The following is a 47,751-nucleotide window of genomic DNA, read 5'->3' as shown; positions in this document are numbered from 1 at the left end:
TTCTGTTGTTCGGTGCTCTTGGTCGACACCGTTCTAGCAGGGACTCCGTTGCCTGTTTCAGCGGGCTTGACAGCACCGCACACCCGCAAACTTCACGGCCTTGGGGCTAGCCGAGAAGGGTGGCTAGTTCTTCGGGTAGCGAGGTGTCGGCGGTGAGGGGCCTGGCGGCCAACAGCTCCGTCGCGCGTGCGTGGGTGAGGCCTGCTTCGCCGGTGAGCACCGCAATGCCGTGTGCGTGTGGGAGTCGGTTGAACCAGCCCGTTGCCACCGCGTGCTGACCATCCTTTGTCAGCGCGCCAAACAACCTCAGGCGGGCCATGCCGCCGTCCGGGTAGATGTCCAGCCGCACGTGCGTCACCTCGCGATCACCCGCGAGCCGGAACCGGTGTCGGGTGTCGGGCTGGAGCCTCGTCCTGGGCAGCACGTCGAACCACGCCGTGGGATCCGACGGGTCGGCGACGCGGCCGTCGCAGCCGACCACCGACGCCCAGCCTGGCGCGTTTCCCTTGAAGTGACTGGTGTCCAGCTCGGCCAGTCGCACCGAACCGGGGCCGGCGAGTTGCACCGACACCCAGTCGTTGCCCTCATCGCGCCGCCGGGCCGTCTCCCAGCCCTCGCCCATCACCGTGGCCTGGCCGGGGGCCAGCAGGTTGTTCGGCGCGGAGAAGAACCTGTTGCTGCACCCGGTGATCCGCGCGCCGTACTCCAGCGCGGCGAGGTCGAGCGCTCCGGCCAGCAGGAACCTCGGGTCCGCCACCGGTTCCCCGTACACCCGCAGCCGAGCTACCCCGCCGTCCGGATAGATGGTCAACCGCACGTGGGTGTACCGACGGTCGCTCGTCACGTCGAAGTAGTGCTTCTCGCCGCCGCGCAGCGACGCCTTGGGCACCACGGTTTCCCAGTCGGCCTCGGCCAGCTCCTCCCCCGACGGGTAGCCGTCCACGGCGCACGCCTCCACCGACCCGTGCGGCGGGTAGTTTCCGACGAAGAACGCGGTGTCGATGACCACGCCGCGCAGCACCCCGGGCAGGCCGAGGCGGATCACGGCGCGGTCGTCGCCGGCCTCGCGCCTCCTGCGCGTCTCCCACCCGTCGTACACCTGGCCTTTGTGGCCAAAGGTGTACGTCTGATAGATCGGCTCGGCCGGCTTGATCAGGTTCTCTCGCTCCGCGAAGAACTCGTCGTTGGCCCACACGACGCTGCCGCCGACCGCGCGCGACGCCAGGTCAGGAAGCTGGGTCCACGTCTGTTCGCTCATGCGTCTCCTCGCGTCAGCAACTGGCCGTGCGGTCGGTTTCCGGTGATTTCGTGTCCCCGCAACCAGGTTCCGCGCACGACCCCGGCCAGCGGCCGGCCGTGGTACGGGGTCACCGGGTTGCGGTGGTGGAGTCTCTCGGCGTCCACGACGAACGCCTCGTCGGGCGCAAAAACACAGAAGTCGGCGTCGTAGCCGAGGGCGATGTGTCCCTTGCGGCGCATGCCGACCAGGGCGGCCGGCCGCTCGGCCATCCAGCGCACCACGTCGACGAGCGTGTGGCCGCGCTGTCTGGCCTGTGTCCACACGGCGGGCAGGCCTAGTTGCAGGCTGGACACCCCGCCCCAGGCCACACCGAAGTCGCCGATGTCGAAGCGCTTGAGTTCCACGGTGCTCGGCGAGTGATCGCTGACCACACAGTCGATCGCGCCGTCGGACAGGCCCCGCCACAGCAGTTCACGGTTGGCCGCCTCGCGAATCGGCGGGCAACACTTGAACTGCGTGGCTCCGTCGCCGATCTCCTCGGCGGTGAAGCTCAGGTAGTGCGGGCAGGTCTCCACGGTGATGCGGACGCCGTCGCGCCGGGCCGACTCGATCATCGGCAGCGCGTCGGAACTCGACAGGTGCAGGATGTGCACCCTCGCGTCGGTGCGCCTGGCCGTCTCGATCACTTGGGCGATGGCGAGGTTCTCGGCGCCACGCGGCCGGGAGGCGAGGAAGTCCCGGTAGCGCTCGCCGTGGGCGCTCGGCGCGTGGTCGATCGCCTCGGAGTCCTCCGCGTGCACGATGGTGAGCGCACCGAATCCGGCGAGGTGGCCCATCGCGTCCGCGAGTTCGGCGGGCTGGAGATGCGGAAACTCGTCAACGCCCGAGTGCAGCAGGAAGCACTTGAAGCCGAACACACCGGCGTCGTGCAGGCCGCGCAGCTGGTCGGCGTTTCCTGGCACGATGCCGCCCCAGAAGCCGACATCCACGTGCACCTTGCCTTCGGCGGTGCGGCGCTTCACCGCGAGGGCGTCGACGTCCACGGTGGGCGGCACGCTGTTCAGCGGCATGTCGATGATGGTGGTGATGCCGCCGGCCGCAGCCGCCCTGGTGGCCGTGTCGAAGCCCTCCCATTCGGTGCGGCCGGGGTCGTTGACGTGCACGTGCGTGTCGACGAGGCCGGGCAGCAGCACGGCGTCCTCGCCGAGCTCGACGACCGTGTGGGCGTCCAGTTCGGCCTCGATGGGCTCGATCGCCACGATCCGGCCGTCGCGCACCCCCACGGCGCGGGCTACCTCGCCCGCCGAGGTGATGGTCCGGCGGGCCCGAAACACCAGGTCCAACGTCGCCACGGAACCTCGCTTTCCATATGTCGGAAGTCAGGTATCGCTTAACGAAAGAATGCGTGAGGCCGGGTGGGTGGGTCAAGGACCACTCTGGCGTTATTGGCCCACCAGCGCCCACCAGCGCCCACCGATCCACCGATGCACCGATGCACCGATGCACCGATGCACCGATGCAGGAGGCGACGAAAGGCGTGGGGCTGTACCGGGGGGCGATACCGGGGGGCTGTACCCGGGGGCCGTACTGGGGAGCTGTACCGCGGGGCGATACCCGGGTGGCTGTACCGGAGGGCGATACAAGGCGGCAGTCGCGATGGCTTGGCAGGTGAGTTGCGCGGGCCGGCGTGAGCGTGAGCGGGGGGGTGAGGCGTGCCGGTGGAGAGTGGTTGGGCGAGCGGTGGGTGTGGTCGAGGGGCGTGGTCGGGGGGTGGAAACCGGTGCGGCGCGCGCTGTTCAGTGGACGTGTGCGGGTTGGGTGGCGGGTCAGAGCCAGTCGCGGGCGATGGACTCGGCGAGGCGTTCCAGTAGGTCTGCCGCCTGGGCCAGGCACCTGGTGATGTCGGGTTCGAGGTCGGTGAGCGAGTACGCGCCGGCTATGCCCGCCGCGCGTAGGGCGTCCGGCCCTAGGAGGCAGCGGCCGGCGACCGCTACGACGGGGATGCCGGCCGCTCGGGCTGCCGAGGCGACGCCGGCGGGCGCCTTGCCTCGGAGCGTCTGCTCGTCCAGTGAGCCCTCGCCGGTGATCACCAGGCGCGCGCCGGTCATCGCCTCGGCGAAACCGACCAGGTCGAGCAGCATCTCGATGCCTGGACGGTGTCGCGCGCCGAGCACCGCCAGGGCGGCGAAGCCGATGCCGCCGGCCGCGCCTGCACTGGGCGCGTCGGCCAGGTCTCGGCCTGTCGCCGCCGCGACGACCGACGCCCAGCGGCTCAGGCTCTCCTCCAGCACCTCGACGTCCGCCGGGGTCGCACCCTTCTGCGGGGCGTAGATCGCCGCGGCGCCGTGCGGTCCCAGGAGCGGGTTGTCCACGTCGCTGGCCAGGATGAACTCCGTCGCCTCGAGGCGAATGTCCATTGTGGACAAATTAAGCTCGCGCGCGTTGCGTAGGGCTGCTCCGCCGGGGGCTTCGACACCGGTCAGGTCGGCGCCAAGCGCGGCCAGCAGGCCCGCTCCGCCGTCGGTGCACGCGCTGCCTCCCACGCCAAGCACGATTCGCTCGCAGCCCAGGTCCAGTGCGGCGCGCACCAGCTCACCGGTGCCGGCGCTGGTGGCGGTGAGCGGGGCTCGCTCCCCCTCGGCGAGGCGGGCCAGGCCCGAGGCCGCGGCCACCTCGACCACCGCGGTGCCCTCGCGGACGGCGAACGCGGCCGTCACCGGCCTGCCCACGGGACCGGTGACGGTTCGCTCCACTCTGCGGTAGCCCGCGGCCACCGCCGCGTCGACCGTGCCGTCGCCGCCGTCGGCCACCGGGAGGCACCGCACCGGAACGTCCGGCGCGACGCGGCCAAGGCCCCGCGCCACGGCCGCGGCGGCCTCGGCCGCGGTCAGCGAACCCTTGAACTTGTCCGGCGCGACCAACACGTGAGCGGACACGTACACCTCCTGGCGAGCAGTGTGGTCGCAGGGTGCCACCCGCACCGGTCGGAGCGGAACGGAACGGGTAGCGCCCTGCCGTCGGCATCGAACGTCACCCGCGCGGTTCGGGCACCGGCTCGAACTCCTTGATGGCGGCGATGGACGTGCCGTTCGCCGTGTTGGCCTCGCGCTCGATCATGATCTCGACCAGGACCGGACGGCTGGTCGACTCGGCCTGCTTGCGCGCCCACTCCAGGGCGTCCTGGATCTCGGCTGGCTGGGTGACCCGCCTGCCGGAGCAGCCGTAGGCCTCCATGATCTTGACGTTGTCCGAGCCGTTGACGTCGTAGTGGATGTCCACCTCGTACTTCATGTCGTAGGGCTGCGAGGCCATCCGGATCAGGCCGAGGTACTCGTTGTTCAGCATGATCAGCACGAACGGCACGTCGTACTGGGCGGCCACGGCCAGTTCCTCAACCAGGAACTGGAACGAGTAGTCGCCGACGACGCCGACGACCTCGGCGGTGGGGTCGCTGTGCTTGAGCGCCTTCTTCACGCCGATCGCGGCCGGGATCTCCCAGCCGAGCGGGCCGGCCTGCCCGCAGATCTGGTAGTGCCTCGGCTTGTGCGCCTTCTGATGCTGGCCGGACCAGATCTGGTACAGCCCGATGGCGGTGACGAAGTAGGTGTCCGGGCCGTAGAACTCGTTGATCTCCTTGAACACCCTCGGCGCCTTGACGGGCACATCGTCGAAGTCCTCGCGCCGGGTGAGGGTGGCTCGCAGCTCCTGGATCCTGGCGACCCACGCGCCCGGCCCGCGCGCGACGCCGCGTTGCCTGGCCAGGTCGATGACGGCGCGGAGGAACAGCCTGGTGTCGGACACGATGCCGAGGTCCGGGCCGAAGACCTTGCCGAGCTGGGTCGGTTCGATGTCGACGTGGATGAACGTCCGGTCGCCCCGGTAGGTCTCCAGGTCGCCGGTGTGCCGGTCGCCGAAGCGCGCGCCAAGCGCGAGCACCAGGTCGGACTCCAGGAACGACGCGTTGCCGTAGCGCTGCGAGGTCTGCACGCCGGTCATGCCCGCGTAGAGGGGGTGGTCCTCGTCCAGCGCGCCCTTGCCCATCAGGGTCGCCTGGACGGGAATCTGTAGGTACTCGGCGAGTTCCAGCAGTTCCTCGTGCGCCTCGCCGATGATCACGCCGCCGCCGGCCAGCAGGAGCGGGCGCTCGGCGGCGAGGAGCAGGTCGAGGGCTCGTTCGACGCGCGCGGGGTGCGGGGCGACGGGGGTCAGCGGGAGCGGCGCGTCGATCGAGGCGTCCCACTCGATCTCGTGCTTCTGGATGTCGACGGGCAGGTCGATCAGGACAGGGCCCGGGCGACCGGACCTGGCGATGCGGAACGCCTCGCGGAAGATCCACGGCGCCTGCGCAGCCTCCTTGACCTGCACGGACCACTTGGTAACCGGCTTGGCGATCTCGACGATGTCGACCGCCTGGAACGCCTCCTGGTGCAGCTTGGTGGAGACGGCCTGGCCGGTGATGCAGATCATCGGGATCGAGTCGGCGAGCGCCGTGTAGAGGCCGGTGATCATGTTGGTGCCGGCGGGGCCCGAGGTGCCGATGGCGATGCCGACCTTGCCGTTGGTGCGGGCCCAGCCGTCGGCCATGTGCGTCGCGCCCTCCTCGTGGCGGACGATCAGGTGCTCGATGGTGCCGTCGGCCTCAAGTGCCTGGTAGAACGGCAGGATCGCGGCTCCGGGGCACCCGAAGACGGTGTCGACGCCCTCGGACCTGATGACCTCGACGACCGCCTGCATCGCGGGGATCTTGGGCATGGTGTACACACCTTTCGGGGAGCGGACGGTCGGTTCCGTGGATGCTTGCCGGCTCTCGTTGGATGCCGACCGCCCGCGACCTGGTTACGGGGCACGCCTCAGGGCGTGGGACGCCCGGAGAGCTGTTCGGTGACCTTGAGCAGCGCGGAGTGGTCCAGCGAGCCGTAGCCCATGGCTCGGCCCGCGGCGACGAGCTGGGCGACCAGTCCGGTCAGCGGGAGCGACACGTCGGCCGCCCTTGCCGCGGCCAGCGCGATGCCCATGTCCTTGTGGTGCAGGTCGATCCGGAAGCCCGGGGTGAACTCGCGGGCGACCATCGTCTCCCGCTTGAGGTCGAGGATCCGGTTCGCGGCGAGGCCGCCGGCCAGCACGTCGAGGCCGGTCTTGGCGTCGACTCCGGACGCCTCCATCAGCACGATGGCCTCGCCGACCAGGCCGTAGATGCCGCCGACGAGCAGCTGGTTGGCCGCCTTGACCACCTGGCCCGCACCGTGCGGGCCGACGTGCGCGATGGTCCTGCCGACCACCTCGAACAGCGGCCTTGCCGAGGCGAAGTCGGCCTCCTCGCCGCCGACCATGATCGACAGGCTGGCCTGCTTGGCGCCGGCCTCGCCGCCGGACACCGGGGCGTCCAGCACGCGGATGCCGCGCTCGGCCGCGGCTTCGGCCACGGCGATGGAGGTCTCGGGGCGGATGGTGCTCATGTCGATCAGGAGCGTGCCGCTGTCGGCGTTCGCGAGGACGCCGCCGTCGCCGAGCACGACCTCCTCGACGTGCGGGTGGTTGGGCAGCATGGTGATGACGACGTCCGCGCCGGCCACCGCCTCGGCGACGCGTGCCGCGCCCCGGCCGCCGGAGGCCGCCAGCCGCTGCACGGCCTCGGCGCTCACGTCGTAGCCGGTGACCTGGTGGCCGGCGTCGACGAGGTGCGCCGCCATCGGCGAACCCATGATGCCTAGGCCGATGAACCCGATTGAGGTCACGGTGGGGTTTCCTCTCTGCTGTCGTCTGCTCAGGAGCTGCGGCGGGCGGCTGGCAGCCAGCCGAAGCTGTCGGCGCTCTGGCCGCTCGGCTTGTACTCGAGGCCGACGTGGCCCCGGTAGCCGCCGGCCTGGAGTCGGCCGAGGAGGCCGTCGAGGTCGATCGAGCCGGTGCCCGGTTCGTTGCGGCCCGGCGCGTCGGCGATCTGCACGTGCCCGATCCGGTCGGTGTGCTCGGCGAGCACGGCGGCGACGTCGTCGCCGTTGACCGTGAGGTGGTAGAGGTCGGCGAGCAGCCGGAGGTTGGGGCTGCCGACCCGGTCGATGACGGCGAGCGCGTCGGCCGCGGTCAGCAGCGGATACCTTGGCGCGCCGCTGACCGGTTCGACGAGCACGACGGCGTCGATGCGGTCGGCGGCCTCGGCGGCGAGCGCGAGGTTCTGCGCGGCGAGGTCGTCCTGGTGCGCCGGGTCGACGCCGTCGACGCGGTTGCCGTACAGGGCGTTGAACGCGCGGCAGCCGAGCTGGTCGGCGATGCCGACGGCCACGTCGAGGTTGTCGCGGAACTCGGCGGACCTGGCGGGCCAGGAGACCGCGCCCCGGTCGCCCGCCGGCAGGTCGCCGGCGAAGAAGTTGAGCCCGACCAGGCGTACCCCGGCGTCCCGCACGGCGGCGACGAACCGGTCGACGGCGTGGTCGGCGGGCACGGCGGTGTCGAACGGCCACCAGAACTCGACGGCGTCGAAGCCGGCCGCCCTAGCCGCTGCGGGGCGGGCCAGCAGCGGGAGCTCGGTGAACAGGATCGACAGGTTGACGTCGTACCGCAGCGAGTGCTGAACCACGGCGCCTCCTCGGGAGTTGATTTCGTATTACGGAAACTTGCTTCCGTCTAGTGAGAGATTAGCGAGCAGGCGGCATGCGGTCAACGGGTCCGCGTGCCGGGCGGTCGATGGGCGAACAGACTGTTGACAGCGACTTGCACCACTCGTAGCGTCCTGCAAACGGAAATGAGATTCCGCCATTCAGAAAAGACGAGAGGGAGCGCGCATGGACGAACTCGGGCTGGACGGGTTCAACGCCGCCCCCGCCGAGGACCTCGCACCGCTGCTCGCCGAATGCCTCGCGGTGCCGCACTGGGTCGCGTCCGTGCTCGCCGCGCGGCCCTACTCGAGCGTCGACGACCTGCTCGAGACGGCCGACCGCGCCGCGAACGAGCTGTCGCCCGAGGAGATCGAGTCGGCCATCGCCGGGCACCCCAGGATCGGCGAACGGGCGAAGCAGCCCGGCGTCTCGGCGAGCTGGTCGAGCGCCGAACAGTCCGGAGTGGACGGTCGGGACGCGTCGCTGGCCGAGCGGCTGCTCGCCGCCAACGTGGCCTACGAGAACCACTTCGGGCACATCTACCTGGTCTGCGCGACCGGCCTCAGCGGTGAGCAAATGCTCGCGGACCTCGCCGAGCGGATGGCCAACGACCCGGCGAGCGAGCTGCGGGTGGTCAACCGGGAGCTGGGCAAGATCGCCCTCCTGCGGCTGCGTCGGGTGGTGGGCGCGTGAGCCTGGTGACCACCCACGTGCTCGACGCCGCGCAAGGTCGGCCGGCCGTCGGCGTGCCCGTCGTCCTTGCCGCGCAACGGGAGTCGGGCTGGCAGACGCTCGCGCGGGGGCACACCGACACCGACGGCCGCGTGCGCGAACTCGGTCCCGACGAGCTGGCGGCCGGCGTGTACCGGCTGACCTTCGACACCGACGCCTGCTTCGCCGGCGCCGGCTTCTACCCCGAGATCACCGTGACCTTCCGGATCACCGATCCGACCGCGCACCACCACGTCCCCATCCTGCTCAGTCCATTCGCCTTCACGACCTACCGAGGGAGCTGACACATGGCCATCACCCTTGGCCCCAACCAGTACGGCAAGGCCGAGAACCGTCTCGTCACGGTGACCCGCGAGGGTTCCGTGCACACCGTCAAGGACCTGACGGTCAGCACCTCGCTGCGGGGCGACCTCGTGGACACGCACCTCACCGGCGACAACGCCAACGTGCTCGCCACCGACACGCAGAAGAACACCGTGTACGCCTTCGCCAAACAGGCCCCGGTCGGCGAGATCGAGGACTTCGCGCTGCGGCTGGGCCGGCACTTCGTCGCGACGCAGGAGGCGATCACCGGCGCGCGCGTCCTCATCGACGAGCACTCGTGGGTACGGATCCCGGTCGACGGACGGCCGCACGACCACTCGTTCGCCAAGTCCTCGGACGAGAAGCGCACCACGGCGGTGACCGTGGACGGCGACCGCGCGTGGGTGGTGTCGGGGCTGCGCGACCTGGTGGTGCTCAAGTCGACCGGGTCGGAGTTCCACGGCTACCCGCGCGACAGGTACACGACGCTGAAGGAGACCACCGACCGGATCCTGGCGACCTCGGTGACCGCGCGCTGGCGCTACCAGTCGCTGGAGGTCGACTGGCGCAAGAGCTTCGACGAGGTGCGCAGGCTGATGCTGGAGGCGTTCGCCGTCACGCACAGCCTCTCGCTCCAGCAGACCCTCTACGCCATGGGGCGGACGGTGCTTGAGGCGCTGCCGGAGATCGCCGAGGTGCGGCTGTCCATGCCCAACAAGCACCACTTCCTCGTCGACCTCAGCCCGTTCGGGCTGGACAACGACAACGAGGTGTTCTACGCGGCCGACCGCCCCTACGGCCTGATCGAGGGCACCGTGCTGCGCGACGACGCCGAGGACGCCGGCCTGGCCTGGCACACCCTGCCCTCCTTCTGACCGAACACCCTCCGGGCCCGCAACGCCGTCGCCCTCGCGGCGTTGCGGGCCCGACATGTACGCAGGACAAGATCGACGCACGTCGTAGCCGAGCACCAGCACCACGGAGAACCAGCAACGCACCCTTCCGGTCCCCTGGAGCAGCCTTGACCACCACGCAGCGCCACCCGGTAGACCAACTTCCCGCCCTGTTCCCGCTGATCGCCGGCGGCGTCCAGCACGTCGCGGCCATGTACGCAGGAGTCGTCGCCCCGCCGCTGATCATCGGCGCCGCCGTCGGCCTCTCCCCGACCGAACTCGCCCTGCTGATCAGCGCGAGCCTGTTCACCGCCGGCCTGGCGACCCTGTTGCAGTCGTTGGGGTTGTGGAGGTTCGGCGCCCGCCTGCCGTTCATCAACGGCGTGTCCTTCGCCGTGGTTGCCCCGGTGCTGGCGATCGCCAAGGAACACCAGCGCGGCGACGCGCTGCCGGTGATCTACGGCTCGATCATCGTGGCCGGCGTGCTCGCGGTCTTCCTCGCGCCCTACTTCGGGAAGCTGACCAGGTTCTTCCCGGTCACCGTGAGCGGGGTGGTGATCACTCTGATCGGCCTGTCGCTGCTGCCGGTGGCGATCAAGTGGATCCGCGGCCAGGACCCGCACGCGGTCGGCTACGGGTCGCCGCGCAACGTGCTGCTCGCGGTGGTGACGCTGGTCGTCGTGTTGGTGTGCAACAGGTTCCTCACCGGCGTGCTGAACCGGCTGTCGCTGCTGATCGGGCTGGTCGTCGGGACGCTGGCGGCGTGGCCGCTCGGCGTGCTGGACACCTCGGCGATCACGCAGGCCCCGGTGTTCAGCTTCGTCACCCCGCTGCACTTCGGCGCGCCCCGGTTCGACGTCGCCGCGCTGGTGTCGATGTGCATCGTGATGGTGGTGGCGATGACGGAGAGCACGGCGGACATGCTGGCGCTCGGGGAGGTGGTCGACCGTCCGGTCACGGAGACCACCATCGCGAACGGGCTGCGGGCGGACGGCGCGGCGAGCGCGCTCAGCGCGCTGTTCGGCGGGTTCACCTGCACGGCGTTCGCGCAGAACATCGGGCTGATCGCGTTGACCAGGATGTTCAGCCGGTACGTGGTGGCGGCGGCCGGGGTCGTCCTGGTGCTGCTCGGCCTCTTCCCCGTGGCGGGCGGGGTGGTCGCGCTGGTGCCGCAACCGGTGCTCGGCGGGGCCGGGCTGGTGCTGTTCGGCTCGGTCGCGGTCAGCGGCATCAAGGCGCTGGGCGTGGCCGGCCTCGGTGACCCGGCGAAGGTGATGATCGTGGCGGTGTCGCTGGGTGTCGGGCTGGTTCCCATTGCCGCGCCGGACTTCTACCAGCACTTCCCGGCCGCCGTGCAGACGGTGTTCGACTCCGGCATCAGCGCCGGCACCGTCACGGCGGTGCTGCTGAACCTGGTCTTCGGGCGCCGCCCGGTCCCCGTTCCCGCCTAGCGCGGTCCCCGTTCCCGCCTAACGTGGTGGGCGGGTCCGGCGGGAAACGCCGGACCCGCCCCGGTCAACGCTTCGCAAGGGCTCGGAGTTCGTCCCTGCTCAGGCCGGTCACCCGCTGCACCTCGGCCGGGTCGAGCGCGCCGCAGTCCAGCGCGCGCAGGAACGAGGTGGACAGGGCCTGGGCGGTGGCCGGCTCGTCGAGGATGCCGCCGCCCGCCTTGGCCACGTACGCGGTGAGCCTGCGCGCGTCGGCCTCGGCGCCGCGCAGGTAGTAGGCGTGCACGGCCGCGTAGCGGGTGACCAGCTGCGCGGGGTGCAGGTCCCAGCCCTGGTAGAAGCCGTGTTCCAGGGACCGGCGGACCAGGTCGAAGTGCGTGCGCCAGCCGTGCCGCACGGCCGAGGCGTCGCCGACCGGGAGGATGATGGTTGAGCCGTCGGACAGCCGGACTCCGGTGCCGGCCGCCGAGACCTGCATGACGTGCCTGGCGAAGTCGCAGGCGCCGTGCGCGAGGTGCTGGTGCGCGGCGCCGAGGCCGCAGCCCGCCGTGTAGTCGTAGGTGCCGAAGTGCAGCCCGGTGACCCGGCCTCGGCCCGCGGTGATGAACCCGGGCAGCGCCAGCCGACCCGAGTCGTCCACAATGGACTGGGTGGTCTCCACCTGGACCTCGAACCGCAGCGCGCCGTCGCGCAGGCCGAGCCGGCTCTCCAGCAGCGCCAACACCTCGACCAGCACCTCGACCTGCTCGACGGCGGTCACCTTGGGGAAGGTGACGACGAGGCCGGGCGGCGGCGGTCCGGCCGCGAGCAGCGTGCTCAGGAAGACGTCCAGGGTGCGGATGCCCCGGTCGCGCAGTGCGGCCGTGTCGAAGGACTTCATCCGCAGGCCGAGGTGCGGCGGGGCGACACCGTCGCGGTGCCAGCCGGCCACGATCAGCGCGGTGCGCTCCGCGTCGGCGTCCTCGGTGTCGTCCCCGGGCGCGCCGTAGCCGTCCTCGAAGTCGATCCGCAGGTCCTCGATCGGCTCGGCGGCCAGCTTCGCGGCGATCCTGGTGTGGATGATCGGGGCGAGCCCGTCGGGCAGGTCGAGGACGGCGGCCAGCTCGCCGGGAGTGCCGGCGTGCTCGCGCAGCGCGGCGAGCGCCCGGCTGCCCCAGTCCAGCACGAGGTCCTCGCCGACCTGGCCGGCCGGCACGTAACAGGTGTGCACGGGCTGCCGCCCGCCGTGGTCGCCGGGATGGCGCGCCGCCCGACGGGCGTCCACATCGGACAGTCGCGCGGTGAGGGCGCGGACCGCGTCGGGGTCCAGTGCGCCGCGCGGCATCAGGCAATCCGCTCGTAGGCCGCCACGGTCAGGAAGTCGACGAAGTCCTCGTCGAGGGCGACCCGCTCGAACAGCTCGCACGCCGGGTCGAGGTGCTCGGCGGCCAGCTCGCCGGCCAGCGCGAGCTTCGTCGCGGCCAGCACGGCGCGCACCAGGTCGGCGGTGACGGTCTCGCCGGTGTCCAGCACGACGCCGTTGCGCACCCACTGCCACAGCTGCGAGCGGGAGATCTCCGCCGTGGCCGCGTCCTCCATCATGTTGTGGATCGCGGCGGCCCCGTTGCCCGACAGCCAGGCCGCGAGGTAGCGGACGCCGACGTCGACCGCGGCGTCCAGCCCGCGCCGGGTGGTCGCGCCGCCGCCGGAGCGCACGTCGACCAGCTGCGCCGCGGTGACCTCGACGTCCTCGCGGGCGCGGTCGAGCTGGTTGGGCCGGTCGCCGAGCACGCCGTCGAAGATCTCCCGGCACACCGGCACGAGGTCGGGGTGCGCGACCCAGGAGCCGTCGAAGCCGTCGCCCGCCTCGCGCGTCTTGTCGTCGCGGACCTTGGCGAGCGCCCGCTCGGTGACCTCGGGGTCGCGGCGGTTGGGGATGAACGCGGCCATGCCGCCCATCGCGAACGCGCCGCGCCGGTGGCAGGTGCGGACCAGCAGCTCGGTGTAGGCGCGCATGAACGGGGCCGTCATGGTGACGCTGTCGCGGTCGGGCAGCACGTACTGGGCGCCCGCGTCGCGGAAGTACTTGATGATGCTGAACAGGTAGTCCCAGCGACCCGCGTTGAGACCGGAGGCGTGCTCGCGCAGCTCGTAGAGGATCTCGTCCATCTCGAAGGCGGCCGGGATGGTCTCGATCAGCACGGTCGCCCTGATGGTGCCCTGCGGGATGCCGAGCTGGGCCTGCGCCTGGGTGAAGACCTGGTTCCACAGCCGGGCCTCGAGGTGGCTCTCCATCTTCGGCAGATAGAAGTACGGGCCGCTGCCCCTGGCCAGCAGCTCGCGCGCGTTGTGGAAGAAGTACAGCCCGAAGTCGACCAGCGCGCCGATGGCCGGCCGGCCGTCGATGACGATGTGCCGCTCGTCGAGGTGCCAGCCGCGCGGCCGAACGACGATGGTGGCCCGTTCGCCGTCCTCGCGCAGCGCGTAGCGCCTGCCCTGCGGCGAGGTGAACTCGATGGTGCCGCGCACCGCGTCGAACAGGTTGACCTGCCCGGACACCACGTTGTCCCAGTGCGGGGTGTTCGCGTCCTCCAGGTCGGCGAGCCAGACCTTGGCGCCGGAGTTGAGCGCGTTGATCGCCATCTTGCGCTCGGTCGGGCCGGTGATCTCGACGCGGCGGTCGCGCAGGTCGGCCGGTGCCGCCGCGACCCGCCACTCGGACTCGCGGACCTCCCGCGTGTCCGGCAGGAAGTCGAGGTGGCCGCCTGCCGCGATCTCGGCCCGGCGGCGTGCCCTGCGGGACAGCAGCTCGTCGCGCGTGCCGGCGAACGAGCGGTGCAGTCCGGCCACGAACTCGAGCGCCTGCGGGGTGAGGAGCTGATCGCCGCGCTCGACCTCGCTGCCGAGGACACGGGTGTCGGACATGGGGCCCACCTCTTTCGTCGTGCCGAGACGCGGTGCCGACACAGCCGGCAGCCGGCGTAACTTGACCACCGGAAGTTCTACTTTGCGGACTATAGTTTTTGCATCGCGGAACTGCAACGATAGTAATCGGGCATCCCGCCCGGTCCCTAGGATCCGCAGCAACACCTGAGAGGAGTCGCCTGTGGCACCGCAGAAGCCAGCGCGGGAGACCTCCGGCGGCGTGCAGTCCCTTCAGCGCGCGTTCGACCTGCTGGAACGGCTGGCCGACGCCGGAGGGGAGGCCAGCCTGTCCGAGCTGGCCATGACCTCGGGGCTACCCCTGCCGACCATCCACCGGCTGATCCGCACCCTGGTCACGCTCGGCTATGTGCGCCAGAACACAAACCGCCGGTACACGCTCGGGTCGCGGCTGATCCGGCTCGGCGAGAGCGCGAGCCGGCAGTTCGGCACCTGGGCGCGGCCGTACCTGATGGAGCTGGTCGACCAGGTCGGCGAGACGGCCAACCTCGCGGTGCTGGACGGCGACGAGGTCGTCTACGTCGCGCAGGTGCCCTCGAAGCACTCGATGCGGATGTTCACCGAGGTGGGCAGGCGGCTGCTGCCGCACGGCACCGGCGTCGGCAAGGCGATGCTGTCGCAGCTGCCCGAGCAGGAGGTTCGCGGGCTGCTGGAGCGCACCGGGCTGCCCGCGTACACGCCGGGCACGATCACCGACGCGGACGTGCTGATCAAGCATCTCGGGCAGATCGCCGAGCAGGGCTACGCGATGGACGAGAGCGAGCAGGAGCTCGGCGTGCGCTGCATCGCCGTGCCGCTGGTCGGCGCGCCGACGCTGGCGGCCGTGTCGGTGTCCGGGCCGGAGGGGCGGCTGACCAAGGACGCCGTGTCGCGGATCCTGCCCGAGGTGCTGCGCATCGCGCAGCGGTTGTCGACCCAGTCCGCCCAGCTGTCGTAAACGAGAAGTGGCTCTGTGGGGCCATGTCCTAGCGCCGGGCCACAGAGCCACTTCCGTTCGCTGACCCGGGTCAGGGCAGCGGGATCGCGTCGATCGTGAAGGGCAGCGTCGGGCTGGTCCGGTTGTACTGGAACTCGGCGACCAGCAGGCGGCCGTTGGCGGGCAGCACCGAGGACGGGAAGGCGAACCTCGGGTCGGCGAGGTCAGCGTGCAGGGTGCCGCGCGACCAGTCGGCGTTCAGGCGCAGCGCGGTGACCCGGTCGGCGGCGTTGCGGGCCATGTAGAGGGTGTGCCCGGACAGGTTCATGCCGTCGATGTACGGGTAGGTCGCGCCGCCGAGGTCGACCTCGATCACCTGCTTGGTCGCGGTGTCGATCCGGTAGAGCCTGCCGGTGTTCGTGGTGCCGATGAGCAGGTGCCGGCCGTCGTGGCTGGCCACGATGCCGTTCGCGTTGGCGCCGGCGAGGCCGGGACCCGACTGGTACTTGAACACGCTGCCGGTCAGGTCGAGCCAGCGCTCGATCGCGAACCGCCCGCGCTCGTCCTGGTGGATCCGGAAGACGTTGGGCCGCGACGAGTCGTTGACGTAGACGCTGCCGTCCGGGGTGACCACGAGGTCGTTGAGGAAGCTGCCGGTGTCGAACCCCGCCGTGCTCAGCTCGCTGAGCAGCGTGCCGTCCGAGGCGCGGTAGACGTCGACCAGCTGGGCCGTGCCGCGCGCCACGAACAGGTGGCCGTGCCGGTCGGCCTTCACGCCGTTGGCGCTGGGGTGCGCCGCGTCGCCGGGGATGAACGGGTGCAGGTCGGGCTCGTGCAGGGAGCCCCGGTAGACGGTCCCGTTGACGAAGCTGGTGACGTAGATGGTGTCGGTGCCCGGTTGCCTGGTGATGCTCTCCGGGTACGCAGTCGGGTCCGGCAGCCGGTACTGGGCCGGCAGGCCGGCGGCTGATGCGCCCGGCGAGGCGGCCGTCGCGCCGCCGAGGGCGAGCGCGGTCGCGGCGAGCAGCAGGGGAACGCGGGTGAACAGGTTCGTCATGTCAGCAAAGTTAGCAGAACTCTGTCGATGAGTTGAACTCTTATCTTCAACAGAGCACCTAGCAAGACCAGGGCTCGCCGAAGACCCGGCCGGGTGGAGCTGGTGACTCAGCCAAGACGGGAACGGGCCGTTCCAGGCGCTCGGCGTCTGGAACGGCCCGTTGGTGACCTCCCGGCGGAGCCGGATCCCTACAGGGAGAACAGGTTCAGGTTGTTACTGACGTCGAAGAAGGCGTTCCAACTGTTGTCGCTGTTGTGGATGCGAAGCCCCGCGTAGGAGGAGCTCGCCGACATCGCCCAGCCGGTGGAGTTGATGTGCTGCGGCAGCGAATAGAACCCGCCGCCCTCGTTGTAGCTCTGGTAGCCGACGTTGTCGGTTCCCTTGTAGGACACGAAGATCTCGTTGAGACCGGAGTAGATCGAGGTGGCGGTGGCGGTGGTCGCCGTGCTGAGGGTGGTCGTGTTGGCCAGCGTGGCGGCAGCGGTGAAGTTGGCCGCGTTCGGGTGCTGGTTGGCGTCGGTCCACCCGACGATCACCCCGAGGTTGGTAGCGGTGTCGTCCCAAGCCAGGGTCACCCCGGTAGCGGAGGTCTCGGAGAGGACGACCTTCTCGCTGGGGACCATGGGCTGGTTGTTGGCGCAGTTGCTGATCTTGGCGATGTTCAGGTGCTGGTCCCAGCCGGTCCAGCCGAGGTAGACCTGGCCGTCCACCGAACGCGCCAGGGTCGCGCCGTTGGGGCTGGAGTCGCCGAGCGTCGTCTGGCACTGGAGGAAGGATCCGTTGACGATGGAGCCGTCGAAGTACGCCAGGTGCAGGTTGTGCGCGCCGGGGGTGCCGTCGGCCCAGGCCAGGTACACCCCGGTGCCGGCGGCGACCAGACCAGGACCGTCGCCGGCGCTGTAGACGGAGCCGATGGCGTACTGGTTCATGTGCTGAAGGTCGGTGGTGGAGGCGAAGTAGAGCAGGCTCAACCCGTTCGACAACTTGTTGCCGTTCCAGGCGGCGTACACCGTGTTGGCCCCGGTGGCGCTGGTGACCACCGCCAACGCCGGCCGGCCAACGCCCGGCTGCCCGGTCGAGTTGGGCCCGGCGGCCGCTGCGGTCCCTGCCCCGAGCACCAGCGCGGAGGCGACGGCAGCGCAAGCCACAACGGCTTTCCGTAACGTGAATCGCATGTGAACACCTTCTGTGAGGTGGCTCCGGCCACCGTGCTCAGCGGCCCGCGTAGATCATTACAGGGGCCGCCGTCGCCGCGTGTTCGTTCGACAACTCACGCTGATGCCTTGCACGCACCGTGCTCACCGAAAACGACCTACCCGCCGCAGCAGGCGCCAAAGCCGAGCCTCGCCGACTGGCTAGCCCAGCAGGGCGTCCACGAACGCGCCGGGCTCGAACGGCGCGAGGTCGTCCGGGCCCTCGCCGAGGCCGACCAGCTTCACCGGCACGCCGAGCTCGCGCTGCACCTGAAAGACGATGCCGCCCTTGGCCGTGCCGTCGAGCTTGGTCAGCACGATGCCGGTGACGTCGACTACCTCCGAGAACACCCTGGCCTGGGTCAGGCCGTTCTGGCCGGTGGTCGCGTCGAGCACGAGCAGCACCTCGTCCACCTCGGCCTGCTTCTCCACCACCCGCTTGACCTTGCCGAGCTCGTCCATCAGGCCGGTCTTGGTGTGCAGGCGGCCCGCCGTGTCCACCAGCACGGTGTCCACCCCGGCGACCACCCCGCGCTTGACCGCGTCGAAGGCCACTGCGGCCGGGTCGGCGCCCTCGTTGCCGCGCACCACCTCGGCGCCGACGCGGCTGCCCCAGGTCGCGAGCTGTTCGGCGGCGGCGGCCCTGAACGTGTCGGCCGCGCCGAGCAGCACGGTGCGGCCGTCCGCCACCAGCACCCTGGCGAGCTTGCCGGTGGTGGTCGTCTTTCCGGTGCCGTTCACGCCGACGACGAGCACCACGGCCGGCTTGCCGCCGTTGGCCGGGTCGCCGTGCGGCAGCGCGCGCACCGCGCGGGGCATGGCCGGGTGCAGCGCCTCGACGAGCACCTCGCGCAGCAGCGCGCGGGCCTGCTCCGGGTTGCGCACGCCGCGCGTGACGATCTCGCCGCGCAGCTTCTCCACGATCTCGGCGGTGGTCGCCGCGCCGAGGTCGGCGAGCAGCAGGGTGTCCTCGACGTCGGTCCACGACTCCTCGTCGAGGTCGCCGCCGCCGAGCAGGCCGAGCAGGCCCTGCCCGAAGGTCGACCGCGAGCGGGCGAGCCTGCCGCGCAGCCGCTCCAGCCGGCCCGAGGTTGGCTCGATCTCCTCGGCCTCGACGACGGGCTCCGGCACAACGACCGGCGCGGTGACGGGCGCGGTGACCGGCTCGGCGGCCGGGGGCCGCTGCGCGGGCACCGGCGCGGTGGCCGGCTCCTGCTGGGCCGGCACCGGCTCCGTGACGGGCTCGGTCCTAGTCGCCGCAGGGGCCTGCTCGTCGGGCAGGGTGACGTCGACGATGCCGCGCCGCTTGGAGTCGCGAGGCACCGAGGCGTCGTCGCCGACCCCCGGCTGGCCGTCGACCTCGGTACGCTCACCGGCGGGATGCGCTGGCGGGGCGGGTGTGCCGCCCGGTGCAAGGCTGATGCCGCCGCCGGTCTGATAGCCGCCGCCCTTGGGCTTGCGCTCGGCCTTCTCCTTCTCGGCGAGGCTGATGCGCCTGCGGCGGGCCAGCACGATGCCAGCCACCAGAACGATCGCGAGCACGGCGACGACGGCGACGAGGATCCAGATCAAGGCGGTGGTTGACACCCCGTCATCCTCGCATCCAGCAGCGACGCGCTCACCTCAGCCGCCTAGGTGAGCAATAAACTAGATACTGCTTGATCACGAGAATCATTCACTCGGACTCTTGCGAAGTCCTTCGCTGTGCAATAGACCACACCCGTGGAACTCACGCGGGTGATCGGACTGATCTCCGGCACGTCGATGGACGGCATCGACGTCGCCGTGGCCGACCTTCGGCTGACCGGGGACGAGATCGAGCTGATCCCGCTCGGCAGCGGCGGCTACGACTACCCGGCCGAGCTGCGCGCCGACCTCGTCGCGGCCATGCCGCCCGCCGACTGCTCGGCGCGTCGGCTGTGCGAGCTGGACACCGGGATCGGCCAGGCGTTCGGCCGGGCGGCCAGCAACGCCCTCGACGCGTTCGGCGACGGCCGCGCCGACCTGGTCGGCTCGCTCGGCCAGACGATCTACCACTGGGTGTCCGGCGAGCACTGCCTCGGCACCCTGCAACTGGGCCAGCCCGCCTGGATCGCCGAGGCCACCGGGCTGCCGGTGGTCGCCGACCTGCGCACCCGCGACGTCGCGGCGGGCGGCCACGGCGCACCGCTGGCCAGCACGCTGGACGCGCTGTGGCTCGGCGGCCTCGCGGCGAGCACCGGCCGGCCGGTGCTCGGCCTGAACATCGGCGGCATCGCCAACGTCACCGTGGTGACCGACGGCGGCCGGCCCCTCGCCTTCGACACCGGACCGGGCAACGCGCTGCTCGACGCGGCGGCCGTGCGGATCTCCGGCGGCACGCTGCGCCAGGACACCGGCGGAGCGATCGCCGCCAGTGGGCGGGTGCGGCCCGACCTGCTCACCGCACTGCTCGCCGACCCCTACTACGCGGCCCCCGCGCCGAGGTCCACCGGCAAGGAGCACTTCAACGCGGACTACCTGCGCCGCGTGCTGGGCACGATCGCGGACGTCACCGCGCCCGACCTGCTGGCCACCCTCGTCGAGCTGACCGCGCGCACCATCGCCGACGCGTGCCGCCGGCACCTCGTGCCCGGCGCCACCGTGGTCGCCTCGGGCGGCGGCCTGCGCAACCCGACGCTGACGGCCGCGCTCGCCGCCGCGATCGCGCCGGCCGACCTGGTGGACAGCGCCGCGCTCGGGCTGCCCGGCGACGGCAAGGAGGCCTACCTCGCCGCGCTGCTCGGCTTCCTGACCTGGCAGGGCGTGCCGGCCAACGCCCCGGCGGCGACCGGCGCGGCCGGGCCCCGGCTGCTCGGCAGCATCACCCCTGGCAGGGGGCCGCTGCGGCTGCCCGAACCGGCCACCAGCACCGTCACCCGGCTCCGGGTGCTCGAACCCGAGACGACCCCAGCAGCAGGAGGAGCCAGTGCGCGCCGTTGACGTCGCCATCATCGTGATCTACCTGATCGCCATGCCGGCGATCGGGGTGTTCCTCGGCAGGAAACAGCGCTCCGCCAAGGACTACTTCGTCGGCGAGCGCAGCCTGCCGTGGTGGGCGGTGTGCTTCTCGGTGGTGGCCACCGAGACCTCGACGCTGACCGTGATCAGCACGCCGGGCCTGGTGTTCGGCAACGCCTTCCTGTTCCTGCAACTCGCGCTCGGCTACATCGTCGGCCGCACGATCGCCGCGTTCGTGCTGCTGCCGCAGTACTTCCGGGGCAACCTGGTCAGCGCGTACGAGTTCCTCGGCAAGCGGTTCGGCCGCACCCTCCAGGGCACCGCGTCGGTCACGTTCGTGATCACCAGGCTGCTCGCCGAGGGCGTCCGGCTGTTCGCCGGGTCGATCCCGATCAAGGTGATCCTCGACCACTTCGGCGTGCACACCCAGTACTGGCACATCGTGGTGATCCTCACCGCGTTGACGCTGGTCTACGCCTACGTCGGCGGCATCCGCGCGGTGGTCTGGGTCGACGTGATCCAGCTGACGCTGTACCTGGGCGGCGCGATCGCCGCGGTGATCGTGCTGGCGAACAAGCTGCCGGCCAACTGGACGTCGATGGCCTCGGGCGCCGGCAAGTTCCACCTCGTCGACTTCGGCCTGAACCTGGTGACCAGCCCGTACGCCTTCGTCACCGCGCTGGTCGGCGGGGCCGTGCTGTCGATGGCCTCGCACGGCGCCGACCAGCTCATCGTGCAGCGGCTGCTGGCCACCCGCAGCCTGCGCGACGGGCAGAAGGCGCTGATCGGCAGCAGCATCGTGGTGTTCGTGCAGTTCACGCTGTTCCTGGTGGTCGGCGCGATGCTGTGGGCCTACTACGGCGGGAAGTCGGTGGCGCAGCTCGGTTTGCAGAGCCCCGACGACGTGTTCCCGAAGTTCATCGTCGAGGACCTGCCCGTCGGCATCTCCGGACTGCTGATCGCCGGCGTGCTCGCGTCCACCATGGGCGCGCTGGCCTCGGCGCTGAACGCGCTGTCCACCTCGACCGTGGCCGACCTGTACCAGCGGTTCGCCAACAAGGCGTTGCCGGACAAGAGCCTGCTGCGGCACGGACGGCTCTGGACGCTGGTGTGGGCGCTGGTGTTCATCGTGTTCGCCTCGATGTTCTCCACCACCAAGAACTCCGTGATCGAGCTGGGGCTGAGCATCACCGGCTACACCTACGGCGCGCTGCTCGGCGCGTTCCTGCTCGGCCTGCTGATCCGCAGGGCGAGGCAGGTCGACGCGGTGATCGCCTTCCTGGTGACCGTGGTCGCGATGGCCGTGCTCATCCTCGGCGTGAAGTTCACCAAGAGCGGCGCGTTCCTCGGCCTGAACTTCGCCAAGGCGGACGGCAAGACGACGTTCGCCCTGGCCTACCCCTGGTACACGCTGTCCGGCGTGCTGATCACGCTGGTCGTCGGCGGGCTGTTGTCGTTGCGGCACAGCGGGGTCCGCGCGCCGGAGCCGCCCGAACCCGAGGCGGTCTCCGACGCGCTGGCCAGCTAGTGTGGAGTCCAGCCTAGCTGGTTTCCGCTTCTGGGCGCCGGCGGTAGGACACCAGCTCAAGGTGCACGTGGAAGCCGAGCTTGGTGAACATCCGCCGGGACGCCTCGTTGGTGCCGGCGATCGCGGCGGCGGCCTGCTGCCGCGCGCCGTGCCGCGCGGCGAGCTGCCACACCAGCTCCGTCACCAGCAGCCTGCCGATCCCGCCGCCTCGGTTGTCCGGCTCGACCGCGACGAAGTCGACGAAGTACTCGTCCTGCTGCACCTTGCCGCCCGCGTAGCCGAGGACCTTGTTGTCCCGCAAGGCAACCACGACGGTGTGGTCACCCTCGACGAGCTGCCGGCCGGTCAGGTAGGTGTTGGGAAAACAGCGCTCGTGCAGGACCGCGACGGCCTCGTGGATCGCCGGATCCGTCGGCAGCGTGCGGGTTTCCAGCCCGGACTCGGCGGCGGTCTCGTGCACCAGCAGGGTGCGCAGGTTCGCGCCGTCCAGGACGAAGATGCTGCTCGGCTTGCCCGCAGGGAAGCCGTGCCGCTTCGCGAACGCGGCCATCCTGCGGTGCTCGACGTGGCCGTACAGCTCGACGTCGGCGATGCCGGCCATCGCGGGCAGCCGCTGCGCGGCGGCGTAGAGGGAGTCGGCGGTCTGGTCCCAGATGCGGCTGCCGGCCGGGTGGTTCACCGGCACGTCGACGTAGGGGCCGTACAGCCAGGCGCGGCCGAGGTCGGGGTTGACGTCGACGCTCAGCACGCCGGCCAGCCTGCCGGACTCGTCGGTCGCGAGGACGGCGTTGGCCGCCCAGTCGGGCTTGAACTCGGCAAGTTCCTCGGTCAGTTCCTCGACCGTCACGCCGTGGTAGCCGATGTGGTGCGCCGGATCGGCCTGCAAGCGAGCGAGCAGCGCCAGCACGGCGTCGGCGTCGCCCTGCTCAGCGAAACGGATGTGATGCATGCTCGAATACTCACCCGAGGACACTCGGGAAGCGAGGAAGTTTTCGCGAGACGCCTGACCGAGGGAGACCACGTGGACGGGGTAGTCGTCACGGACGCGCCGGAGCGCGCCAGGTACGAGGCGCACATCGACGGGGTGCTGGCCGGTTTCGCGGAGTACCGCAGGAGCGGTGACGTGTTGGCGATCCCACACACCGAGGTGGACCCGTCGTTCGGCGGCAGGGGCGTCGGCAGCGAGCTGGTCAGGCAGGTCATGGACGACCTGCGCGGGCGGGGCCTGCTGGTCCGGCCGCTGTGCCCGTTCGTGGCCGCGTGGATCGAGAAGAACCCCGACTACGCCGACCTGCTCGACCCCGCCTACGCGGCGGACGACCTGGGCTGACGGCCCGGGGCGGGAGGAACGCCCTCCCACCCCGGCCCGTCCGGTTCCGCCGGTTCAGCCCTCAGCCGAACAGCTCGGCGATGATCTCCATGTCGATCGGGGCCGGCGTGAGGCGGTAGCCCTCCGGCGGCTCGATCCCCAGCAGGTTCCTGACCAGGAAGTCCCACCTGCGCCGGCTGACGTAGTGCTCGTAGCCGAAGAACGCGTGCTCGGCGCCGGGCACGATGAGCAGGTCGAAGTCCTTGTCGGCGGCGATGAGCCGGTCGACCAGCCGCAGCGTGAGGTGCGGGTGGACGTTGTCGTCCATGCCGCCGTGGATCAGCAGCAGCTTCCCCTCGATGCGGTCGGCCAGCTCGACGTTCGACGTGCGCAGGTAGTCGTTCTCGCTCGCCGGACCGTCGTAGGTCTCGGCCCACCACAGGTGGTAGAAGCGGTTGTCGTGGTTGCCGGCCTCGGCGACGCCGACCTTGTAGAACTCGGGGAAGGTGCCCATGGCCCGCACGGTGGCGAACCCGCCGCCGGACAGGCCGAAGATGCCGACCCGGTCGAGGTCCATCCACGGCCGGCTCTCCGCGAGCTGCCGCAGCGCGGCCACGTGGTCGACCAGGCCGCCGCCGTCCTGGAGCCGCCCGTAGGAGGCGTCGTGGAACGCCTTGTCGCGGCCGGGGGTGCCCCGCCCGTCGACGGCGACCACGACGAAGCCGAGCGCGGCGGCCGCCTCGGCGTCGTGACCGAGGATGCCGGGGTCGAAGGCCGAGCTGCCCCTCCGGATGTGCGGGCCGGGGTAGGGGTGGTCGATGACCGGGTAGCTGCGCCGAGGGTCGAAGCCGTGCGGCAGGTACAGCACGCCGTGGATGTCGGTCTCGCCGTCGGCCGCCTTGACCCGGAACGGTTCCGGCGGGCTCCAGCCCGTCGCGACCAGCCCGGTGATGTCGGCGCGCTCCAGCTCCACGGCGACGCGGCCGGTCCAGTCCCGCACGGAGATGACCGGCGGGGTCTGGCTCGTCGATGCCGAGTCGATGAAGTACTCGGCGTTCTCGGCCACGGTGACGACGTGGTCGAGGTCGTCGTCGGTGATCCTGGCGAAGCCGGAGCCGTCCAGCCCGACCCGGCACACCGACCGGCGGTACGGGTCGGCCTCGACCAGGCCGGAGGCGACGAAGTACACGACCCCGGCCGCCTCGTCGACGTGCAGGATCTCCTGCACCGCCCAGCGTCCCGAGGTCACCTGCGCGTGCAGCTCGGACCGCAGGTCGACCAGGTACAGGTGTCCCCAGCCGTCGCGCTGGGAGTACCAGAGCACCTCCCTGCCGCCGGAGAGCACCCGCACCATGGGCTGCTGGGTCTGCTGCTGGGCCGGCTCCACCCTGGTCGCGCCCGACTCGGTGAGCAGGGTCGTCACCTCACCGGTCGCCGGGTCGAGCCGGTGCAGCGAGAGGGTGCGCACGTCGCGGGACTGCCGCAGGTAGTGCACGGCGGAGCCGTCCTCGGCCCACCACGCCCAGCCCGTCGTGATCGGCGACATGAGCGGCATCAGCAGCGGCTCGGTGTTCGCCCGCACGGCCGCGCCGGTCGCGACGTCGAGCACGACGAACTCGCCGAGCGGCACGTGCTCGTCCCCGGGGAACGCGTACCGCTGGGTCACCAGCCTCGGCTCGCCGCCGTCCGCCGGCATCGCCTCGACCAGGTGGGTCTGCCGGACGGCGCGCTGGTCGGTCAGGTGGGTCAGCACGCGCGTCGAGTCCGGTGACCAGGTGACGGCCGGCGGCAGGTACGGCAGGCCGATCTTCGCCAGCAGCACGTCCGGCGTGAACGGGCTGGCGCCGTACTGCCGGTCCGCCTCGCCGTCGGAGGTCAGCGCCCGCTCCGCGCCGTCCTCGACCGACCGCACCCACAGGTCGTGGCCGTTGAGGTACACCGCGTGCTTGCCGTCCGGCGAGGTGATGTCGAGGAAGCTGCCGGGTGGTCCCGCGTCCGCCCGTTCGCACACGTAGGTGTCCAGGTCGCACCGCCAGGACGACTCGAAGGCGTCGAACTCGACCGCGCCGCCGGTGAACTCGATGGCCTCGAAGGGCAGCTTGGCCGCGTCGACCTGCTGGCCGGCCGCGGAGGCCAGCGCCGAGGCGAGCCTGCCGTGGTCGAACGCGGGCTCGCGGGTGCCGGCCGCCGGGTCGACCAGGACGAACTGCCTGCCGGCCGCGGTGCGCAGCGAGTACCAGAACCTGACACCGCCGTCGATCCACTGTGGACGGACCTTGTCACCGAAGACGAGCTTGGATCGGTTGTGCCGCAGCAGTTGTTCCGCCGACCGGTAGGCCGAGGCGTCGAGTCGGGTGGTCTCCATGGCGTTCTTCCTTCTTATTCTTGGGGTTGCCGGCGGGGGCCGCGTGTCGACCCCCGCCGGTGGATGCCGATCCGTGGTCAGTTGCTCGGGGCGAGGACGGCGTCCGTCTCGGCCTCGGCGGACTCGGACGCGCCGGACCTGGTGTCCCGCATGAGGAAGACCGCGAGCACGGCCGCCCCGACGACGCCGATCGTGCCGCCCCAGAAGCTGGCGGACATGGCGCTGGTGAAGGCCTCGCGGGCGGTGTGCGCCAACCCCGCGTCGCCGGACTGGGCGGCCGAGGCGAGCGCGTCGCCGATCGAGCGCCTGGCCTGCTCCGGCGCCGAGTCAGGCATGGCGCTGGTGTAGGTGCCGGACAGCACGGCGCCGAGGATGGCGACGCCGAGCGCGGCGCCGGCCTGCTGGATGGTGTCGTTGACCGCGGAGCCGACCCCGGCGTGCTCGCCGGGCACGGCGCCCATCAGCGCGCCGATGGCCGCGGGCTGTGCCAGGCCGCCGCCCGCGCCCATGACGACCATGGCCACGGCCAGCATCCCGAAGCCGGAGTCCGAGGACAGGTTCGCCAGCAGGCCGAAGCTGGCCGCGATCACGAGCAGACCGATGACCGCCGTGACGCGGTTGCCGATCTTGCCGACCAGCTTGGCGCCGATGGCGTTGAACAGCAGCGCGGCCACCGCGAGCGGGGTGAAGGCGAGGCCGGTCTCGGTCGGCGAGTACTTCAGCACGAACTGGAGGTACTGGGTCAGCACCAGCATCAGGCCGCCGTTGGCGAAGGTCAGCAGCACCAACGAGAAGCTGGCCCCGGTGAAGACGCGGTTGCGGAACATCGTCAGCGGGATCATCGGGGACTCCGTGCGCAGCTCCCAGATCACGAACCAGACGAGGCTGACCACGGTCACGGCGAGCGCGATGAGCGTCCTGGCGTTGCCGAGGCCGTCCTTGGGCAGGTCGTTGATCGTCCAGACCAGGGCGGCCATGCCGACCATGGACAGCACCATGCCCAGCGGGTCGGCCTTGCGCCACGGCCCCTTGGACTCGGGCATGAGGGCCATGGCCGCGATGATCGCCAGCGCCGCGATCGGGATGTTGATCAGGAACACCGCGCCCCACCAGAACTTGGCGATCAGCAGGCCGCCGAGCACCGGGCCGCCGACGAGGCCGACCATGGCCACCGCGCTCCAGGCCGCGATCGCCTTGGGCCGCTCGTTCTCGTCGAACACGGTGATCAGGATCGACAGGGTGCTCGGCATGATCAGCGCGCCGCCGACGCCCATCAGGACGCGGGCCAGGATCAGCTCGCCTGGGTTGTGCGCGACGGTGGCCAGCACCGAGGCCGCGCCGAACAGCGCCAGCCCGATGATCATCACCTTCCGCCTGCCGTAGCGGTCGGCGAGGCTGCCCGAGGTGAGCAGCAGTCCGGCGAAGACCAGCATGTAGGACTCGATGATCCACTGAACGTCCTGCGCGCTGGCCTTGAGGTCGGCCACGATCGGCGGGACGGCCACCGTGAGCACCATGTTGTCGATGACCAGCACCAACGTGCTCAGGCAGAGCACGATCAGGATCAGCCAGCGACGCGGGTTACGGACTTCCATCGGACACCTTTCAAACGTGGTGAGGGCGTGGTTGAGCACGGCCGGAGCACTGGACGGCTCCGCGCCGGAGGTGGTTGGGGCAGGGTTGGGCTGGGCCGGAGCGTGGCGCGGCTCCGGTCCTGGCGGATGCGGGCGTGGTTCAGCCGGGCCGGAGCCCTCGGCGGCTCCGGTCCTGGCGGTGGATCGGGTTGGTCAGGCCCCTGCGGGCGGCACCCACTCGACGAGCTGGACGACGACGCCGTTGGGGTCGGTGAGCCGCAGGAGCCACTCGCCCCAACGTTCCTGGCGCAGCGACAGGGTGATGTTGGCACCCTCGCGGCGCAGCCGCTCGTGCTCGCCGGCGATGCCGGTCACGGTGAACGACACGATCACGTGGGCGGATCCGTGGCCGCACGGCGGCTGGGACGGCAGTTCGAGATCGCGCGGCTGGAGCAGGATGTCGGGGGCCGAGTCGTCGCGGCCGAGCCAGGTGAAGTCGTCGACCACCTCGATCTCGCGGAAGCCGAGGTGGGTGGTGAAGAACCGGCTGGACGCGGCCACGTCGTCGACGTGGAGCGACACGGTCGATGCGACGACGTTCACGAGGTCGCCGCTCCCCCGCCGACGCACCGCCCCGATCGCCGCTTTGTTGCGTGAACAATGGTCATGTCAGACTCCTCCCCGTTGTTCCGGTCCGTTGTGTCCAAGCATCGGCGCTGGCCAGGGCGCGAACAACGGCCGATCTTGCAACGTGGGTTAACCCAGAGGTTCACGGAACGGGAGTGCGTTGGAGCTGCGGGACATCGAGATCTTCCTGACCCTGGCCGAGGAGCTCCACTTCGGACGGACCGCCGAACGGTTGCACGTGTCGCCGGCCAGGGTCAGCCAGGCGATCAAGAAGCAGGAACGCGGCATCGGCGCCGAGCTGTTCGAGCGCACCAGCCGTCAGGTGGTGCTCACGCCGGTCGGGATGCAGCTGCGGGACGACCTGGCGCCCGCCTACCGGCAGATCCAGGACGCGATCAGCCGCGCGGCCACGGCGGGGCAGAGCATCACCGGCGTGCTGCGCGTCGGCTTCTCCGCCGCGTGGTGCGGCAGTCTCATCGTGCAGGCCGCCGACGCCTTCCGCGCCAGGCATCCCGGCTGCGAGATCGAGATCCAGGAGGTGCCGCTGCACAACCGCGTCGGGCTGCTGCGCTCTCGCGAACTCGACCTCCAGCTCACCGAGTTCCCCGTCGACGAGCCCGACATCACCAACGGGCCGGTCATCTTCTCCGAGCCGCGCGCGATGGTGGTGCCGGCCGGCCACCCGTTCGCCGGGCGCGAGTCGGTGACCTGGGAGGACATGGCGCACTCGCCGATCATCACGATCGCGGGGCCGCCCGCGTACTGGCTCGACTACCACCTGCCCAGCCGAACGCCGGCGGGCACACCCGTCGAGACGGGAGCGGCGACCGTCGCGTGGCAGGAGGTGTTGTCGCTGGTCAGCGCGGGCAAGGGGGTCTGCACGACCGCCGTGCGGGCACGCGACTACTACTCGCGACCCGACCTCGTCTACGTGCCGTTCAGCGACGCGCCGACCGTCGACTTCGGGCTGCACTGGCTGGCTGCGGGCGAGACCGTCAAGCTCCGCGCCTTCGTCAGGACGATTCTCGACCTGACCGGCGACCAGGGCTGAACCAGAATTCAAACAGTGTTAGATTCACGCGACGTTTGATCGGGTTCATCGACTGGGGGCACGGTGGAGCTGCGGGACATCGAGATCTTCCTGACCCTGGCGAAGGAGCTGCACTTCGGCCGGGCCGCCGAGCGGCTGCGCGTGTCGCCCGCCAGGGTCAGCCAGGCGATCAAGAAGCAGGAACGCGCCGTCGGCGCCGAGCTGTTCGAGCGCAACAGCCGCAACGTCCGGCTGACCGCGGTCGGCGAGCAGCTGCGCAACGACCTCCAGCCGATCTACCACGGCCTGCTGGACAGCATGGACCGGGCAAAGCTGGCCGCCCAGGGCAAGACCGACGTGCTGCGGGTCGGCATGCTGCCGAGCAACGCGCACGACCTGCGGCCGTACTGGGAGGCCTTTCGGGCCCGCCATCCCCGGTGGGGACTGCGGATCCGGCACAACCCGTTCGTCAGCGCCTTCGACCCGCTGCGCAACGGGGAGATCGACGTGCTCGTCGCCTGGCTGCCCATCGAGGAGCCGGACCTCACCGTCGGGCCGGTCATCTGCGTCGAACCGTCCGTGCTGGTCGTCTCGACCGACCACGAGCTGGCCGGCCGTGACTCCGTCTCGATCGAGGTGCTCGGCGACCACGGCGTCGTGCACGGCCCGGCCGGCCCCGAGTACTGGGAGAACGCGTTCACGCCGTTCCACACACCGAGCGGCCGACCGATCGAACGCCGGCTGGAAATGGCGACCCTGGAGGACATGTTCACCCTGGTCGGAAACGGCGAGGCCGTGCACAACCTCGGCTCCCACGTGGCCAGGTACCACGCCCGCCCCGACATCGCCTACGTGCCCATCCACGACTGGAGCCTGCGCTGGGGGCTGGTCTGGCGCTCCGACACCGACAACGAGCTCGTCCGCGCGCTCGTCGAGGTGGTGCGCGGCCTCGGCGCCCTCGAACTCTGAGCCGGCCGACCACCCCTCGGCCGGCGGTCGACGGGATCGCCGACGGCCAGCGACACTGCGGTCATGACGGCAACCGAGCAGGTGCTGGACATCCCGTTCGACGACGCCTTCCAGTTCGACCCGTCGCCGACCTGGGCGCGGCTGCGCGAGCACGCCCCGATCGTCCGGGTGCGCACGCTGGCCGGCGCGGTGGTGTGGCTGGTGACCCGGCACGCGGACGTGCGGATGGTGTTGACCGACCCGCGCTTCTCCCGCGCGGCCACGGTCGCCGCGAACGCGCCGAGGGTGGCCGTCGCAAGACCGCTCGCCGGCACGCTGCCGGCCACCGACCCGCCGGAGCACACTCGGCTGCGCGGGCTGGTGTCCGGCGCGTTCGCGCACCGCGCGATCGAGCGGACCCGGCCGTGGGTGCGGGCGCTGGCCGAGCGGCTCGCCGGTGACCTCGTCGACGCCGGCAGCGGCGCGGACCTGCGGCAGCTGTTCGCGCTGCCGCTGCCGATCCAGGTGATCTGCCAGCTGCTCGGCGTGCCCTACGCGGACCGGGCGCGGTTCCGCGAGTGGACCGAGCTGGCGTACAGCATGTCGATGGCCGAGCACGAGTCGATCGACGCGGCGATGGCGAGCCTGCTGGACTACATGGCCGCGCTGGTCGCGGACAAGCGCGCGGCGCGCCGCGAACCCGCCGACCTGCTGGACGAGCTGGTGCTCGCGCAGGTCGACCAGGACCGGCTCAGCGACGACGAGCTGGTGGCCTTCGGGGTGAACCTGTTGGTCGCCGGGCACGAGACCTCGGCGAACCAGATCGGCAGCTTCGTGGCCACGCTGCTGCGCGAGCCCGCGCACTGGGCGCGGCTGGTCGCGGACCGCTCGCTCGTGCCGTCCGCGGTCGAGGAGTTGTTGCGGTTCAACCGACTCAGCGAGGTCGGGCAGCTGCGGGTGGCCACCGAGGACGTGTCCGTCGCCGGCACGGTGGTGCGCGCGGGCGACGGCGTGATGGCGGCGATCGGGTCCGCCAACCGCGACCCGCGCGCGTTCCCCGAGCCCGACACGCTGGACCTGGCCAGGACGCCCAACCAGCACCTGGCGCTTGGCGCGGGCCCGCACTTCTGCCTCGGCGCGCAGCTGGCCAGGATCGAGCTACAGGAGTCGCTGCACGCGCTGCTCGCGCGGTTCCCCGACCTGCGGTTGGCGGTGCCGGCCGAACAGCTGCCGTGGCGCAGGGTCCTGGTCAGCGGCCTCGCGGAGCTACCGGTCACCTTCACCAGCTAGCGCGGTGTCCTGATGGGTCCCTTCAGGACGCTGAATGTCCCGAAGGGACCCATCAGGACGGACTGCGGCCCAAGGTCGACCGGCCTAGGCTGGGCTCCGAACGAGCGGGAGACGCCATGAGCAGGTCCAACGTGAACGTCCGGCCGTCGATCCTGGTCCGCCGACCGCGCGCCGAGGTCGCCGCCTTCATGTTCGACCCCGCCAACGACCTGCGGTGGACCGGCGGCATCCGGTCAAGCACGCCGGCCGAGCCGGGGCCGCTCGTGCTCGGGTCGACGGTCGAGCGGACGGCGCGGTTCCTCGGCCGGACCTTCACCTACGGCTACGTCGTCACCGCGCACCGGCCGGACGAGCTGGTGGAACTCAAGGTCGACCGGCCGTTCCCGATGCTGGTGCGCTACGAACTCGGCGACGCGCCAGAGGGCACGCTGGTCGCCATCCACGCCACTGGCACGCCAGGCGGCTTCTTCGGCTGGGCCACTCCGCTGATGGCGCGGCAGGTGCGCAGGAGCATCGCGGGCGACCTGGCCCGGCTGCGCGCCTGCCTCGAGGCGTAACTGCCGTGCAGCGGTCTGGCGATCCCGTCAGGCGGTCTGGAGGCCGCGCAGCCGCTGCGAGATCACCTGGCTGATGCCGTCGCCGCGCATGCTCACCCCGTACAGCGCGTCGGCGATCTCCATCGTCGGCTTCTGGTGGGTGATGATGAGCAGCTGCGACTTCTCCCGAAGCTGCTCGAACAGGCCGATCAACCGGTGCAGGTTGGTGTCGTCCAACGCGGCCTCGACCTCGTCCATCACGTAGAACGGCGACGGCCGCGCGCGGAAGATCGCGACCAGCATCGCCACTGCGGCAAGGGACTTCTCGCCACCGGACAGCAGCGACAGCCGCTTCACCTTCTTGCCCGGCGGCCTGGCCTCCATCTCGATACCGGTGGTCAGCATGTCGTCCGGATCGGTCAGCACGAGCTTGCCCTCGCCGCCGGGGAACAGCGTCGAGAACACGATCTCGAACTCGCGCGCCACATCGACGTAGGCGGCCGAGAAGACCTCGAGGATCTTCTCGTCCACCTCCTTCACCAGCACCAACAGCTCGCGGCGGGTGGCCTTGAGGTCCTCGAGCTGCGTCGACAGGAACTTGTAGCGCTCCTCCAGCGCGGCGAACTCCTCCAGCGCGAGGGGGTTCACCTTGCCGAGCAACGACAGGTCCCGCTCGGCGCGCTTGGCCCGACGCGACTGGGTGTCCCGGTCATAGGGCATCGGCTGCGGCGCGATGACGTCCTCGCCCCGCTCCTTCGCCGCCTCGTACTCGGCCGTCTCCGCCTGGCTCGGCGGGATCAGCACGTCCGGGCCGTACTCGTCGACCAGGTCGTCCAGCCCGATGCCGAACTCCTCGGCGATCTTGGTCTCCAGCTGCTCGATCCGCAGCCGCTGCTCGGCCCGCAACACCTCGTCCCGGTGCACCGCGTCGGTCAGCTTCTCCAGCTCGGTGCCCAGCTCGCGGACCAGGTTGCGCACCTGGGCGAGCAGCGTCTCGTGCTGGCTGCGCCGCTCCTGCGCGGTGTCGCGCTCGCGCGCGGCCCGCGCGAGGGACTCGCCGATCCGCTCGATGGCCAGCTCGCCGCCGCGCACCACCGCGCCGGCCACGGCCGCGCCCCTGGTCCTGGCCTCGCGCGCCTTGGCGGCGCGTTCCCGCGCCTCGCGCTCCGCCCTCGCCGCGCGCCGCAACTGCTCGGCGCGGCCCTGCAACGCGCGGGCCCGCTCCTCGGCGGTGCGCAGCCCGAGCCTGGCGTCCAGCTCGGCCTGCCGCGCCGTGCTCAGCTCGGCCGTCGCCTGGTCCCGCTCGGCGGTGTCCGGCTCGGACTCCATCGGCTGTTCCTGCGCCCCGGCCAGCCGCCCCTCCAGCTCGGCCAGCTTGAGCAGGGCCTCCTCGCGGGACTGCTCGATCTTGGTCCGCTGCGCCCGCACCCGGTCCGCCTCGGCCTGCGCCGAGGTGGCCGCGTGCCGCAGCCGGTTCAACCGCTCCGAGGACCGCGCGTGCCGGACCTTGGCCTCGTTCACGGCCTCCTTGACCGCGCCGACCTCCGCCCTGCGGGCCTGCTGCTCGGCGCGCGCGCCCTCCAGCGCGGCGCTCGACTGCTCGAGGGCCCGCTCGGCGACGGCGAGCTTCAGCTCCGCCTCGTCGACGACGGCCTGCACCTCGATGACGCTCTGGCTGCGGCCGGAACCGCCGATCGCCCAGTCCGCGCCGAACAGGTCGCCCTCCGGGGTCACCGCGCGCACCCTCGGGTGCGCGCCGACCAGCCGCTGGGCCTGGGGCAGATCGTCAACCACCGCAACGAGATTCAGCGCGCGGTGCAGCGCGGGCCGCAACGCCTGCGGGGCCTGCACCAGCCCGACCGCCCAGCGCGCGCCGTCCGGCAGCGCCGGCCAGGCCGAGGTGTCCACAGTGGACGGACCGTCGGTCGCGCCGACGAGCAGCCCGGCCCGCCCGGAGTCGGTCTCCTTCAGCAACCGCAGCGCGGCCAGCGCGTCCTCGCCGCCCGCGACCGCGACGGCGTCGGCGATCGGGCCGAGCGCGGCGGCCAGCGCCACCTCCGCACCCGGTTCGACGGTCAGCAGCGCGGCCACCGAGCCAAGCAGGCCCGGCAGCCGATCACCGGCCGCCAGCAGCGCGCCCGCGCCGTCCTTGCGGGTCAGGCCGAGCGACAGCGCGTCCACCCTGGCCCGCCACGACGCGATGTCCTTCTCCGCCGTCCGCTCGGCGCGCACCAGCTCCTCGACGCGCGCCTTCGCGGCCTCGTTGGCCTGCACGACCTGCGCGTGCCGCTCGTCGAGGCCCGCGTCGCCCTCGTCCTCGGTGCCCGACTCGGTCTGCTGCTCGGCCAGCTCCAGCTCGGCCAGCTCGACCCGCTCGGTCGCCTCGGCCAGCGTCACCGACAGCCGCTCGATCTCCTCGGCGGTGGCGTTCGTCTTGCTGCGCAACACATCCACCTGACCGGCGAGCCTGGCAAGGCCCTCCCTGCGGTCGGCGATCGCGCGGATCGCGGCCAGGTGCGCCCGCTCGGCCGCCGCCACCGTGCGCTCCAGCTCGGAGCGGCGCTCGGTGGTCTCCGCGAGCAGGATGCGCGCCTCGGTGACCGCCTCCTGGAGCTCGGCCTCCCGGAACGCCGTCTCCTCGGCCTCCGCGTCCAGCTCGTCCGGGTTCCGGCCGCCCCTGGGCGCCTCGACGTCGGCGGACAGGTGCCGGTAGCGCTCGGCGGCGAGCCGGACCGTGCCGCGCAGCCGCTCCTCCAGCGCCGACAGCCGGTACCAGGTGTCCTGCGCCCTGGCGAGCTTCGGCGCGTCGGCGGCGACCAGCTCCTCCAGCTCATTCTGCTTGGCCTGGGCGATCTGGAGCGCCTGCTCGACCTCGGTCCGGCGGGCCCGCGCGGCGGCCTCGTCGTGTTCCTCCCTGGCCAGCTCGCCGCGCCGGGTCACCAGGTCGTCGGCCATCAGCCGCATCCTGGCGTCGCGCAGGTCGGACTGGACGGCCTGGGCCTTGCGGGCGATCTCGGCCTGCTTGCCCAACGGCTTGAGCTGGCGGCGCAGCTCGGCGGTGAGGTCGGTGAGCCTGGTCAGGTTGGCCTGCATGGCGTCCAGCTTGCGCAGCGCCTTTTCCTTGCGCCTGCGGTGCTTGAGCACGCCAGCGGCTTCCTCGATGAACGCGCGGCGCTCCTCGGGCTTGGACTCCAGGATCGCGGCGAGCTGGCCCTGGCCGACGATCACGTGCATCTCGCGGCCGATGCCGGAGTCCGACAGCAGCTCCTGGATGTCCATCAGCCGACAGCCGTTGCCGTTGATCTCGTACTCGGTGGCCCCCTCGCGGAACATCCGCCTGGTGATGGAGACCTCGGTGTAGTCGATGGGCAGCGCGCCGTCGGAGTTGTCGATGGTCAGGGTCACCTCGGCGCGCCCGAGCGGGGCGCGGCCGGCCGTGCCGGCGAAGATGACGTCCTCCATCTTGCCGCCGCGCAGGCTCTTGGCGCCCTGCTCGCCCATCACCCACTGGAGGGCGTCGAGCACGTTGGACTTGCCGGAGCCGTTCGGGCCGACGACGCAGGTGATGCCCGGTTCGAAGCGCAGCGTGGTGGCCGAGGCGAAGGACTTGAAGCCCTTCAGCGTCAGGCTCTTGAGATGCACGGTGCGCTGGCCCTTCCGCTACCCGGTCCGCGTCGTATCCGGCTGAGGGTACCCGGGTGCGCGGCGGAACCGTGGGAGGCCGTCGCACTAGCCTGGACGGCGGAGCGTGACCAGGGTCTGGTGGTCGGCCGTGCGGATCTCCATGCGGTCGATCTGGTCGAGCGCGAAGGAGGACGCGCCGGGCACCCGCTCGCCGCCGGAATAGGTGGAACCCCACCAGCCGCCGATCTCGGCGCGGCCGTCGGCCGTGTAGAGGATGAGCTGGCACCGCACGCCGGCCGGCAGGTGGTCGAGCTGGAGCTGCACCTCCGTGCCCCACGGTCGCCCCTGGAGCTGGGCCGCGGCCGCCACCCCGCTGCCCTGGTCGGACGCGGTCCACATCGCCGAGGCCGGGGCGGGCGACTGGTCGGCGTCGAACAGCCTCGGCACCAGCAGCCCGACGGCCGCCAACAGCACCACGAACCCGGCGGCGACCAACACCCACCGCCGCCGCAGCCGACCCGGCCCCGCAGGTAGCGGCGACACCGGCAGGTCAGCCTGAGACTCCGCTGCCGGCGGGCTCGATGGCAGGTCCGGTGCCGCGTCCGACGGTCGGTCGGCCGACAACGCGGGCCTCGGTGTCGATGGCAGCTCTGTCGGCAGCTGAGCCGACGGGCCCGAGGTCGGCTCAGCCGGCGGCTCCGCCGGCAGGACAACCGGCAGGGCAGTCAGCAGGGCGGTCGGCAGGGTGACGGGCGACGGTGCCACGTCGGCGTCGTCGAGGTCGTCCAGGGTCAGCTGGCCGAGCAGTCCGGGCAGCGGCGCGAGACGGACCAGCTCGTCGCGGCAGATCGGGCAGCCGTCCAGGTGCCGTTCGAAGGCCGCGCGCTCCCCCGGTTCGAGCGCGCCGAGCAGGTAGGCGCCGAGCGAGACGGTGTGCAGGCAGCTCACGGCTCCGTCACCCCCCGCTCCTCAAGGGCGCCGCGCAGGGCGCGCAGGGCGTAGTAGGAGCGCGACTTGACCGTGCCGACCGGGATGCCGAGGACGGTGGCCGCCTCGGCGACGGTGCGGCGGCGGTAGAACAGCTCGACGACCACCGTGCGGTGCTCGACGGACAGCGCGCGCATGGCCTCGGCGACCTGCCAGTTCCGCAGCACCTTGTCCACCTCGTCGGAGACCGGCGGCAGGTCGGCCGGTTCCATCGGGACCTCGGCGACCCGCGCGCCCTTGCGGCGGTAGCCGGACACGACCAGGTTGCGGGCCACGGTGTACAGCCACGGGCCGGCCAGCTCCGGGGTCAGTGAGTCGGAGTGCCGCCAGGCCCGCAGCAGCGTCTCCTGCACGATGTCCTCCGCGTACTGGTAGTCCCCGCCGACCGAGCGCAGCACGTAGCCGAGCAGCGGTCCGCGCCAGCGGCCGTACAGCTGCGTCACGACGTCCTCGCCCCGCTCCGGGGTGCTGTCCACGACTCAGTACTACGCCCATCGCGCCGATTTGGTTCAACAACTGAACCCATCGGGCTCGGGAGGCGTACTCGCAGGCAGCCGTCCGTCCGAGGACCGGCGTCCCGGTGTCTCCGGATGTTCCGGCGAGAGGAGCCGGCCATGGCCGAGTCGAGGATTCCCGCACTGCTCGCGCTGACGATCGCCGTCGGTGCGACGCTCGCCGCCTGCGGCCAGGGCGGTGGCTACGGCGGCGGTTATGGCGGCGCGGGTGGTTCGACGTCGACGGCGCCGGCCGGCGGCGGCCTGGCCAGCAGGGACCAGGTCGGCGTCGGCACGGTGCTCACCGACGGCGGCGGACGGGCGCTGTACGTGAACGACCAGGAGTCCACCGGGTCGGTCAAGTGCGTCGGCGCCTGCCTCGGCGTGATCCGCCGGTCGGACAACGGACAGCAGCAGCTCACCTACCGCGGCGCGCCGCTGTACCTGTTCGCCGGCGACGACGGCGGCAGCGCGAAGGGGAACAACGCGAAGGACAGCTTCGGCGGCGTCGCGTTCACCTGGCACGTGGTGACGATCGGCAGCGCGCCGACCAGCCAGACGACCCAGGATCAGGGCGGCGGCTACGGCTACTGACCGCCGCTACCGCTTTGCCGGCCAAACAGGCAAAGCCGCGATCCTCGACGAGCTGTGCGCCTTGACCAGCTGGCACCGCGACCACGCCGCAAAGCCCTCCGAACAGCCTTGAGGGCCACACACCGTGCCAGGCCACGGACACCCCGCGACCCGGTCTACGGACCCGAGGTCATCGCGGCCCTGCGGAAGGTCTCGGCCGTCCTCGACGCACCCGCCGGGAAACGCCTGGCGCTGTTCCTGCCCCAGATCGTGGACCGCCTGATCGCCTGCGGGGAACTCCACGTCACCGACGCGACCCGCTACCAGCTGGTACGGATGTCCGCGGCCACCATCGACCGCCGCCTGGCCACCGACGTCACCCGAACCGAACCCCGCCCCACCGGAGAACCCTCACCGGAGAAACCCCGCCCCACCGGTAGAAACACCCCACCCAACCTCAGGGGGCCGTGCCCTTGGCCAGCGTATCGGCGATCGGCGGCGGGCGGCGGCGAGTGCGAGTGGCTGTGGACAACCAAGCACGTTGTGGACAACTCGGCGGCTCTCAGCGCTCAACGAAACCGGCCGACGACTGTCAGCGCTCCACGAAACCGCTCAGCGGCTGTCAGCGCTCGACGAAACCGGCCGACGGCTCTCAGCACTCGACGAAACCGGCCGACGACTGTCGGCACTTCGATGAAGCCGGTCGACGGCTGTCACCGCTCGACGAAACCGGTCGGCAGCTGTCAGCGCTCGACGAAGCCGGTCGGCAGCTGTCAGCGCTCGCCAAAGCCGGTCGACGGCTCTCAGCGCTCGACGAAGCCGGTCAGCCCGCCGGTGGCCTCGCTCCAGCGCTCCACGACCGAGTCCACCCGTCCGGGGGTGGCGCCGGAACGCAGTGCGGCCAGCAGTGACCGGCAGGCCGACTCGGTTCCCTCGGCGACCACCTGCACGCGGCCGTCCGACAGGTTGGCCGCGCTGCCGACCAGGCCGAACCGCAGCGCCCGGGAGCGCGTCCACCAGCGGAAACCAACGCCTTGGACGTGACCGTGCACCCACACCGTCAGGCGCGTGATTCGGTCTTCCGTGGACATGTCGGGCATGTTTCCGCACGCACCCGGCCGGCTCCACACAGACCTTGGCGTATCACCCATTAGTGGTACGGTGCCCGACCGTGAGCGCTCGGCGGAGCAGGCGAACGTCCGTAGTGGTCGGCTTGGTCGGTTTGGCAATCGGTGCCGCTGGCGCAGGCGGCACCGTTGTCGTGGCCGACCCGTTCGGCGGCACCACGCCGCTGAGCCTGCACTATCGCACCACCGACTCCGACAGACCCTCGATCGACACGGCGGCGGCCGCGGCACCGGGACGCGGCGCCGGCATCGAGACCAACCGGCCGACCGGCCAGCCACCGACCTCGAGCGCGCCAAGCTCGTCCAGCGTCGAGCCGACCACCACGACCACCACCCCTGCACAGCCGACCACCACCACCCCGGCGCCGACCACCACTACGACTCCGCCGACGACGACCGAGCAGCCGACCACTACTACGACCGACCCGAACCCCGGTCGCCAGGTGCTGGCGCTGGTCAACGAGCAGCGGTCCACCGCGGGCTGCGCGCCGCTGAAGGCCGATGACCGGCTTACGGCGGCGGCGCAGGCACACAGCACGGACATGTCGGCGCGGAACTACTTCTCGCACGACACCCCAGAGGGCAAGGACTTCGCCACCAGGATCACCGACGCCGGCTACCCGAGCCCCGGCGGCGAGAACATCGCCAAGGGGCAGCGCAGCCCCGGCGAGGTGATGCAGGCGTGGATGAACTCCGCAGGACACCGCAGGAACATCCTCGACTGTTCCTTCACCACGATGGGACTCGGCCTGAGCACCCAGGGCTGGTACTGGACACAGGACTTCGGCCGCTGATGGCATCGACAACGGGAGACAACGGCGTGAACGACGAATTCGACCTGCCACAGCAGCTCTCGCCGGAGCCCGAGCCGGGCAAGCGCCGGCTCGGGATGTCGCCGCAGGTCATCCTCGCGGCGACCGGCGTGCTGGTGGCGACCGTGTTCGCCTCGCTGGCCACGATGGTGTCCGGCGGGCAGCACGCGGACGCGGGGAACCAGAACACGCCGAAGGTCGACGTGGTCTCGAAGGACACCATCTCGGGCTCCTCGGTGATCGTCACCTCGACGTCCGCGGGCCAGACCTCGGCCGAGTCCGGCGCGTCGTCCTCGGGCGACCCGACCGGGACCTCGCAGCTGAGCGTCAAGCCGACGACCAAGCCGAGGCTGACCACGATCACCAGGCCGGACGGCACCACCACGACGGTCGAGCTTCCGCCGACCCAGACACAGCCAACACAGACGCAGCCGACCCAGACCCAGCCGCCGGTCACCACCACGACCACGACGACGAACCCTCCGACCACCACGACCACGACAACCACCACGACCACGACGACGACCACCACCACGACGACGTCGAAGTAGTCGGAAGGGTGTCCAGGTCGCAGCCGAGGGAGAGGGCGGCGGCATTATCGACGGTTCGGGGCGTAACACCCTGCGTAGACCGTGAACACGATGGAGTGATCTTCGATCGCAGGGTTCGGGTGCCGGGCCTCCAGCGCCGATAACTCGACGACGGAACCAGCCGACTGGGTTCCCCGACGAGGAGTTTGCGTGTCCGAGCCACAGTTCGACGACGTCGTCGCCCCGTCCAGCCAGAAGAAGCAGCGCACGAAGCTGCCAGTGCCACTGATGATCGCCATCGCGGGGGTCGCCGCCGCGACCGTCTTCGCGACGGTCGCGTCGCTGCTGGCCGGCTTCAGCAAGGACGCCAAGCAGGACACGCACAAGGCCGACCAGTTCCAGCCGGCCGGCGGGCAGCCGATGGTCACCTCGCTGAGCATCGCGCCGAACGGCCACACGGTGACGATCTCGGTGCCGGCGCCGAAGTCGGCGAGGCCCTCGGCGTCCCAGTCGGACGCGGCTGCTTCGGGTCAGGCCTCCGGTCAGGCGGGCGGCCAGGCCGACCCGGCCGCTGGGCCTGCCGCCGGGCCAAGCACTCCCAGCGCACCCCAGACGACCGGCACGCCGAAGCCGTCGCCGACCGACTCGGTCTCGCCGACGACGTCGGCGGTGTCGCCGAGCAACCCGCCGTCCTCCGGCAGCCTGCCGAGGTCCGAGCCTCCGTCGACCACCGTCTCGCACTGATATTTCACAGCAGGAACGGGCCCTGGCGCGTGCGCCAGGGCCCGTTCCGGTCGGTCAGCTCACTCCTGGATGTAGTCGACGGAGAAGGTGCCGCCGGACACCGCGTTGGTGCGGTCCTCGAAGCCTGCGGAGCTGCTGGCGTCGAGCGCGACGGCGTTGCCGTAGTTGCCGAGCGACTGGCCGTTGATCTTGGCGTTGGTGAAGGTGACCCTGCCGAAGTCCGGGTAGCCCGCGGTCGGCGACTCCAGGATGAACTCGGCGGAGGCGTTCGCGCCGTTGTAGGACTTGGAGACCGTGCGCGTCCAGCCCTTGGTGTTGTCGGTCAGCTTCAGCGTGTACTTGGTGCCGCTGCGGGTGACCGAGGCGGTGAAGCTGTCGCCGGCGCTGACCGGGTTGCTGTAGTACACCGGGGACTGCGGGTACATCTCGTACCAGGCCTGGTACACCGGCGAGCCCGAGGAGCAGTCGGTGGCGACGCCGGTCTGCTCGACCGAGGAGCTGCCGTAGCCGTCGATGCCCACCCACGGCGCGTACAGGTCGTTGGAGGAGTTGCAGGTGACGGCCGGCTCGACCCAGCTGGCGCTGACCGAGCTGAACCCGCTGCCCTGGACCACGTAGCCCGACCAGTTCCCACCGTCCTGGTTGAACTTCCCGCCGACCCTCGGCTGGCTGTGCGCGGCGGTGGAGTGGTGGGGCGCGAAGATCGGGGCAGCCGAGACAGGGGCGGCTGCCGCGAGAACCCCGGCGACGCCGACGGCGGCCGCCACAAGGGCTCCAATACGTGCACGCATGGGGAATGAACCTCCGGTTGCAGGGTTGGGGCCGTGTGGCCCCACCGGTGGTTCAACTCTGAACTTCTTGGCCCGGCCCGGCGTACCGCCGGTCGTAGGGTTCTATCAACCGACCCTCGCCACATTCAGTGAATAGGCGACTACGGGTGGATGTCGCGAAGGACGCGCCTTCACGACTCGAAGCGGTAGCCCATGCCGGGTTCGGTGAGCAGGTGCCTCGGGTGCGAGGGCTCCGGCTCCAGCTTGCGCCGCAGCTGCGCGAGGTAGACCCGCAGGTAGTGCGACTCGGTGGCGTATGCGGGACCCCAGACGTCCTGGAGCAGCTGCTTCTGCGCGACCAGCCTGCCCCGGTTGCGCACCAGCACCTCGAGCACGCCCCACTCGGTCGGCGTCAGGTGCACCTCGGCGCCGTCGCGCAGCACCTTCTTCGCCGCGAGGTCCACGGTGAACGAGGCCGCCTCGATCACCGCGACCTCGTCGTCCGCGCCCGCCGCCGACCGCCGCACGGCCGCGCGCAGCCTGGCGAGCAGCTCGTCCATGCCGAACGGCTTGGTCACGTAGTCGTCCGCGCCCGCGTCCAGGGCCTCCACCTTGTCCGTGGAGTCGGTGCGTGCGGACAGCACGATGATCGGCACGCTGGTCCAGCCGCGCAGTCCGGCGATCACCTCGGTGCCGTCCACGTCGGGCAGGCCGAGGTCGAGCACCACCACGTCCGGTCTGCCCTCCGCGGCGGCCCGCAGCGCCGCGGTCCCGTCGTGCGCGGTCAGCACCTGGTATCCCCTGGCGGACAGGTTGATCCGCAGCGCGCGAACGATCTGCGGCTCGTCGTCCACCACAAGAACCTTCGTCATCCCTGCTCCTCTGTCCGCACCGACTCCGACCCGAACCGCTCCGACCCGACCCACTCCGACCCGGCGGCCGTCACCGAGCCGGCGAACTCCGCCGACGGCGATCCGACCGGTCCGACCGGTCCGACCGGTCCGACCAACTCGACCGGCCCAGCCGACCCGACGGGCTCGACCGTCATCGGCACTGCGACCTCGTCCGACGCCGTCCAGCCCGGTGGGCACACGGGCAGCGAGATGACGATGGTCAGGCCGCCGCCCGGCGTGTCCTCCGCCGCGATCGTGCCGCCCATCGCCTCGGTGAACCCCTTCGCCACGCTGAGCCCCAACCCGACTCCCGTGGTGGCGTCCCGGTCCCCGAGCCGCTGGAACGGCGCGAACAGCGCGGCGGAGCCGCCCTTGGGCACGCCCCTGCCGTGGTCGACGATCCGCAGCTCAACGTGCGAGGCGTGCGTGCTCGCCCGGACCGCGACGGCCGGTTCGTCCTGGTCGATCCTGCCATCTCCGTCGACGTCGACCGGCCGCCGAGGGCTCAGCCTGCCGTGTCGCAGCGCGTTGTCCACCACATTGGCGACCACCCGCTCCAGCAGCCCGACGTCGGCGAGCACCAGCGGCAGCTGCTCGTCGACGTCGACCGCGACCGCGCGCGGATCGTCCACACCGGACAGTGCCCTTGCCACCACCTCGTAGTACCCGACCGCCCGCAGCTGCGGCTCGACCGCGCCCGTCGCCAGCCGGGACGAGTCCAGCAGGTTGTCGACCAGCCCGGCCAGCCGGTCGGCGGACTCCTCGACCGTGGCGAGCAGTTCCGAGGTGTCCTCGGTGGACAGTCGCAGCTCGGGATCGCGCAGGCTGCCGGCCGCGGCCTTTATCGACGTCAACGGCGTCCGCAGGTCGTGGCCGACGGCGGACAGCAGCGCCGTGCGCAGTTCGGTGGTGTCGGCCCTGCGCTGCGCGGCGGCGGCCTGCTCGGCCATCCGCTGCTGCCGCAACGCGAGCAGCGCCTGCCCGGCCGCCGCCTCCAACACCCGCCGGTCGGTCGCCGGCAGCGCCCTGCCGCGCAGTGCGAGGTGCACGTCCGGGGTCACCGGCACGTCGACGTCCGCCTCGTCCGGCTCGTCGCACGGCTGCGATCCGACGCAGGCCACCCGCCGCCACTCGCCCTTGCTCCGCTCCAGCAGCGCAACCGAGCTGAGCCCGAAGTTCTCCCGCACCTTCTCGAGCAGCCTGGCCAGCGGGAACGGGTGGGTCAGCACGGTCCTGGCGTAGGAGGCGAGCAGCGTCGCCTCGGTCTTGGACCTGGCCGCCTGCTCGGCCCGCCGCGCCGCCCGGTCCACCACCAGCGACACCATCACGGCCACGATCACCATCGCTACCAGCGTGCCGACGCTCTGCGGCTCGTAGATCGTGATGCTGAAGGTGGGCGTGGTGAAGAAGTAGTCCATCAACAACCCGGACAGGCCGGCCGCCAGCAGCGCGGGGCCGAGGCCGCCGACCAGCGCCACCGCCACCGTGGCCAGCACGTAGTCGAGCACGTCGGTGGCCTGCACGATGTGGCCCCGGTAGACGCTGCCGATCGCGGTGACCAGGCCGGGCAGCAGCAGCGCCAGCGCCCAGCCCCACATGATCCGCGACCGCGACAGCGGCACCCGGTTGCGGGTGAGCTTGCGCAGCTTCCCGCCGGACTGCTCGTGCGTGACCATGTGCACGTCGATCGGGCCGGACTCCTGCACGACGGTCGCGCCGATGCCCTCGTCGAACACGCGGGCCAGCCGGGAGCGCCGGGAGGTGCCGACGACCAGCTGGGTCGCGTTGGACGCTCTGGCGAACTCCAGCAGCGCCACCGGCACGTCGTCGCCGACCACCGTGTGGAAGGTCGCGCCGAGGTCCTCGGCCAGCTTGCGGTACTTGGCGACCGCGCCGAGCGGCGCGCCGGCCAGCCCGTCGCCGCGCAGCACGTGCAGCACCAGCAGCTCGGCGCCGGCCCTGGTGGCGATCCGGCTGGCCCTGCGGATCAGCGTCTCGCTCTCCCGGCCGCCGGTGATGGACACCACGACCCGCTCCCTGGCTTCCCAGGTCTCGGTGATCTGCTGCTCGGCCCGGTACCGCTGGAGCGCGACGTCGACCTGGTCGGCCACCCACAGCAGCGCCAGCTCGCGCAGCGCGGTGAGGTTGCCCGGCCGGAAGTAGTTGCCCAGCGCCGCGTCGATCTTGTGCGCCGGATAGACGTTGCCGTGCGCGAGCCTGCGCCGCAGCGCCTCGGGGGTGAGGTCGACCAGCTCGATCTGCTCGGCCCTGCGCACCACCTCGTCGGGCACGGTCTCCTGCTGCTGGACGCCGGTGATGCGCTCGACGACGTCGTTGAGGCTCTCCAGGTGCTGCACGTTCACCGTGGACAGCACATCGATGCCGGCCTCGAGCAGCTCCTCGACGTCCTCCCAGCGCTTGGTGTTGCGCGAGCCGGGGACGTTGGTGTGTGCCAGCTCGTCGACCAGCGCGACCTCTGGCTTGCGCGCCAGGATCGCGTCGACGTCCATCTCGGTGAAGTCGTGGCCCCGGTGCGACAGGTGCCTGCGCGGCACGATCTCCAGGCCGTCGACCAGCTCGGCGGTCTTCGCCCTGTTGTGCGTCTCGACGAGGCCGACCACCAGGTCGGTGCCCCGGTCGAGCCGCCTGCGGGCCTCGCCGAGCATGGCGAAGGTCTTGCCGACGCCGGGCGCGGCGCCGAGGTAGATGCGCAGTTCACCTCGGCGCGGCTGCCTGGCTGAGTTGTAGCCTTCCACGCCTCCAGTCTGCGCCTCGGGCGATTCGTCCACTTGGCCTACTCCCGCTGGACGCCACCGTGGCACCCGGGCGGCGAGCCGCCTGAGTGCCACGGTGGGACGTTCGAACTGTCGAAACCGGTGCTGCGAACCGGAACTACGCGTGCCCGCCCGCCGCGCGAACCGCGAGGTTGAGCTCCAGCACGTTGACTGTCGGCTCGCCGAGCACACCGGCCCCGCGCCCGCTGGTGTGATCTGCGACAAGCTGCCGGACCTTGGCCTCGGGCAGGCCGGTCACCCGGACGACCCTGGGCACCTGGAGCTCGGCGTAGGCCGGGCTGATGGCCGGGTCGAGGCCGGAGCCCGACGCGGTCACGGCGTCGGCCGGGACCTTGTCGTTGCTGACGCCCTCGCGCTTGGCGATGGCGTCCTGCCTTGCCTGGACCGCCTTGACCAGGTCGGGGTTGTCGGCGGCCTTGTTGGACGCGCCAGAGACGGACGGGTCGCCGGGGGGCAGCGGGTTGTTGCTGTCCTTCGGGTCGGCCGTCACCGCCTGCGGGCGGTTGTGGAACCACGGGTCGTGGTCGGGGTCGGCCGCGACGGGGTCGACGCCGATCAGCGAGGACCCGACCGGCTGGCCGTTCTCGTTGACCACCGAGCCCTCGGCCTGGTTGTGCAGGCCGGGAATCCGGCTGACGCCCCAGACCGCGAGCGGGTAGAGGACCCCGAGCAGCACGGTGAGCGCAAGCAGCACCCGCAGTCCTGCCCAGGTCTGCTTGACGATGGACTTCACCACGATCACCCGATTCCCGGGATGAGACGAATCACGAGGTCGATCAGCCAGATGCCGGCGAACGGCACGATGACGCCGCCGAGGCCGTAGATCAGCAGGTTGCGGCGCAGCAGGGCCTTCGCGCTGGACGGCCGGTAACGCACGCCGCGCAGCGCCAGCGGGATCAGCGCCACGATGACCAGCGCGTTGAAGATCACCGCCGACAGGATCGCCGTGTTCGGCGAGTGCAGGTGCATGATGTTCAACTTGCCCAGACCCGGGTAGATCGCCACGAACATGGCCGGCAGGATCGCGAAGTACTTGGCCAGGTCGTTGGCGATGCTGAAGGTGGTCAGCGCGCCACGGGTGATCAGCAGCTGCTTGCCGATCTCCACGATCTCGATCAGCTTGGTCGGGTTGGAGTCGAGGTCGACCATGTTGCCGGCTTCCTTGGCCGCCGACGTGCCCGTGTTCATGGCGACGCCGACGTCCGCCTGCGCCAGCGCGGGGGCGTCGTTGGTGCCGTCGCCGGTCATCGCGACGAGCTTGCCGCCCTCCTGTTCCTTGCGGATCAGGGCCATCTTGTCCTCGGGCTTGGCCTCGGCGAGGAAGTCGTCGACGCCGGCCTCCTCCGCGATGGCCTTGGCGGTCAGCGGGTTGTCGCCCGTGATCATGACCGTCTTGATGCCCATCGCGCGGAGTTCGTCGAAGCGCTCCCGCATGCCCGGCTTGACCACGTCGGACAGCCGGATCACGCCGCGCACCGAGGCGACGCCCTCGGACAGCTCGGCGACCACCAGCGGCGTGCCGCCGTCCTGGCTGATGCCGTCGACCACGGTGTTCACCTCGTCGGGCACGACGCCGCCGTGCTCGACGACCCATGCCCGCACCGAGCTGGCCGCGCCCTTGCGGACCTGCCGCCCGTTGAGGTCGATGCCGCTCATCCTGGTCTGGGCCGTGAAGGGGACGAACTCGCCGGCCAGCTCGTTCGCGCCCGCCTCGACCGCCAGGCCGTGCCGCTCGACGCACAGCTCCACGATGCTGCGGCCCTCCGGCGTGCCGTCGGCGAGGCTGGACAGCCGGGCCGCCGCGGCGAGGTCGTCCACTGTGGACGAGCCGACCGGGACGAACTCGGTCGCCCTGCGGTTGCCGAAGGTGATGGTGCCGGTCTTGTCCAGCAGCAGCGTGTCCACGTCGCCTGCGGCCTCGACCGCGCGGCCGGACATGGCCAGCACGTTGCGCTGCACCAGCCGGTCCATGCCGGCGATGCCGATCGCGGAGAGCAGCGCGCCGATCGTGGTGGGGATCAGGCAGACCAGCAGCGCGGTCAGCACGATCACCGACTGCTGCTTGCCGGAGTAGTCGGCCATCGGCTGCAACGCCACGACGGCGAGCAGGAAGATGATCGTCAGCACCGACAGCAGGATGGTCAGCGCGATCTCGTTCGGCGTCTTCTGCCGCGAGGCGCCCTCGACCAGCGCGATCATCCGGTCCACGAAGGACTCGCCCGGCTTGGTCGTGATCTTCACGACGATCCGGTCGGACAGCACGGTGGTGCCGCCGGTGACCGCGGACCGGTCGCCGCCGGACTCGCGGATGACCGGGGCGGACTCGCCGGTGATGGCCGACTCGTCCACCGTCGCGATGCCCTCGACGACGTCGCCGTCGCCGGGGATCACCTCGCCTGCCTCGACGACGACCAGGTCGCCGATCTTCAGGTCGATGCCGGGGACGCGCTCCTCGAGGCCGTTCGCGCCGAGGCGGCGCGCGACGGTCTCCTTCTTGGTGCGCCGCAACGACTCCGCCTGCGCCTTGCCCCTGCCCTCGGCGACGGCCTCGGCCAGGTTGGCGAACAGCACGGTGAACCACAGCCACAGGGCCGTGGCGATGGAGAACACGCTCGCGTCGCTGATGGCGAACACGGTGACCAGCACCGAGCCGACCCACACCACGAACATGACCGGGTTCTTGAGCTGGTGACGCGGGTTGAGCTTGCGCAGCGCGTCGGGGAGCGAGCTCCACAACTGCTTGGGGTTGAACACCCCGGCCGAGACCGAGCGGCCCGCGTGCTCCGCGTGCTGCTCCGGCGACTCGGACGTGCGCTGGGTGTCCTTTGTGGTGGTGGCGGTCATGCCAGTGCCTCCGCGATGGGACCGAGAGCCAGCGCCGGCACGAAGGTCAGCGCGGCGACGAGCAGAACGGTGCCG

At 71.2% G+C, this 47,751-nt stretch carries 41 protein-coding genes (1 of these 41 cut by a window edge); 16 read left to right on the top strand and 25 right to left on the bottom strand.

The window, feature by feature from the left end; translation table 11 throughout:
- Nucleotides 1-106: 106 nt before the first annotated feature.
- The 6 genes from alc to F0L68_RS33060 form a co-directional block, all read right to left on the bottom strand.
- Nucleotides 107-1,258 (bottom strand): allantoicase, encoded by a 1,152-nt coding sequence (alc, locus tag F0L68_RS33085; protein ID WP_149853801.1) that lies wholly within the window; start codon nucleotides 1,256-1,258, stop codon nucleotides 107-109.
- A complete protein-coding gene (gene allB, locus F0L68_RS33080) occupies nucleotides 1,255-2,583 on the bottom strand; it encodes an allantoinase AllB (RefSeq protein ID WP_149853820.1) in 1,329 nt (442 codons plus the stop codon). The genes alc and allB overlap by 4 nt, the downstream gene beginning before the upstream one ends.
- A gap of 483 nt (nucleotides 2,584-3,066) precedes the next feature.
- The gene (locus F0L68_RS33075; RefSeq protein WP_438672337.1) at nucleotides 3,067-4,182 is read right to left on the bottom strand and encodes a glycerate kinase; all 1,116 of its coding nucleotides are present in this window, start codon (nucleotides 4,180-4,182) and stop codon (nucleotides 3,067-3,069) included.
- An 88-nt stretch (nucleotides 4,183-4,270) separates the two neighbouring features.
- Complete coding sequence (gene gcl, locus F0L68_RS33070) at nucleotides 4,271-5,974, bottom strand: glyoxylate carboligase (RefSeq protein WP_438672338.1); 1,704 nt, start codon at nucleotides 5,972-5,974, stop codon at nucleotides 4,271-4,273.
- A 116-nt stretch (nucleotides 5,975-6,090) separates the two neighbouring features.
- The gene (locus F0L68_RS33065; RefSeq protein WP_149853799.1) at nucleotides 6,091-6,975 is read right to left on the bottom strand and encodes a 2-hydroxy-3-oxopropionate reductase; all 885 of its coding nucleotides are present in this window, start codon (nucleotides 6,973-6,975) and stop codon (nucleotides 6,091-6,093) included.
- A 29-nt stretch (nucleotides 6,976-7,004) separates the two neighbouring features.
- The gene (locus F0L68_RS33060) at nucleotides 7,005-7,814 is read right to left on the bottom strand and encodes a hydroxypyruvate isomerase family protein (protein ID WP_149853798.1); all 810 of its coding nucleotides are present in this window, start codon (nucleotides 7,812-7,814) and stop codon (nucleotides 7,005-7,007) included.
- Between the two features lie 205 nt (nucleotides 7,815-8,019).
- On the opposite strand from F0L68_RS33060, the gene uraD reads away from it, so the two are divergent.
- The 4 genes from uraD (at nucleotide 8,020) to F0L68_RS33040 (ending at nucleotide 11,212) form a co-directional block, all read left to right on the top strand.
- On the top strand, nucleotides 8,020-8,526 hold the full coding sequence (uraD, locus tag F0L68_RS33055; protein ID WP_149853797.1) for a 2-oxo-4-hydroxy-4-carboxy-5-ureidoimidazoline decarboxylase: 507 nt from the start codon (nucleotides 8,020-8,022) through the stop codon (nucleotides 8,524-8,526).
- Nucleotides 8,523-8,849, top strand: a complete 327-nt coding sequence (gene uraH, locus F0L68_RS33050; RefSeq protein ID WP_149853796.1) for a hydroxyisourate hydrolase — start codon at nucleotides 8,523-8,525, stop codon at nucleotides 8,847-8,849. The genes uraD and uraH overlap by 4 nt, the downstream gene beginning before the upstream one ends.
- Before the next feature lie 3 nt (nucleotides 8,850-8,852).
- Entirely contained in the window at nucleotides 8,853-9,743 is an 891-nt protein-coding gene (gene pucL / locus F0L68_RS33045) for a factor-independent urate hydroxylase (protein WP_149853795.1), read from the top strand.
- Nucleotides 9,744-9,889: 146 nt separating this feature from the next.
- Nucleotides 9,890-11,212, top strand: a complete 1,323-nt coding sequence (locus F0L68_RS33040; RefSeq protein ID WP_223199343.1) for a nucleobase:cation symporter-2 family protein — start codon at nucleotides 9,890-9,892, stop codon at nucleotides 11,210-11,212.
- A 64-nt stretch (nucleotides 11,213-11,276) separates the two neighbouring features.
- On the opposite strand, the gene F0L68_RS33035 is transcribed toward F0L68_RS33040, so the two are convergent.
- Together F0L68_RS33035 and aceB are read right to left on the bottom strand one after the other, a co-directional pair.
- A complete protein-coding gene (locus F0L68_RS33035; RefSeq protein ID WP_149853794.1) occupies nucleotides 11,277-12,533 on the bottom strand; it encodes a DUF6986 family protein in 1,257 nt (418 codons plus the stop codon).
- The gene (aceB, locus tag F0L68_RS33030) at nucleotides 12,533-14,113 is read right to left on the bottom strand and encodes a malate synthase A (protein WP_149853793.1); all 1,581 of its coding nucleotides are present in this window, start codon (nucleotides 14,111-14,113) and stop codon (nucleotides 12,533-12,535) included. Before aceB ends, F0L68_RS33035 begins: the two co-directional genes overlap by 1 nt.
- Before the next feature lie 181 nt (nucleotides 14,114-14,294).
- On the opposite strand from aceB, the gene F0L68_RS33025 reads away from it, so the two are divergent.
- Nucleotides 14,295-15,068 (top strand): IclR family transcriptional regulator, encoded by a 774-nt coding sequence (locus tag F0L68_RS33025; RefSeq protein WP_149853792.1) that lies wholly within the window; start codon nucleotides 14,295-14,297, stop codon nucleotides 15,066-15,068.
- A gap of 70 nt (nucleotides 15,069-15,138) precedes the next feature.
- Here F0L68_RS33025 and F0L68_RS33020 read toward each other — a convergent pair whose 3' ends face one another.
- The 3 genes from F0L68_RS33020 to ftsY form a co-directional block, all read right to left on the bottom strand.
- Nucleotides 15,139-16,104, bottom strand: a complete 966-nt coding sequence (locus tag F0L68_RS33020; protein ID WP_149853791.1) for an SMP-30/gluconolactonase/LRE family protein — start codon at nucleotides 16,102-16,104, stop codon at nucleotides 15,139-15,141.
- A gap of 188 nt (nucleotides 16,105-16,292) precedes the next feature.
- The gene (locus tag F0L68_RS33015; RefSeq protein ID WP_149853790.1) at nucleotides 16,293-17,279 is read right to left on the bottom strand and encodes a hypothetical protein; all 987 of its coding nucleotides are present in this window, start codon (nucleotides 17,277-17,279) and stop codon (nucleotides 16,293-16,295) included.
- A gap of 180 nt (nucleotides 17,280-17,459) precedes the next feature.
- Nucleotides 17,460-18,884, bottom strand: coding sequence for a signal recognition particle-docking protein FtsY (gene ftsY, locus F0L68_RS33010; RefSeq protein WP_149853789.1), 1,425 nt, complete (start codon nucleotides 18,882-18,884; stop codon nucleotides 17,460-17,462).
- A 177-nt stretch (nucleotides 18,885-19,061) separates the two neighbouring features.
- On the opposite strand from ftsY, the gene F0L68_RS33005 reads away from it, so the two are divergent.
- Both F0L68_RS33005 and F0L68_RS33000 read left to right on the top strand, forming a co-directional pair.
- Nucleotides 19,062-20,258: an anhydro-N-acetylmuramic acid kinase gene (locus tag F0L68_RS33005; RefSeq protein ID WP_149853817.1), complete on the top strand. Its 1,197-nt coding sequence runs from the start codon at nucleotides 19,062-19,064 to the stop codon at nucleotides 20,256-20,258.
- Nucleotides 20,245-21,804 carry a sodium:solute symporter gene (locus F0L68_RS33000; RefSeq protein ID WP_149853788.1) on the top strand — a complete coding sequence of 520 codons (1,560 nt, stop codon included), beginning with the start codon at nucleotides 20,245-20,247 and terminating at the stop codon, nucleotides 21,802-21,804. Before F0L68_RS33005 ends, F0L68_RS33000 begins: the two co-directional genes overlap by 14 nt.
- 13 nt (nucleotides 21,805-21,817) lie before the next feature.
- Here the strand turns inward: F0L68_RS33000 and F0L68_RS32995 are convergent, their stop codons facing one another.
- Nucleotides 21,818-22,753, bottom strand: a complete 936-nt coding sequence (locus F0L68_RS32995) for a GNAT family N-acetyltransferase (RefSeq protein WP_149853787.1) — start codon at nucleotides 22,751-22,753, stop codon at nucleotides 21,818-21,820.
- 72 nt (nucleotides 22,754-22,825) lie between these two features.
- Between F0L68_RS32995 and F0L68_RS32990 the strand changes: the two genes are divergently transcribed.
- Nucleotides 22,826-23,134, top strand: coding sequence for a GNAT family N-acetyltransferase (locus F0L68_RS32990; protein WP_223199341.1), 309 nt, complete (start codon nucleotides 22,826-22,828; stop codon nucleotides 23,132-23,134).
- 61 nt (nucleotides 23,135-23,195) lie between these two features.
- On the opposite strand, the gene F0L68_RS32985 is transcribed toward F0L68_RS32990, so the two are convergent.
- The 3 genes from F0L68_RS32985 to F0L68_RS32975 form a co-directional block, all read right to left on the bottom strand.
- Complete coding sequence (locus F0L68_RS32985; protein WP_149853785.1) at nucleotides 23,196-25,478, bottom strand: S9 family peptidase; 2,283 nt, start codon at nucleotides 25,476-25,478, stop codon at nucleotides 23,196-23,198.
- A gap of 77 nt (nucleotides 25,479-25,555) precedes the next feature.
- Nucleotides 25,556-27,073: an MFS transporter gene (locus tag F0L68_RS32980; RefSeq protein WP_149853784.1), complete on the bottom strand. Its 1,518-nt coding sequence runs from the start codon at nucleotides 27,071-27,073 to the stop codon at nucleotides 25,556-25,558.
- Between the two features lie 192 nt (nucleotides 27,074-27,265).
- Nucleotides 27,266-27,655: a VOC family protein gene (locus F0L68_RS32975; protein ID WP_149853783.1), complete on the bottom strand. Its 390-nt coding sequence runs from the start codon at nucleotides 27,653-27,655 to the stop codon at nucleotides 27,266-27,268.
- A gap of 184 nt (nucleotides 27,656-27,839) precedes the next feature.
- Between F0L68_RS32975 and F0L68_RS32970 the strand changes: the two genes are divergently transcribed.
- From F0L68_RS32970 to F0L68_RS32955, 4 genes are all read left to right on the top strand, one after another.
- Nucleotides 27,840-28,730, top strand: a complete 891-nt coding sequence (locus F0L68_RS32970) for a LysR family transcriptional regulator (RefSeq protein ID WP_149853782.1) — start codon at nucleotides 27,840-27,842, stop codon at nucleotides 28,728-28,730.
- A gap of 63 nt (nucleotides 28,731-28,793) precedes the next feature.
- On the top strand, nucleotides 28,794-29,678 hold the full coding sequence (locus F0L68_RS32965) for a LysR family transcriptional regulator (RefSeq protein WP_149853781.1): 885 nt from the start codon (nucleotides 28,794-28,796) through the stop codon (nucleotides 29,676-29,678).
- Nucleotides 29,679-29,741: 63 nt separating this feature from the next.
- Nucleotides 29,742-30,947 (top strand): cytochrome P450, encoded by a 1,206-nt coding sequence (locus tag F0L68_RS32960; RefSeq protein ID WP_149853780.1) that lies wholly within the window; start codon nucleotides 29,742-29,744, stop codon nucleotides 30,945-30,947.
- A 116-nt stretch (nucleotides 30,948-31,063) separates the two neighbouring features.
- A complete protein-coding gene (locus F0L68_RS32955; protein ID WP_149853779.1) occupies nucleotides 31,064-31,504 on the top strand; it encodes an SRPBCC family protein in 441 nt (146 codons plus the stop codon).
- A gap of 27 nt (nucleotides 31,505-31,531) precedes the next feature.
- Here F0L68_RS32955 and smc read toward each other — a convergent pair whose 3' ends face one another.
- From smc to F0L68_RS32940, 3 genes are all read right to left on the bottom strand, one after another.
- On the bottom strand, nucleotides 31,532-35,125 hold the full coding sequence (gene smc / locus F0L68_RS32950; protein WP_149853778.1) for a chromosome segregation protein SMC: 3,594 nt from the start codon (nucleotides 35,123-35,125) through the stop codon (nucleotides 31,532-31,534).
- An 87-nt stretch (nucleotides 35,126-35,212) separates the two neighbouring features.
- Nucleotides 35,213-36,055, bottom strand: a complete 843-nt coding sequence (locus tag F0L68_RS32945; protein ID WP_149853777.1) for a zf-HC2 domain-containing protein — start codon at nucleotides 36,053-36,055, stop codon at nucleotides 35,213-35,215.
- A complete protein-coding gene (locus F0L68_RS32940) occupies nucleotides 36,052-36,570 on the bottom strand; it encodes a sigma-70 family RNA polymerase sigma factor (RefSeq protein ID WP_149853776.1) in 519 nt (172 codons plus the stop codon). The genes F0L68_RS32945 and F0L68_RS32940 overlap by 4 nt, the downstream gene beginning before the upstream one ends.
- Nucleotides 36,571-36,708: 138 nt before the next feature.
- Between F0L68_RS32940 and F0L68_RS32935 the strand changes: the two genes are divergently transcribed.
- Complete coding sequence (locus F0L68_RS32935; RefSeq protein ID WP_188316952.1) at nucleotides 36,709-37,182, top strand: COG4315 family predicted lipoprotein; 474 nt, start codon at nucleotides 36,709-36,711, stop codon at nucleotides 37,180-37,182.
- Nucleotides 37,183-37,964: 782 nt separating this feature from the next.
- On the opposite strand, the gene F0L68_RS32930 is transcribed toward F0L68_RS32935, so the two are convergent.
- Nucleotides 37,965-38,252, bottom strand: a complete 288-nt coding sequence (locus tag F0L68_RS32930) for an acylphosphatase (RefSeq protein WP_149853774.1) — start codon at nucleotides 38,250-38,252, stop codon at nucleotides 37,965-37,967.
- Nucleotides 38,253-38,422: 170 nt separating this feature from the next.
- Here F0L68_RS32930 and F0L68_RS32925 point away from each other — a divergent pair, with 170 nt between their 5' ends.
- From F0L68_RS32925 to F0L68_RS32915, 3 genes are all read left to right on the top strand, one after another.
- Nucleotides 38,423-39,082, top strand: a complete 660-nt coding sequence (locus F0L68_RS32925) for a CAP domain-containing protein (protein WP_223199340.1) — start codon at nucleotides 38,423-38,425, stop codon at nucleotides 39,080-39,082.
- Between the two features lie 26 nt (nucleotides 39,083-39,108).
- Entirely contained in the window at nucleotides 39,109-39,651 is a 543-nt protein-coding gene (locus tag F0L68_RS32920) for a hypothetical protein (RefSeq protein ID WP_149853772.1), read from the top strand.
- Nucleotides 39,652-39,840: 189 nt separating this feature from the next.
- Complete coding sequence (locus F0L68_RS32915) at nucleotides 39,841-40,374, top strand: hypothetical protein (RefSeq protein ID WP_149853771.1); 534 nt, start codon at nucleotides 39,841-39,843, stop codon at nucleotides 40,372-40,374.
- Between the two features lie 59 nt (nucleotides 40,375-40,433).
- Here F0L68_RS32915 and F0L68_RS32910 read toward each other — a convergent pair whose 3' ends face one another.
- From F0L68_RS32910 to kdpA, 6 genes are all read right to left on the bottom strand, one after another.
- Nucleotides 40,434-41,165 carry a G1 family glutamic endopeptidase gene (locus tag F0L68_RS32910; protein ID WP_149853770.1) on the bottom strand — a complete coding sequence of 244 codons (732 nt, stop codon included), beginning with the start codon at nucleotides 41,163-41,165 and terminating at the stop codon, nucleotides 40,434-40,436.
- Between the two features lie 170 nt (nucleotides 41,166-41,335).
- Nucleotides 41,336-42,016 carry a response regulator gene (locus F0L68_RS32905; RefSeq protein WP_149853769.1) on the bottom strand — a complete coding sequence of 227 codons (681 nt, stop codon included), beginning with the start codon at nucleotides 42,014-42,016 and terminating at the stop codon, nucleotides 41,336-41,338.
- The gene (locus F0L68_RS32900) at nucleotides 42,013-44,793 is read right to left on the bottom strand and encodes a DUF4118 domain-containing protein (protein ID WP_149853768.1); all 2,781 of its coding nucleotides are present in this window, start codon (nucleotides 44,791-44,793) and stop codon (nucleotides 42,013-42,015) included. The genes F0L68_RS32905 and F0L68_RS32900 overlap by 4 nt, the downstream gene beginning before the upstream one ends.
- A gap of 136 nt (nucleotides 44,794-44,929) precedes the next feature.
- Nucleotides 44,930-45,565, bottom strand: a complete 636-nt coding sequence (kdpC, locus tag F0L68_RS32895) for a K(+)-transporting ATPase subunit C (protein ID WP_149853767.1) — start codon at nucleotides 45,563-45,565, stop codon at nucleotides 44,930-44,932.
- A 5-nt stretch (nucleotides 45,566-45,570) separates the two neighbouring features.
- Nucleotides 45,571-47,676, bottom strand: coding sequence for a potassium-transporting ATPase subunit KdpB (gene kdpB / locus F0L68_RS32890; protein ID WP_149853766.1), 2,106 nt, complete (start codon nucleotides 47,674-47,676; stop codon nucleotides 45,571-45,573).
- Nucleotides 47,673-47,751, bottom strand: partial view of a potassium-transporting ATPase subunit KdpA gene (gene kdpA, locus F0L68_RS32885; RefSeq protein WP_149853765.1) — the 3' portion only. It continues 1,583 nt past the right edge of the window; 79 of the gene's 1,662 nt are visible here — the last part of the coding sequence; the start codon falls outside the window, past its right edge — the gene reads right to left on this strand; its stop codon occupies nucleotides 47,673-47,675. The genes kdpB and kdpA overlap by 4 nt, the downstream gene beginning before the upstream one ends.

The sequence above is a fragment of the Solihabitans fulvus genome (genome assembly GCF_008386585.1).
Classification (GTDB): domain Bacteria; phylum Actinomycetota; class Actinomycetes; order Mycobacteriales; family Pseudonocardiaceae; genus Solihabitans; species Solihabitans fulvus.
The sequence above is the reverse complement of the archived record's forward strand: the minus strand, read 5'-3'. Positions and strand labels throughout refer to the sequence as shown.

Bases quoted from the DNA above. Each gene is read 5' to 3' on its own strand.
- F0L68_RS32935 (WP_188316952.1), top strand. From the start codon at position 36,709: ATGGCCGAGTCGAGGATTCCCGCACTGCTCGCGCTGACGATCGCCGTC.
- F0L68_RS33005 (WP_149853817.1), top strand. From the start codon at position 19,062: ATGGACGGCATCGACGTCGCCGTGGCCGACCTTCGGCTGACCGGGGAC.
- F0L68_RS32930 (WP_149853774.1), bottom strand. From the start codon at position 38,252: ATGTCCACGGAAGACCGAATCACGCGCCTGACGGTGTGGGTGCACGGT.
- F0L68_RS32905 (WP_149853769.1), bottom strand. From the start codon at position 42,016: ATGACGAAGGTTCTTGTGGTGGACGACGAGCCGCAGATCGTTCGCGCG.
- F0L68_RS32985 (WP_149853785.1), bottom strand. From the start codon at position 25,478: ATGGAGACCACCCGACTCGACGCCTCGGCCTACCGGTCGGCGGAACAA.
- alc (WP_149853801.1), bottom strand. From the start codon at position 1,258: ATGAGCGAACAGACGTGGACCCAGCTTCCTGACCTGGCGTCGCGCGCG.
- F0L68_RS32955 (WP_149853779.1), top strand. From the start codon at position 31,064: ATGAGCAGGTCCAACGTGAACGTCCGGCCGTCGATCCTGGTCCGCCGA.
- F0L68_RS32960 (WP_149853780.1), top strand. From the start codon at position 29,742: ATGACGGCAACCGAGCAGGTGCTGGACATCCCGTTCGACGACGCCTTC.
- gcl (WP_438672338.1), bottom strand. From the start codon at position 5,974: ATGCAGGCGGTCGTCGAGGTCATCAGGTCCGAGGGCGTCGACACCGTC.
- F0L68_RS32980 (WP_149853784.1), bottom strand. From the start codon at position 27,073: ATGGAAGTCCGTAACCCGCGTCGCTGGCTGATCCTGATCGTGCTCTGC.
- aceB (WP_149853793.1), bottom strand. From the start codon at position 14,113: ATGTCCGACACCCGTGTCCTCGGCAGCGAGGTCGAGCGCGGCGATCAG.
- F0L68_RS32995 (WP_149853787.1), bottom strand. From the start codon at position 22,753: ATGCATCACATCCGTTTCGCTGAGCAGGGCGACGCCGACGCCGTGCTG.
- kdpB (WP_149853766.1), bottom strand. From the start codon at position 47,676: ATGACCGCCACCACCACAAAGGACACCCAGCGCACGTCCGAGTCGCCG.
- uraD (WP_149853797.1), top strand. From the start codon at position 8,020: ATGGACGAACTCGGGCTGGACGGGTTCAACGCCGCCCCCGCCGAGGAC.
- F0L68_RS33015 (WP_149853790.1), bottom strand. From the start codon at position 17,279: ATGCGATTCACGTTACGGAAAGCCGTTGTGGCTTGCGCTGCCGTCGCC.
- pucL (WP_149853795.1), top strand. From the start codon at position 8,853: ATGGCCATCACCCTTGGCCCCAACCAGTACGGCAAGGCCGAGAACCGT.
- F0L68_RS33020 (WP_149853791.1), bottom strand. From the start codon at position 16,104: ATGACGAACCTGTTCACCCGCGTTCCCCTGCTGCTCGCCGCGACCGCG.
- F0L68_RS33035 (WP_149853794.1), bottom strand. From the start codon at position 12,533: ATGCCGCGCGGCGCACTGGACCCCGACGCGGTCCGCGCCCTCACCGCG.
- F0L68_RS32910 (WP_149853770.1), bottom strand. From the start codon at position 41,165: ATGCGTGCACGTATTGGAGCCCTTGTGGCGGCCGCCGTCGGCGTCGCC.